Source organism: Duganella vulcania, from assembly GCF_009857655.1.
In the GTDB taxonomy this organism is placed as follows: domain Bacteria; phylum Pseudomonadota; class Gammaproteobacteria; order Burkholderiales; family Burkholderiaceae_D; genus Rugamonas; species Rugamonas vulcania.
Window position 1 is genome coordinate 1 of sequence record NZ_WWCX01000011.1, and the last position, 57671, is coordinate 57671.

At 59.6% G+C, this 57671-nt stretch carries 50 protein-coding genes and 1 pseudogene (1 of these 51 running past the window's edge); 16 read left to right on the top strand and 35 right to left on the bottom strand.

Going from position 1 to position 57671, the window contains the following annotated elements; genetic code table 11:
- The coding region (locus tag GTP90_RS09605; protein WP_217431954.1) for a Tn3 family transposase at nucleotides 1-1053 on the top strand (1053 nt) is incomplete at its 5' end.
- 252 nt (nucleotides 1054-1305) lie between these two features.
- Here GTP90_RS09605 and GTP90_RS09610 read toward each other — a convergent pair.
- From GTP90_RS09610 to GTP90_RS09690, 17 genes and pseudogenes are all read right to left on the bottom strand, one after another.
- Nucleotides 1306-2289 carry a glycosyltransferase gene (locus GTP90_RS09610; protein WP_161083399.1) on the bottom strand — a complete coding sequence of 328 codons (984 nt, stop codon included), beginning with the start codon at nucleotides 2287-2289 and terminating at the stop codon, nucleotides 1306-1308.
- A 2-nt stretch (nucleotides 2290-2291) separates the two neighbouring features.
- Nucleotides 2292-3344, bottom strand: coding sequence for a bifunctional UDP-4-keto-pentose/UDP-xylose synthase (locus GTP90_RS09615; protein ID WP_161083305.1), 1053 nt, complete (start codon nucleotides 3342-3344; stop codon nucleotides 2292-2294).
- Entirely contained in the window at nucleotides 3344-5035 is a 1692-nt protein-coding gene (locus GTP90_RS09620; RefSeq protein ID WP_161083306.1) for a glycosyltransferase family 39 protein, read from the bottom strand. The genes GTP90_RS09615 and GTP90_RS09620 overlap by 1 nt, the downstream gene beginning before the upstream one ends.
- 35 nt (nucleotides 5036-5070) lie before the next feature.
- The gene (locus tag GTP90_RS09625) at nucleotides 5071-5418 is read right to left on the bottom strand and encodes a hypothetical protein (RefSeq protein WP_161083307.1); all 348 of its coding nucleotides are present in this window, start codon (nucleotides 5416-5418) and stop codon (nucleotides 5071-5073) included.
- Nucleotides 5419-5440: 22 nt separating this feature from the next.
- Nucleotides 5441-5866, bottom strand: coding sequence for a flagellar basal body rod protein FlgB (gene flgB / locus GTP90_RS09630; RefSeq protein WP_161083308.1), 426 nt, complete (start codon nucleotides 5864-5866; stop codon nucleotides 5441-5443).
- A 37-nt stretch (nucleotides 5867-5903) separates the two neighbouring features.
- Nucleotides 5904-6365, bottom strand: a complete 462-nt coding sequence (locus GTP90_RS09635; protein WP_254451799.1) for a DUF6328 family protein — start codon at nucleotides 6363-6365, stop codon at nucleotides 5904-5906.
- Nucleotides 6366-6397: 32 nt separating this feature from the next.
- Nucleotides 6398-7330: a cation diffusion facilitator family transporter gene (locus tag GTP90_RS09640; protein ID WP_161083310.1), complete on the bottom strand. Its 933-nt coding sequence runs from the start codon at nucleotides 7328-7330 to the stop codon at nucleotides 6398-6400.
- A gap of 9 nt (nucleotides 7331-7339) precedes the next feature.
- Nucleotides 7340-7552, bottom strand: a complete 213-nt coding sequence (locus tag GTP90_RS09645) for a hypothetical protein (protein WP_161083311.1) — start codon at nucleotides 7550-7552, stop codon at nucleotides 7340-7342.
- Between the two features lie 121 nt (nucleotides 7553-7673).
- Nucleotides 7674-10841, bottom strand: a complete 3168-nt coding sequence (locus GTP90_RS09650) for a CusA/CzcA family heavy metal efflux RND transporter (protein ID WP_161083312.1) — start codon at nucleotides 10839-10841, stop codon at nucleotides 7674-7676.
- 14 nt (nucleotides 10842-10855) lie between these two features.
- Nucleotides 10856-12058: an efflux RND transporter periplasmic adaptor subunit gene (locus tag GTP90_RS09655; protein WP_161083313.1), complete on the bottom strand. Its 1203-nt coding sequence runs from the start codon at nucleotides 12056-12058 to the stop codon at nucleotides 10856-10858.
- A complete protein-coding gene (locus GTP90_RS09660; RefSeq protein ID WP_161083314.1) occupies nucleotides 12055-13374 on the bottom strand; it encodes a TolC family protein in 1320 nt (439 codons plus the stop codon). The genes GTP90_RS09655 and GTP90_RS09660 overlap by 4 nt, the downstream gene beginning before the upstream one ends.
- A gap of 122 nt (nucleotides 13375-13496) precedes the next feature.
- Entirely contained in the window at nucleotides 13497-13856 is a 360-nt protein-coding gene (locus GTP90_RS09665) for a hypothetical protein (RefSeq protein ID WP_161083315.1), read from the bottom strand.
- Between the two features lie 172 nt (nucleotides 13857-14028).
- Nucleotides 14029-16686: a heavy metal translocating P-type ATPase gene (locus GTP90_RS09670; RefSeq protein WP_161083316.1), complete on the bottom strand. Its 2658-nt coding sequence runs from the start codon at nucleotides 16684-16686 to the stop codon at nucleotides 14029-14031.
- A gap of 191 nt (nucleotides 16687-16877) precedes the next feature.
- Complete coding sequence (locus tag GTP90_RS09675) at nucleotides 16878-17228, bottom strand: cobalt-zinc-cadmium resistance protein (protein WP_161083317.1); 351 nt, start codon at nucleotides 17226-17228, stop codon at nucleotides 16878-16880.
- 41 nt (nucleotides 17229-17269) lie between these two features.
- Nucleotides 17270-17431, bottom strand: a pseudogene (locus GTP90_RS09680) (transposase); the annotation flags it as partial.
- An 84-nt stretch (nucleotides 17432-17515) separates the two neighbouring features.
- A complete protein-coding gene (locus GTP90_RS09685; protein WP_161083319.1) occupies nucleotides 17516-19435 on the bottom strand; it encodes an FTR1 family protein in 1920 nt (639 codons plus the stop codon).
- Nucleotides 19436-19505: 70 nt separating this feature from the next.
- Entirely contained in the window at nucleotides 19506-21728 is a 2223-nt protein-coding gene (locus GTP90_RS09690; protein WP_254451807.1) for a heavy metal translocating P-type ATPase, read from the bottom strand.
- Nucleotides 21729-21817: 89 nt separating this feature from the next.
- Here GTP90_RS09690 and cadR point away from each other — a divergent pair, with 89 nt between their 5' ends.
- Complete coding sequence (gene cadR / locus GTP90_RS09695) at nucleotides 21818-22261, top strand: Cd(II)/Pb(II)-responsive transcriptional regulator (protein ID WP_161083321.1); 444 nt, start codon at nucleotides 21818-21820, stop codon at nucleotides 22259-22261.
- Nucleotides 22262-22434: 173 nt separating this feature from the next.
- Here the strand turns inward: cadR and GTP90_RS09700 are convergent, their stop codons facing one another.
- The gene (locus tag GTP90_RS09700; RefSeq protein WP_161083322.1) at nucleotides 22435-23925 is read right to left on the bottom strand and encodes a tyrosine-type recombinase/integrase; all 1491 of its coding nucleotides are present in this window, start codon (nucleotides 23923-23925) and stop codon (nucleotides 22435-22437) included.
- Between the two features lie 2 nt (nucleotides 23926-23927).
- Nucleotides 23928-24887, bottom strand: a complete 960-nt coding sequence (locus GTP90_RS09705; RefSeq protein WP_161083323.1) for a DNA-binding protein — start codon at nucleotides 24885-24887, stop codon at nucleotides 23928-23930.
- Between the two features lie 298 nt (nucleotides 24888-25185).
- On the opposite strand from GTP90_RS09705, the gene GTP90_RS09710 reads away from it, so the two are divergent.
- On the top strand, nucleotides 25186-25809 hold the full coding sequence (locus GTP90_RS09710) for a DUF2026 family protein (RefSeq protein WP_161083324.1): 624 nt from the start codon (nucleotides 25186-25188) through the stop codon (nucleotides 25807-25809).
- Between the two features lie 472 nt (nucleotides 25810-26281).
- Here the strand turns inward: GTP90_RS09710 and GTP90_RS36870 are convergent, their stop codons facing one another.
- Complete coding sequence (locus GTP90_RS36870) at nucleotides 26282-26854, bottom strand: PEPxxWA-CTERM sorting domain-containing protein (protein ID WP_254451800.1); 573 nt, start codon at nucleotides 26852-26854, stop codon at nucleotides 26282-26284.
- 81 nt (nucleotides 26855-26935) lie between these two features.
- Complete coding sequence (locus GTP90_RS09720; RefSeq protein WP_161083325.1) at nucleotides 26936-28024, bottom strand: PEP-CTERM sorting domain-containing protein; 1089 nt, start codon at nucleotides 28022-28024, stop codon at nucleotides 26936-26938.
- A gap of 466 nt (nucleotides 28025-28490) precedes the next feature.
- Here GTP90_RS09720 and GTP90_RS09725 point away from each other — a divergent pair, with 466 nt between their 5' ends.
- Nucleotides 28491-29243 (top strand): helix-turn-helix domain-containing protein, encoded by a 753-nt coding sequence (locus GTP90_RS09725; protein WP_161083326.1) that lies wholly within the window; start codon nucleotides 28491-28493, stop codon nucleotides 29241-29243.
- 68 nt (nucleotides 29244-29311) lie between these two features.
- Complete coding sequence (locus GTP90_RS09730) at nucleotides 29312-30097, top strand: helix-turn-helix domain-containing protein (RefSeq protein ID WP_161083327.1); 786 nt, start codon at nucleotides 29312-29314, stop codon at nucleotides 30095-30097.
- Here the strand turns inward: GTP90_RS09730 and GTP90_RS09735 are convergent, their stop codons facing one another.
- Together GTP90_RS09735 and GTP90_RS09740 are read right to left on the bottom strand one after the other, a co-directional pair.
- Complete coding sequence (locus GTP90_RS09735; protein ID WP_161083328.1) at nucleotides 30098-30343, bottom strand: hypothetical protein; 246 nt, start codon at nucleotides 30341-30343, stop codon at nucleotides 30098-30100.
- 80 nt (nucleotides 30344-30423) lie between these two features.
- Entirely contained in the window at nucleotides 30424-30927 is a 504-nt protein-coding gene (locus GTP90_RS09740) for an FxDxF family PEP-CTERM protein (protein ID WP_161083329.1), read from the bottom strand.
- A gap of 383 nt (nucleotides 30928-31310) precedes the next feature.
- Here GTP90_RS09740 and GTP90_RS09745 point away from each other — a divergent pair, with 383 nt between their 5' ends.
- From GTP90_RS09745 to GTP90_RS09755, 3 genes are read left to right on the top strand one after another with little or no spacing between them, the layout of a single operon-like run.
- Nucleotides 31311-33473, top strand: a complete 2163-nt coding sequence (locus GTP90_RS09745; RefSeq protein ID WP_161083330.1) for a serine/threonine-protein kinase — start codon at nucleotides 31311-31313, stop codon at nucleotides 33471-33473.
- Between the two features lie 57 nt (nucleotides 33474-33530).
- Nucleotides 33531-33905, top strand: a complete 375-nt coding sequence (locus tag GTP90_RS09750) for a hypothetical protein (protein WP_161083331.1) — start codon at nucleotides 33531-33533, stop codon at nucleotides 33903-33905.
- Between the two features lie 46 nt (nucleotides 33906-33951).
- A complete protein-coding gene (locus GTP90_RS09755; protein WP_161083332.1) occupies nucleotides 33952-35457 on the top strand; it encodes a sigma 54-interacting transcriptional regulator in 1506 nt (501 codons plus the stop codon).
- Nucleotides 35458-35581: 124 nt separating this feature from the next.
- On the opposite strand, the gene GTP90_RS09760 is transcribed toward GTP90_RS09755, so the two are convergent.
- Nucleotides 35582-35992: a DUF8788 domain-containing protein gene (locus GTP90_RS09760; protein WP_161083333.1), complete on the bottom strand. Its 411-nt coding sequence runs from the start codon at nucleotides 35990-35992 to the stop codon at nucleotides 35582-35584.
- Between the two features lie 226 nt (nucleotides 35993-36218).
- On the opposite strand from GTP90_RS09760, the gene GTP90_RS09765 reads away from it, so the two are divergent.
- The 4 genes from GTP90_RS09765 to GTP90_RS09780 all read left to right on the top strand — a co-directional run bounded on the left by GTP90_RS09765 (nucleotide 36219) and on the right by GTP90_RS09780 (nucleotide 41165).
- Nucleotides 36219-37145, top strand: a complete 927-nt coding sequence (locus tag GTP90_RS09765; RefSeq protein ID WP_217431956.1) for a helix-turn-helix domain-containing protein — start codon at nucleotides 36219-36221, stop codon at nucleotides 37143-37145.
- 168 nt (nucleotides 37146-37313) lie between these two features.
- A complete protein-coding gene (locus tag GTP90_RS09770) occupies nucleotides 37314-39653 on the top strand; it encodes a hypothetical protein (protein WP_161083335.1) in 2340 nt (779 codons plus the stop codon).
- Between the two features lie 218 nt (nucleotides 39654-39871).
- Entirely contained in the window at nucleotides 39872-40621 is a 750-nt protein-coding gene (locus GTP90_RS09775) for a hypothetical protein (protein WP_161083336.1), read from the top strand.
- A complete protein-coding gene (locus tag GTP90_RS09780) occupies nucleotides 40614-41165 on the top strand; it encodes a DUF4123 domain-containing protein (RefSeq protein WP_161083337.1) in 552 nt (183 codons plus the stop codon). Before GTP90_RS09775 ends, GTP90_RS09780 begins: the two co-directional genes overlap by 8 nt.
- A gap of 268 nt (nucleotides 41166-41433) precedes the next feature.
- Here GTP90_RS09780 and GTP90_RS09785 read toward each other — a convergent pair whose 3' ends face one another.
- Together GTP90_RS09785 and GTP90_RS09790 are read right to left on the bottom strand one after the other, a co-directional pair.
- Nucleotides 41434-42096 (bottom strand): dihydrofolate reductase family protein, encoded by a 663-nt coding sequence (locus tag GTP90_RS09785; RefSeq protein ID WP_161083338.1) that lies wholly within the window; start codon nucleotides 42094-42096, stop codon nucleotides 41434-41436.
- 13 nt (nucleotides 42097-42109) lie between these two features.
- Entirely contained in the window at nucleotides 42110-44320 is a 2211-nt protein-coding gene (locus GTP90_RS09790) for an OsmC domain/YcaO domain-containing protein (protein ID WP_161083339.1), read from the bottom strand.
- 259 nt (nucleotides 44321-44579) lie between these two features.
- Between GTP90_RS09790 and GTP90_RS09795 the strand changes: the two genes are divergently transcribed.
- Together GTP90_RS09795 and GTP90_RS09800 are read left to right on the top strand one after the other, a co-directional pair.
- Complete coding sequence (locus GTP90_RS09795; RefSeq protein ID WP_161083340.1) at nucleotides 44580-45500, top strand: hypothetical protein; 921 nt, start codon at nucleotides 44580-44582, stop codon at nucleotides 45498-45500.
- 32 nt (nucleotides 45501-45532) lie between these two features.
- Nucleotides 45533-46024 (top strand): hypothetical protein, encoded by a 492-nt coding sequence (locus GTP90_RS09800; RefSeq protein ID WP_161083341.1) that lies wholly within the window; start codon nucleotides 45533-45535, stop codon nucleotides 46022-46024.
- A 56-nt stretch (nucleotides 46025-46080) separates the two neighbouring features.
- Here GTP90_RS09800 and GTP90_RS09805 read toward each other — a convergent pair whose 3' ends face one another.
- Entirely contained in the window at nucleotides 46081-46494 is a 414-nt protein-coding gene (locus tag GTP90_RS09805; protein WP_161083342.1) for an SRPBCC family protein, read from the bottom strand.
- Complete coding sequence (locus GTP90_RS09810; protein ID WP_161083343.1) at nucleotides 46494-46817, bottom strand: ArsR/SmtB family transcription factor; 324 nt, start codon at nucleotides 46815-46817, stop codon at nucleotides 46494-46496. Before GTP90_RS09810 ends, GTP90_RS09805 begins: the two co-directional genes overlap by 1 nt.
- Nucleotides 46818-47092: 275 nt before the next feature.
- Between GTP90_RS09810 and GTP90_RS09815 the strand changes: the two genes are divergently transcribed.
- Nucleotides 47093-50293, top strand: a complete 3201-nt coding sequence (locus GTP90_RS09815) for a di-heme oxidoredictase family protein (protein ID WP_161083344.1) — start codon at nucleotides 47093-47095, stop codon at nucleotides 50291-50293.
- Between the two features lie 15 nt (nucleotides 50294-50308).
- Here the strand turns inward: GTP90_RS09815 and GTP90_RS09820 are convergent, their stop codons facing one another.
- Genes GTP90_RS09820 through GTP90_RS09845 form a run of 6 tightly spaced genes read right to left on the bottom strand, consistent with a single transcriptional unit; the run spans nucleotide 50309 to nucleotide 55060 of the window.
- A complete protein-coding gene (locus tag GTP90_RS09820; RefSeq protein ID WP_161083345.1) occupies nucleotides 50309-51208 on the bottom strand; it encodes a CopD family protein in 900 nt (299 codons plus the stop codon).
- A complete protein-coding gene (gene copC / locus GTP90_RS09825) occupies nucleotides 51208-51579 on the bottom strand; it encodes a copper homeostasis periplasmic binding protein CopC (RefSeq protein ID WP_161083346.1) in 372 nt (123 codons plus the stop codon). The genes GTP90_RS09820 and copC overlap by 1 nt, the downstream gene beginning before the upstream one ends.
- 11 nt (nucleotides 51580-51590) lie before the next feature.
- Nucleotides 51591-52982, bottom strand: coding sequence for a multicopper oxidase family protein (locus tag GTP90_RS09830; protein ID WP_161083347.1), 1392 nt, complete (start codon nucleotides 52980-52982; stop codon nucleotides 51591-51593).
- The gene (locus GTP90_RS09835; protein WP_161083348.1) at nucleotides 52979-54346 is read right to left on the bottom strand and encodes a TolC family protein; all 1368 of its coding nucleotides are present in this window, start codon (nucleotides 54344-54346) and stop codon (nucleotides 52979-52981) included. Before GTP90_RS09835 ends, GTP90_RS09830 begins: the two co-directional genes overlap by 4 nt.
- 1 nt (nucleotide 54347) lies before the next feature.
- A complete protein-coding gene (locus GTP90_RS09840) occupies nucleotides 54348-54668 on the bottom strand; it encodes a hypothetical protein (RefSeq protein WP_161083349.1) in 321 nt (106 codons plus the stop codon).
- A 53-nt stretch (nucleotides 54669-54721) separates the two neighbouring features.
- Nucleotides 54722-55060: a hypothetical protein gene (locus tag GTP90_RS09845; RefSeq protein WP_161083350.1), complete on the bottom strand. Its 339-nt coding sequence runs from the start codon at nucleotides 55058-55060 to the stop codon at nucleotides 54722-54724.
- A gap of 140 nt (nucleotides 55061-55200) precedes the next feature.
- Between GTP90_RS09845 and GTP90_RS09850 the strand changes: the two genes are divergently transcribed.
- Nucleotides 55201-57414 carry a patatin-like phospholipase family protein gene (locus GTP90_RS09850; protein WP_161083351.1) on the top strand — a complete coding sequence of 738 codons (2214 nt, stop codon included), beginning with the start codon at nucleotides 55201-55203 and terminating at the stop codon, nucleotides 57412-57414.
- Here the strand turns inward: GTP90_RS09850 and GTP90_RS09855 are convergent.
- Nucleotides 57388-57671, bottom strand: the 3' portion of a protein-coding gene (locus tag GTP90_RS09855) for a GNAT family N-acetyltransferase (RefSeq protein ID WP_161083352.1). Its footprint extends 190 nt past the window's final position; the window shows 284 of its 474 coding nt (coding positions 191-474); the start codon falls outside the window, past its right edge; the stop codon is at nucleotides 57388-57390. The two genes, GTP90_RS09850 and GTP90_RS09855, sit on opposite strands and share 27 nt — an antisense overlap.

Consider the following 57671-nt stretch of genomic DNA (forward strand, 5'->3'; position numbering starts at 1 on the left):
GGAATCGGTGTCCAGTTTGCGCTGGACCGGGTGTCCAGTTTGGCGTGGAATACGTGTCCAGTTTGCGCTGGACCAGGTGTCCAGTTTGCCGTGGAATGGGTGTCCAGTTTGGCGCGGAAAACGCAGACTACTCGCTCCGTCTGGCAAGCGCGTGCAGACCCGCGGAGGCGAACTGCATCGATTGGCATCTACTCACATAAGAAAGATGGCTGGGGCATCATCCATGACCAGCCTATTCTGCTCAAAGAGCGCCAGGCAGGCGCGGCGATTGAAGGTGCTGTCCGCCAGAGCGCGACCCAAGACGTGGCGCAACTCGCGGTTGATACTCACGGCTATACCGACTTTGCAATCGCTGCTGCAAAACTGCTGAGATTCGATCTTTGCCCGGTCCTGGAGCACATGCGTGATCGCCATCTGCATGTCCCCATCGGGCATATGGTGCCTGAGGAAGTGACTTTCGCCACTGTGGGCGATATTGATATGGAAAAAATCGAGTCGGTCTATGACGAATTACTGCGCGTCGCCGCGTCAATACATACCGGACGTTGCACGGCGGTGCAAGCATTGCAGCGTTTTGGCGCCGCGGCGCGCGGACAGGATGTCTACGACGGTGGCGTACAGCTAGGTCGGTTGCTTCGCTCACTGTTTCTGATCGACTATTTTACCAATCCGGTTTTCCGACGGGAGTTGCGCCATGCCCTTAACCGTGGCGAGGCTGTTCATGTACTTTACCGCGCGGTGCACACCGGTAAAGTACCAACCGAGCTGGCCAAACGTCAGGAATCCATGGCTGCTGTATCGTCCAGCTTGTCATTGCTGACCAACGCATTAATGGCGTGGAACACAATGCACATGCAGGCGGCCGTGGAAAGAATCGAATCGGTTACCGGGGAAAAGTTGCTGCCAGATGATCTGCGCCGAATTGCGCCGACAAATACCGAAGGCATCAACTTGCGCGGTACATTTGATTTTCCGCTGGCCGAGTACGTAGCACGCATTTTGCCCAGTATCGTTGCAGCCGTCACATCAGTCAGGAAAGCGGCCAACGGGTGATTTGTCACTAAGCTAATCATCCGATCAGCGTTCACATATTAGAGGGTAATCCCCCCAGCAAATGATCGCGTTTAAAAGTAGAATTTTCTAAACTCAGATTTTTGAAAGTTCTGCATGAAGACGTCCCGTTTTACCGATACGTGTCGAGACCTCGGTGGAAATCATCGCTAAATAAATGTGGCATTGTGGGGGATCGCATTTTGGCGGGACATTTTCGCCTTCGCCCTTATCGAAAATGTGAGTCTAAAGTACTTATTCCATGATTGTTCTCACCTCATCAGGTGCAGACGATTCTTTACTGAGAACGGTCTGTACCACATAGCGTGGACGGGCACGCACTTGCTGGAAGACACGACCAACGTACTCGCCCAATAAGCCGATTCCAAACAGAATTACGCCCATGAAGAAGAAGGAAATGGCAAATAGCGTGAACAAGCCCTCAGCTTCAGCTCCCCAGAACAGACGCCGCAATACTAGTATCAATACCAAGAGTCCAGAGGCCAATGACATCAGCATGCCCAGCATGGAATAGAGCTGGAGAGGAACGAGCGAAAAACCTGTGACAAGATCAAAATTGAGGCGAATGAGGCTATACAACGAGTATTTCGACTCACCTGCCGCTCGCTCTTCATGTTGGACCATAATCTCCGTCGGATTGCGTGCGAAGCGATAAGCCAGCGCTGGCACGAAAGTGTTGACTTCCCCGCACTGATTGATCAGGTCTACTATATTGCGCCCATAAGCACGCAACATATTGCCTTGGTCAGTGATTTTTATGTTGGTTATCTTTTCGCGAAGGTGGTTCATCAGCTTGGATGCGTAGGTCCGCCAGACCGAATCTTGGCGCTTGCGGCGGATCGAGCCGACGTAGTCATAACCTTCGCGCATCTTAGACAGCAGGTTGCCGATTTCCTCGGGTGGATTCTGTAGGTCGGCGTCGAGTGTTATCATCATCTCGCCGCGCGATGCCTCGAAACCGGCCAAGATCGCCATGTGCTGGCCGTAGTTGCCGTTGAAGAGCACCACACGGGTGACGTCTGGGCGTTGACGGAACTGCTCAGCCAGAATAGACACTGAACGATCGTGGCTACCATCGTTGACGAAGACTATTTCGTATGCAGTATGTAAATTATCAAGCGCTGGATACAACCGTTCAAACAATGCAGCGAGGCCATCCTCTTCGTTATAGACCGGAATGACAATTGAAATCTCCGGATATGACAGATCGCGATTCATCATCAGTCCATCAGTGCTCGCGCTTGCGCGACTTGACCGCGGTAGGCGTCGAATATCTTCTTCAGCGAGTCGGCCATCGTGGTGGTTGGCTTCCAATCAAGCTCTTCGCAAGTATTGGTAATCTTCGGTACCCGATTCTGTACGTCCTGGTAGCCAGTGCCGTAGTAGGCGCTGGAAGTGGTCTCGACGATCTTTACATGCTTGGCGGCGTCGGCGTATTCAGCATATTTATCGGCCAGTTCCAGCATCATGCCGGCAAGCTCGCGGATCGAGTAGTTGTTAGCTGGATTGCCGATATTATAGATTTTGCCAGTGGCGGCGCCGTCCTTGTTGGCTATAATTTTCATCAGTGCGTCGATGCCGTCGTCAATGTCGGTGAACGCGCGTTTCTGCCCGCCGCCGTCGACCAGTGAGATGTTCTCGCCACGTACGATGTGGCCGAAGAACTGCGTCACCACGCGCGACGAACCTTCTTTCGGGGTGTGGATCGAATCCAGTCCGGCGCCGATCCAGTTGAACGGACGGAATAGCGTGAAGTTCAGGCCTTCCATGCCGTAGCCCCAGATCACGCGGTCCATCAGCTGCTTGGCGTTGGAGTAGATCCAGCGCGGCTTGTTGATCGGCCCACAGATCAGTTCGGAGTTCTCCGGATCGAACTCTTCGTCGTGGCACATGCCGTACACTTCCGAGGTCGATGGGAATATCAGATGCTTACCGTACTTGGCGGCCGAACGCACGATCGGCAGGTTGGCCTCGAAGTCCAGTTCGAACACGCGCAGCGGCGCTTTGACGTAGGTCGATGGGGTCGCGATGGCGACCAGCGGCAGGATCACGTCGCATTTTTTGACGTGGTACTCTACCCACTCCTTGTTGATGGTAATGTCCCCTTCGAAGAAGTGCATACGCGACTTATAAGACTTGTTGTCCAGCAGGTCGGTGATACGGTCGCTGTTCATGTCCATGCCGTACACATGCCAATCGGTGGTTTGCAGGATGCGTTTGGATAGGTGGTGACCGATAAAACCATTTACACCAAGAATGAGGATTTTTTTCATTACTGTTCCAAAATTTGATGATTAAAAATTGGGTTGCTCGTGCCCGAGATCACGACAATGCGGTCGTTACTGGCTCTGACAATCATGGGTAGGCCTTGCATCGAGAGCTCGTCGTAAAGATCAAACCGTACAATCGCAAACTGTGGTTGACCAAGTGCGGCGTTTTGGCGCCATCGTTTATAGAAAATTTTGAGATCTGGAATGCCGCGCTCTGGCTCTTGCTTCAAGCCGAAGGACAATTCATCCGTATAGTTAACAGGTATGACCGTATGTTCCAGATAGAAGGTCATCGATTGTTCATAGGTTCCTACGGAATATACGGGCGTTGTGGAGGTCAGCTCCGGCTTAATCACCTTGGCTACATCTATGCCTGATTGATGACGGCCAAATGGCTCATAGGCAGTTAAGATAAGCTGGGTGAATATCCATGATGCGACTGCGACAAACAGCACCATGACACTGCGTCGCTCTCGCTTGATTGCATACCAGCCTCCAACTGCACCAATAATGCATACCGAAAAAGCTATGACCAGCAACGGTATTGACGAATGAAGCAGGTTTGTGTCGCGTGGCGAGAGGTCAAGTTTTCCGGTCATTGTGAGGCCGGTCATTCCAATCACACCCCAGACCGCAAGGAAAATCGTCGGCAAGCGAAAAATCTTCAGGGAGGCATTTTCGAGGTGGACTGCGGCCAGCATTGCCAGCGCAGGTAACACCGGCAATATATACCCAGGTAGTTTAGATTTTGAGTAGCTAAAGAAAAACAAAATGAAGATAGTCCAGACCAAAAGCAGGATCGTCGGCTGGAACTGACCGGGGGATTTCTCTCGTGCGCGGATTAAACTGGACGGCAGTAGCGGAAGCCATGGCATGGTAGCCGGGACCATCAACACTAGAAAGTAGTACCATGCCCCTTCCCGATGATGATCCTTTAGGAAAAATCGGTTCCAGTGTTCATTCACGAAGAAAAAATATGGCTGCTCTGGATTCTTGATCGCCACGAGGATAAACCATGGCAGTGTCACCACCAGAAACAATACCCCGCCAGAAACCAGATGCAATCTGCGCAAGATCCCACGATCGCTTGATCCCAAGACATAGAGCACCAAGACAGCGCCCGGCAACACCATACCGATGAGCCCTTTCGCCAGAACGGATAAAGCAACTCCTGCCCAACATACGAGCATCCAGTTGCGACCCTCTCGGATAGTTGCGCTATCGAGCTGTGCAAGTAGCAGTGCACACAAGGAGATAGACATCGTTGCAGCGACACCAATATCAAGGGTGTTAAACTGCGAGGCCCCAGTCCAGAAAATCATTGATGCCAATATCGCGGACGCATAGTAACCGACCTGCCCACCAAACACCTTGCGGCCTGTATAGCCAACTAGCAAAACGCTGATGATTCCGCTGAGTCCATTCCACAAACGGGCTTGCCATTCACCGACACCAAATATCGTGTAGGCTGTCGCGCTCATCCATATATGCAGCGGCGGCTTTTCGAAGTATTTGATCCCGTTCAGGCGCGTAGTAACCCAATCGCCCGTCACGAACATCTCCCTGGCCATTTCCGCATAACGTCCTTCGTCTGGCGGTATCAAACTGCGGATATCGAGCATCCACAAAGAACAAAGCGTATAGATGACGATAAGCGAGTAACGCTCAGTTTTCGACTTTAAAAAATCAGACATGAAAATCGCATAGTTAAAATGTGTCTAGGTTCAAGCTACTTGGGAGCAAGGCCCGTGATCTCTGGCTTGTGCGAGCCAATGCAATAGGGGTCACTCACTACGACCTTGTCCCCGTTATTGAAATCCCTGCCGGACGGCACGAAGACATGAATTGAGCGATGTAGTTTGTAGCTTGTGAACTGAACTTGTACATAGCGTCCGGTAGCGATCTGTTCCGGGGTAAATGGCACGCGACATTCCGCTAGCTCTACAGGTTCGAAACCTGCCGGATAGACATGTGTAATCGTGCCCGTTTTAATACCCAAGTCATCCGGCTGCCTTGTGCTGCAGCCCATTACAGCAATTAACACGACCAATGAGCAAAGCGTAAAACTGAGTTTCATAAAAGTCTCCTTCGGCCGGAATTTACCCGACCATATTCTTGAACAAGGCACCAATTTCTTTGTATTCATCCAGCGCTTTTTGCAATAAAAACTCATGGCGTATCGCCTGATCCGCAAACGCGGAGCGCTCGGTATCCATTTCGACAGTGTTGCCATCGATAGCTGCCTGAGCGGGAATGCGATACATCAGCGTGGCAATGAATGGAGACTCCTTCGACTGCGAGCCGGATACCTGAACCTTGACGTTCGTCGCCGAATTTGCCGCCAGCGCCTGTTGCAATGATGCGCGAAAGTCGATATCACGAGCCTTGTAGTTCGGCGTATCGGCGTTCGCAATATTTGAAGCAAGAACCGAAAGCCGCTGCTCCGAAATCCTCAAGGCTTTCTCCCAGAAATCATCCTTGGTCAACCCCGCAATAGCTACCGCGCTGCCTTTTGTATTGTCCATTTCACTCTCCCGCATAGCGTTGGAAGTAATCGAAAGCTCAGTCCCTCAATAAGTCTCTAATGCACGGCTTATATGGCTTGTTTAGCCGTCGCTTGCGGCGCAGCCACCACGGATAGATCCACCACAACCCCAAGATCAATGCAGTAACCAACGCGGCGACCGCGCCGCCAACTGGATGCCCAAGTACTTCGGAAGTTACTAGATAGGCACATAGGGCCGACGCCAGTGAAAGGAACACAGCACCGGCAAGCATCTGTTTACTCGCTACGTCCTTGAATCCGATCCGGTCCTCCAGCGGACGTAGTATCCTGTGCTGTACTGCCGGCGCGGTAAACAGAATCAGACTAGAGAGCGAACAAAAAAATATCGCCATGAAGATCCATTTTTCTACTTCGACGATTTTCTGAAAACCGGAGTTGAATGGCAATGTGATCAGAAATCCATTTAGCAACTGGGCACCAGGCAGCAGGATGCGCAGCTCATTGAGCATCTCGGTCATGTCCGTTTCGTCGTGTCCTGTGTTGTCGGGCATCATTTCGAGCCCCCTGATGTCAAGGATCGCGTCCCGTAGCCATGTTCGCCGGCGTCCTCACAAGGTTCGATCTCAAGCTGTATGGTGCAGTGATGGATATCGAATTGTTCGGCAATAGTTTCGCGTATCTTCTTAAGTAGAACTTGCTGGCCTGGTAAAGCTAACTCGGTGACCACGTGGGCTGTGAGACTTGCTTTACCGCTGCTGATTGCCCAGACATGCAGCTCATGGACGCTCACCACGCAAGCAATTTCCTTTATGGCCGTTTCGACTTCGAGGATGTTGAGTCCTTCCGGCACTCCCTCAAGCAAAACATTCAGACTTTCCTTGAGCAGAGTCCAAGTACGTGGAAGTACCCACAAGCCAATGAGAACTGCGATGGCTGAGTCCACCCAAGCCCAATCCGTGACGCGAATAATGATGGCGCCGGCGATGACGCCAACTGACCCTAGCATGTCGCTCCAGACCTCCAGATACGCACCCTTAACGTTCAGGCTCTTGTCCTTGTCGCCGGCAAGCAACCGCATGCTGATGAGATTAATAACAAGTCCAAGGGCAGCCACTACGAGCATGGCGCCTGACTGGATTTGCGGAGGATTATTGATGCGCTGATAGGCCTCGTACAAAATGTACATGGCCACGAGGAACAGCAAAACTGCGTTGAACGCAGCGGCCAGGATTTCAAATCGATAATAGCCAAAAGTGCGCAGTCTATCGGCGGCGCGGCGACCGATACGAATTGCCACCAGCGACACCGCCAAAGCAGCCGAATCGGTGAACATATGTGCGGCATCGGAAATCAACGCCAGGCTGTTGGTGATGATGCCACCGACAACCTCTGCGATCAGAAATGTCGTCGTTAGTACTAGAGCAATCCACAGTGGGCTTTCCGGCTTTCCGGCAGGGGGCGAGTTTGCGTGATTGGAACTCATCTCTTTTCCTCATTTTTTGTGTTTTTTGTGGTGACGCTGGCGGCGAACGTTGGGCGGTTGTTTGACCAGCTCCAGATGCGGCTTGCTCGCTTTCTTATTGCGTTGCCTGTAGCGGTAGTTCAGCCACCAGATAAAGCCGCCCAAGGCCAACAGCACCACTAGAGAGCCGTAGATCAGGACTGTTTGCAGCTCGGCATGCACCGCAGATTCGGTTGGGTTCATGGACATTCCTCTTCGATTGCACGATTTGTTGGTATGACAAATCCCTCCAGCTCGCTGAAAGACGAGCCGGGACAAGCGGCCGACAATCTGCCGGCCGTGTTCTACACAGGGTTAGTGAGGTTTAGTGAGCAGGTTGTGCGTCATCCGCGACATCCTCCTTTTCCTCAGCGTCGTTACGGTGCATCAGGCGGTAAAGCAGTGGCAGTACCAAAAGGGTCAACGCCGTTGATGACAGGATGCCGCCGATGACCACGGTTGCCAACGGACGCTGGACTTCCGCACCGGTACCGGTTGCCAGCGCCATCGGCACGAAGCCCAGCGAGGCGACCAGTGCGGTCATCAGTACAGGTCGTAGACGCGTCAGGGCGCCAGTAATGACCGCCTTATCCACGTTCATGCCTTCCTCACGCAAGGAGCGGATATAGGAGATCATCACCAAGCCATTAAGTACCGCTACACCTGAGAGAGCGATGAAGCCTACGGCGGCTGAAATCGACATCGGAATACCGCGCATCGACAGCGCAATAATGCCGCCGGTTAGGGCAAATGGGATACCGGTAAAGACCAGCAAGCCATCCTTAACATTGTTGAACATGACGAACAGCAAGGTGAACACAAGGAACAAGGCCAAAGGAACGACGATTTTCAGGCGGTTCGTTGCTGACTGAAGCTGTTCAAAGGTACCGCCCCACGTCGTCCAGTATCCAGCGGGGATTTTGACGTTTTTGGCGATCGCTTGCTCTGCCTCCGGAACAAAGCTGCCGATATCGCGGCCAGTAACATTGGCGCTGACTACAATACGGCGCTTGCCATTCTCACGGCTGATCTGATTTGGGCCAGGCGCAAAGTCCAACGTGGCCACTTCGCTCAGCGGGATGAACGAGGTCGCGGAGCCAGCTTGAGCCGGCAGCGAGATAGGCAGGCGCCGCAATGCATCGAGGTCGCTACGCAGCGTTTCAGGCAAACGTACCAGAATGTCGAAACGGCGATCACCCTCGAACATGATCCCGGCTTCACGACCACCCGTGGCGATCGCCAGTGCTTCCTGCACGTCGCCGATGTTCAGGCCGTAGCGCGCGGTCTTCTCACGGTCAATCTGAACCGTTAGCATTGGCAGGCCACCAGTTTGTTCCACCTTTACTTCGGTCGCCCCTGAAATACGCTGCAACACCTCAGCAATTTTCTTACCTGTGTCGGCCAAAACGTCCATGTCATCGCCATAGACTTTGACAGCAACGTCACTACGCACACCGGAAATGAGCTCGTTGAAACGCAATTGAATCGGTTGAGAGAATTCGTAGGCATTGCCGACGTATTTTTCGGCTTCTTCCTTAATTTCAGCGATCAACTCGTCGCGCGTTTTCTTTGGCTTAGGCCATTCTGAGTCCGGTTTGAACATGATGTAGCCGTCGGAAATATTTGGCGGCATTGGGTCCGATGCAATTTCCGCGGTACCGGTGCGGGCAAAGATACGGTCGATTTCTGGGAACTTGGCCTTCAGGCCGGCTTCCAGTTTTTTCTGCATATCCAGAGACTGACTCAGGCTCGTGCCGGGAATGCGCAGTGCCTGGATCGAGATATCGCCTTCGTTCAGGTTTGGCACGAATTCGCTGCCCAACCGCGTGGCCAACAAGCCGCACAGTACAATCAGCACCACGCAGCCGGTGATAACCGGGGTTGCGTTGTGCATCACTTTGGCCAGCAGCGGCTCATAGCCATTCTTAGCCATTACCATCAAGCGATTTTCCTTCTCTGCTACGCGCTTGCCGATGAACAGCGCTACAGCAGCAGGGATGAAAGTCATGGACAGGATCATCGCGCCCAGCAGCGCGGTAACCACCGCGAAGGCCATCGGGTGGAACATCTTGCCTTCAACACCGGCGAGGGCAAAGATAGGCAGGTACACCACCATGATGATTAACTGGCCGAATAGAAGCGGGCGACGTGCCTCTTTGGCGGCAGCAAACACCTCATGGAATCGCTCGCGCAAAGTCAACTCGCGTTTAAAATGCTCCTGAGCATGAGACAAGCGGCGCACGCAGTTTTCAACGATCACGACGGCACCATCGATGATGATACCGAAGTCAAGCGCTCCCAAGCTCATCAAGTTGGCACTGACTTTGTAGGTCACCATTCCGGTGAACGTAAATAGCATCGCGAGCGGAATGACCATTGCCGTAATAAGCGCTGCGCGGATGTTACCTAGGAAGAGGAAAAGGATCACGATGACCAAGATCGCGCCTTCAAGCAAGTTCTTCTTGACCGTTGCGATTGCCTTATCGACCAGCACCGTACGGTCGTAGACAGGCACAGCCTTGACACCGGTCGGGAGAGAGCGATTGACGGCCTCCATGCGTTTAGCGACCGATTGGGAGACCACGCGGCTGTTTTCACCAATCAACATGAAGACGGTACCAAGTACCACTTCGCGACCGTTTTCCGTTGCGGCACCAGTGCGCAACTCTCGACCGATGGCCACTTCAGCTACGTCTCGAACGCGGATTGGGACTCCCTGGACATTATTGAGGATCGTGTTGCGGATGTCCTCTAGCGTGCGGACTTGGCCAGGCGCACGGATCAGAAATTGCTCGCCTTTCCGCTCTATGTAACCGGCTCCGACGTTATTGTTGTTGCGATCTATGGCGCCTACGACATCCTTGAGCGTGAGGCCGTACGAGCTCAGTTTAACCGGGTCAGGTGTTATGTGATATTCCTTAGCATAGCCACCGATCGAGTTGATTTCAGTGACACCTTCCACCTGGCGTAGTTGCGGCTTGATGATCCAGTCCTGAATCTCGCGTAGGTCGGTTGGCGTGTACGGAGTACCGTCAGGTTTCTTTGCATTCGGTTCGCTCTCGACGGTCCACAAATAGATTTCGCCCAGTCCGGTCGAAATCGGTCCCATCATTGGCACGACACCTTGAGGTAGGTTTTCCTTAGCTTCCTGGATACGTTGATTGACAAGCTGGCGTGCGAAGTAAATGTCGGTGCCATCTTTAAATATCACCGTCACCTGCGACAGTCCATAGCGAGACAATGAACGAGTCTGGTCGAGATTAGGCAGCCCAGCCATAACAGTTTCAATTGGGAACGTTACGCGCTGTTCGACTTCCAGAGGAGAGTAACCGTTGGCGCTGGTATTGATCTGAACCTGCACGTTGGTAATGTCAGGCACTGCATCAATAGGCAGTTTCTGGTAGTTATAAACGCCAATGGCGGCCATGGCGATCACCGCCAGCATAACAAGCCATCGGTGACCGATGGCAGATTGAATTATCCGTTCAAACATGGTCGGTTCCTTAATTAGTCTTCATGTCCGGCACTGCCTTTGCCTTGCTCGGCTTTTACCACGAAGCTATTGTTCGCAGCGTACTGGCTACCGGCAGGCAGACCTCCAACAATCTCAACAAGCTTGCCGTCGCTATTGCCGACCTTGACGGGTTGAACTTTGAAGCCTTTTTCAACTTTAACGAACACTACGGTTTTACCGTCGATTGTTTGCACTGCTTCGGCCGCAATGGCAACGGGAACTTTCTTCTCGCCGCGGGTCATGGCTGCGTTGACGAACAGACCTGGGCGCCATGCCATATTAGGATTGGCGATCACTACGCGCGCTTTTGCGGTGCGCGTTTGTTCCCCGAGCAAATTTCCGACATAGCTGACTTTGCCGGTGGCGGAAGTGTCGTTGGCAGCCGAAGTGATCTTGACGATTTCACCCACACGGATTAATTCCAGATCCTTAGGGGTCACAACAATCTCGACCCAAACGCTCGACAGATCTGAGAGCAGCAGCACATTGGCATCTTCCTTAACGGCTTCGCCCTGAGCAATATGCTTTTCCACAATCACGCCATCGAATGGAGCGCGCAGGACATAGCGGTTGAGCGTACCTTCAGCTTCACCGGCACCCAATGCCGCCAATTTAGAGCGAGTAGTCTGTGCTTCGATTTCAGCTTCGCGCAGCGCCGTTTGTGCTTGCAGATAGTCTTGCTCGGCAGAGATCTTATCTTCCCACAGTTTCTTCTCACGCTGATAAGTGGTCTGTGCCAAGCTCAGTCGCTTTTGTGCCGCCAACGACGCGCTACGCAAGTCGGCCAACGCTGGACTGGAAATCACGGCCAGAACCTGGCCCTTCTTAACGCTCTGGCCCAAGTCAGCAGAAACCGATTCCGCGACGCCGGGCGTGCGCGGGACAATGTGCGCCGTACGGTCTTCATTAAACCGCACTTCGCCGGGCAACTGAATAACATTGCCCATGGTGGCAGACTCGGCCTTGGCCACAGTAATGCCGGCAGTTTGGATTTGCTTGGCGTTCATCAAGATAACGCCGTCCTCGCCGCTGTGATCAGAGCCTTCTTTCTTTTCGCCTTCCTCGGCATGCGCCGCTTCAGCGGCTCCATCACCACCGTCTTTTTTCCAGAACAGGATGGTGGCGCCCAACAAGACACCTATAAGAACAATGATCAGTGCCGTCTTTTGAGATTTTTTATCAGTATTGAACATCATTTTGCATTCCTGTCAGTCGAGTAATTGCCAGCGTTGATATCGACGGCGATGTAGCGCTCCAGCTCGGCGAATGAACGATAGCGGGCCGAGAGTGCGCTAAGGTATTGGGCGCGGCTTTGGAATAATGTGCGCTGTGCATCAAGCACGTCGATGAAACCGAACTTGCCAAGTTCAAAGCCAGTGACGGCCGCATCGAAAGCGCTCTGCGCGCCTGGCAGAATATCCTTGCGCATACTCTCGATCTGTTCCTGCGCAACTGAGGCGCGTTGATGGGCGTCAGCCAACGCCTGAGTCGCATTCAAGTATTCGATCTCAGCATCGGTCTTAGCCTTGTCAACTCGGCGCAGTGCAGAAAAAAGATTGCCTTGGTTGCGGTTAAACAGCGGCAGCGGTATGGCCAGACCGACGACCGTTTGGGAAACGGTCGTCTGGAAGTCTTTTTTCTTGCCTAGTGTGAGTGTCACGTCGGGAACACGGTCAGCCTTGGCGAGATTGACTCCTGCCTCTTCACGCGCGATCTGCATGCGCGCCCGTTGCATTTGCGGCGATGCGTCAAGCCGTGATTGCAAATCGCGCAGCGCCGGAATTGCCGCTAGGTTGATCTCGGGGGTTACGAGGGACCGTTCTTCTGCTTGGATGCTGCCCCAGAAGGCGGACAGCCGCCGTCTGGCCAATGCGGCGTCCGCCACCGCTTGGGATAACTCTAAACGGGCACCCGCTTCGGCAACACTCGATCGCGTCTGCTCCAATGGAGAGATTTTCCCGGCAGCGACACGTCGGCCAGCAGCGTTGGTAGCCTTGCCCGCCAGACTGAGAGACTCCCGAGCCAGCGCAACGTGTTCTTGGGCGGTAAGTGCTTCTAAATACGCTGCAGTAACGTCCGCGCGCAGCTCAGAGGCAGTGACATTGACATCTCCGCGCGCCAGAGCCTGATCTTGGTCAGCCAGCTTGATACGCGCTGAGCGCTTGCCTCCGAGCTCAATGGGTTGGCTTAGTTGATAGGTGTCCGTCCGGTTTGTACGCGAAGACATACCTTCGCGCAACAGAGACAGTTCGGGATTTGGCCGCACGCCTGCTTGCACGCGGGCGCCTTCAGCGATCGCAACGCTCTGCGCGGCCGATCGCAATTGAGGACTGGCGGACAGAGTCATCGAAATGGCCTGTTCTAGCGTCAATGGGGCAGAATTTATATCTACTGATCGCGCAGGTTCGCCAATGGTGAAAGGCGCGCTTTGCTGATCAGCAGCTTGAATACTGAAAGGGAAAAGCTGTGCAAATAGAACAGCCGCTCCCAAAACAAAATGTCGGGATTGCATGGATGACTCCGAAAAAGAATGACGAAGAAATCCGGCGGCGTACAGTGACCTTCACCTATCAACAGATGGGAGTCACACTTCTATAAAAATTCTATAAAGACGAACAGATACAACCGCCGGAGTTAAGCGGCGACTGTCCACTGAGGGCGCTCTGGCGGAGCGGTGGAATAGGAGGAGAGGATGATTTCGATGGAAACCGGTGCGGCTTCAGCGAGCTGAGGATGCGAAATGCCATAGAAGCTGTCAATCGACAAAGTCCCATGGGCGCACGATGTACAATGCGAATGCGCCGAAGTCTTCTTTCCATCAGAAGGCTTTTCCTTCAGCACAGAGACAACATCATCCGCAGTGTTCGTGTCTGGATGATGCCCCCAATGATTTGCAGCGCGACCCGACTCATGCGTGCAATAAGCAGCCACAACGGTCCAGCTAAACTGGAGCGCGAGCAGTGCAATCAGCATGAAAATAGTTTTACGGGCCATGGCTGGAGTATATCACGTTGAGTGGAGTTACATTTTGTCGAGTAAAAAAATTTCACATCCAACAGTCGTTTTTTGCAAGTCGGTATTTGCACATAGTTTCTACCTTTAGCCAAGCTTGCAAATTCACTGTTGTGGATGCGATCTAAAGTCTGAGGCATCGTCATCACGAATTTTAAGCATCCGTTTTGTCCTGGAATGCGAGCAGCCTTAGTGCGTTGATGACGACGAGAATTGTTGAGCCTTCGTGAAACAATACTGCAGTCCCGATGTTCAAGCCAAAGATCGTAGCCGGTATGAGCACTGCGACCACACCGAGACTTACCCACAAGTTTTGTCTGATAATCCGGCTAGTCTGGCGCGATAGCCCCACGACGAAAGGCAACTGCCCGAGGTCGTCTCCCATCAATGCGACGTCGGCCGCCTCCAGCGCAACGTCCGACCCTGCGGCTCCCATCGCTATACCGACCGTGGAATTGGCCATCGCCGGCGCATCGTTGACGCCGTCGCCAACCATGGCCACTTTGCCGTGCTGCTCACGCAATTGCTTGATGGCTTCGACCTTTTGCTCAGGCATCAAGTCGCCGCGCGCCTCTGTCAGTCCAACCGTGCGTGCAACAGAATCGGCAACCTGCTGATTGTCACCGGAAATCATAATCAGCCGCTCGATGCCTAGTGCCCGCAACCTGACCATTACCGACGCTGCCACTTCCCTTGGCGTGTCCATCACGCCCACCACACCAAGGAAACGCTTGCCCTTTAATACAATCATTGTGGTGCGACCGTCGGCCACAAGCTTTTCGTTCGCTTTGACCAGAGCGTCCGGCAATGATGCGATACTCATCTCGGAAAACAGCACAGGTTTTGCGATGTATACGGTCTCCCCATTGACACTGGCCTGAATGCCGCGACCGGTGATGCTCTTGACGTCGTCCGCAGTTAGTGCCGACGACTCTTTCGATAGCCGGTCGCGCGCGCCGTCGACCAGCGCCGAAGCAAGCGGGTGGTCGCTATGGGACTCAACGGCAAGGACCACCGCCAGCAGTTCCAACTCTTCAACGCCGTCGGCTGCGATGACATCGGTGAGTTTCGGTTTGCCTTCAGTGAGCGTACCGGTCTTATCAAACGCAATAGAGGTCAGACTGCCCAAGTTTTCTAGCGGGCCGCCGCCCTTGACCAAGACACCGCCGCGTCCTGCACGAGCCACCCCTGACAGCACCGCACTAGGGACCGAAATAGCCAGTGCGCAAGGACTGGCAGCAACTAAAACGGCCATCGCACGATAGAAGCTGTCGGCGAACGGTTCGTCAACGACGATGAATGCAAACATCAGCAAGGCGACCAGGGCCAGAACTACCGGCACAAATATGCGTTCAAACTTGTCGGTGAACTGCTGTGTCGGAGACCGTTGGGCCTCAGCTTCTGTCACCATTTGGACGACGCGGGCCATCGTCGACTGCGCGGCAAGCTTGGCCACCATCACCTCGATCCCGCCCGATCCATTGATGGTGCCGGCAAAAACCCGGTTATTCGCCGCCACCTTTTCGAATGCAGCAATCACGGCAGCGCCATCGGCCACCGGCTGCTTATCAACCGGAACGCTTTCGCCAGTAACTGGCGCCTGATTGACACTGGTCGTGCCCTTTACGACGACACCATCTGCCGGCAGGCGCTCATTGGGCTTGACGAGCACGATGTCGCCAGGCTTCAGTGTCTCGACCGCTACTTCCTCAACCTTGTCCCCGCGTTTGACGGACGCCGTCTCTGGCGCCAGTTTGGCCAGCGCTTCGATAGCTCGCCGCGCGCGGCCCATGGCGAAATGTTCGAGCGAATGTCCCAGACTAAACAGGAACAGCAGCAACGCGCCTTCGCCCCACTTGCCTAGCGCACCAGCACCTGCAGCGGCGACGAGCATCAATGTATCGATCTCAAAGCGGCGGGCGAGAATATTTTCGAGCGCTTCCTTGGTGGTAAAGTAGCCGCCAAACAGATACGCGATGCAGAAAAGCGTAGTGGAGAGCCAGTCCGGACCTGACTGCGTCCATGTGCATAGCCAGCCTGCCAGCATGAACGCGCCGGCCAGTAAGGCAAAAATGAGTTCTGACTTCTCGCCGAAGATGCCGCCATGGTCATGGTCGTGTCCGGCATGCTCTTTATCTGTCGCTCCGTGCGCGTGGACATGGTCTTTCGAGTCACCATGATCATGCTCCGATTGATCATCGTGCTGGTGCTCCTGGTGTTCTCCTGGGTCTTCAGGTCGTGGCTCGTGTTGTGTGTCACGGGACTCGGTTTGCGTCGCGGCCGGCGCTTCTCGATGCGAATCGACAGGGAAAACTTTCTCGGCCTCCTTGTTTTTCATTGTTTCTGGCGTCGTATGGCTCAAGCTTGCGATTACCCCGCCAATAAATCCTATCTGGGTGACCAGGTCGGCTTGAGATAGTGTCTCCGTATCGTATTCGACGCGCACGGCGCCGGACGGTGAGACCTCCGCTTCCAGCACGCCGCTGATACCGCGAAGCCGGTTTGAAAAAAGCCGGGCGCTACGCGCGTGTAGCGGCGCGGTAAGGCGAGCCACATAGTGACCGTACCTCTTTGTCAGTTGCGCACCGACTGACTGAGCGAGTTCCCTTATGCGCGACACTGAAATGATCGAAGGATCGTAGTGCAGGCAGAGTAATGGCTCACTGCCGTCGGCCTTCTTTATGTGCACCTTTTCGATACCGCCCCGTCCTGAAAGACCTTTGATTAGTCTGTCGATACATAAATCATTGGCGTCAATCACGGTTGGCAACACCAAAGGCAATTCGAGCCGGATTTTCTCTGTTTGCGTCATTTCGCATTCCTTATTTTCATTATTCGATCGTCAACTGCCCCCAGCGCGACAAGCAGCTTCGATGCGCTGAGAAACACTGTAGCAATGAGCTGAATGCAGCACTTGATCGTCGATCAGTTACTGGGCTTGTGTTGAAGATCTGACGAGCACCTATCGAGCGGATACTGCAGCATCAGAAGTGTTGCGTCAGCTTAAAAGGAGAAACGACGATCGGGCCGGCGTAGGCCGTCGGGAATGTGAGAAGTATAGATTTCCGGCTTGGCGGCGGGCACGTTCGTCCCGGTCGCAACAATGGATTGAGCCAGTAAAGGCTCCTGGAACAGGGCGAAGCTCATTCCATGACATGAGCCGCAGTCAGGATGGAGCTTGCCCACCTTGTACGAAGTCTCCGTTTTCTCTGCATTGGCCTGATGATGGTGGGCATGGTGCCCAAAATGCTTTGGTGCCGCGCCTGTCTCATGCTGGCAATACGCGCCCGCAGTTGCCCAGGCAAACTGGAACGGAACGACACATAGCAGGAAAATGAGTAGCAACCTTTTCATGCAAAAATCATAGCACGAGTTTGCTAATAAGTAGTGCTAGCTTGGCGCTCCTCTGCTGGCACGCTGTAGCGCTTCACCCATTGGTACATGCTGTAAACACTGACGCCGAGCCTTGCTGCGAACTCAGCGACAGCGTGGCCTCGTTCAGTGACCTGCTTGACCGCTTCTATCTTAAATTCTTCGGTGTATCGATTTCCACTCATGACCACTCCTTTTGCCTAGAATTATGGCTTCAGAGCGTCTAGATGACTCGTGGCGATTCACACTGCTATTTGACTGGAGCACGATCAACCCCTTCGATTCTGGCTTCGCAAGTTATAGCGGATACTGACGGCGATGATCGCGAGGATTACTACCTGTGCCGCCAGCGTCTGCGCGGTCGGGTAGATACCCAGCACCTCGACGCGGGGAACGGCGACTGGCGTCATATCCAGGAACCCCACTTTTTGCAAAGCAGCTACACCTTTGCCGGCGAGGATCACCGCCAGCACGGCCACCAGTGCGGAACTGTAGGCAAAGAACTGGCTGATGGGCAATTTGGCGCTGGAGCGCAACAGCAAGACGGCGATCACGGCCAGAATGACGATGCCCGTGCCAAGGCCAGCGAGCAGATATACGCCATTATGCTCGGTCCAGAGCGCGACATAGAACAGCACCGTTTCAAACACTTCGCGGTAGACGGTGACGAACGACAGCAAGAACAACATTGCGGCCGAGCGTTTGTTGAGCGCCGATGAGAGCTTGTCCTTCACATATGCCTGCCAGCGCCCCGCAAGACTCTTCTGGTGCATCCAGATGCCCACGGCCAGCAGGACCACTGCGGCAAAGATCGCGGAAAACCCCTCTGTCATTTCGCGGCTCGCGCCGCTCAGATCGACAAGATACGTGGCGACCGCCCACGTCAGGGCACCGCCCGCCAGCGCAGCGATCCATCCCGCGTGCACGTAGGGCAGCACATCCTGACGACCGGCTTTTTTCAGGAACGCCAGCATGGCGACGACCACCAGCAGCGCCTCCACGCCTTCTCGCAACAAAATGGTCAAGGCGCCGATGAACGTCGACAGCGGATCGTTGGAAGAATCGAGCGCCCCTTGCGCATCGGACAGCAGCCCCTGCAAGCGCGTCGCGGTGGCACGAGCCTGCGCCAGGTTGTTGGTGGAGACGGCATGGCGATAGTCACCCATCGTTTTTTCGATCTCCGAAAAGAGCGCATTGTTCTTGGCCGCCAGTGCAGGCTCCACCGGCTCGAAGCCGTCCAGATAGGCCGACAAGCCCAGACGCGCAGCGGCCGCCATGTCGCCGGTCTCTAGCGCGGCCACACTGGCCTTGAGCTTGGTCATAGCGATCGGCAAGGTGTCCGCGTTCGATTGCGCCAGCGTCCCCGGTGCGCTGCGCAGATAGGCGGTCAAGCCACGCGCGACGTCCGCGTCGACGGCCTTGGTTAGCGCGCTTTCGGACGATTCGCTCAACTTGGCCAGCGTCGGGAAGGCCGCATGCAACTCCGGGCGTTCGGCCCAAAGCTTAGCACCTGCCTGGCGATCCGCGTCGGAATAGGACAGCGTGGAAGCGAAGTAGGCCACGGCCCAACGCTCGTCTTCGGTCAACTTTGCAAAACTCGCCATCGAGGTGCCTTCCACGCCGCGCGTGACGATCTGCTGTAGAGCGAAAACACTTCGCTCACGCGCGCGCGCATGATCCGCCAGCGCGATCGGCTGTGGATTGAGCGAGGAAGCCAAGGGACCGTCCGCATGACCGGACACCCCGTGGCAGGCAGCGCAATTACTTTGATACAGCGCGGCGCCCTGACGCAGATCCGGGGTCTTCAATGGCGATACTGGTACCGGGTAGGCCATCAGCAGTGCCGCAGCCAGGCGGTGCGCCTGATCGCCTACCCGGTCCGATGGCGCCTTCTGCGCGATAGACTGACGCAAGGCGTCAGCATCGGACAGCAGCGCGACCTGCTGCGGCGTGGTAGGTAGCACGGCCAGTTGTTGACGCGCGGCGTGTGCGAATTCCTGCATTTCCGCATATTCGCTTTGGCTGGCGATGGCGCCTTCTTTCACCGATTTGGCGTAGTCCACGGCGAGATAATCCAGCAGCTGCCAGATCTGCTTGGTCTGTTCGACGGTCGATAACTGCTCCGCGTGGAGCGTCGTTGCCGACACCACCAGACAAAACCATACTAAAAACACTCGGATCACTTGCATAGTTGTTCCAGAAATAGAGGTGGCAAAGGCCACCAAGGAGTAAAAGACAAATACCGCCTACCGGGATCTCTCAGTTTCGAGTGCCGCGTAGCAAACGCAGTCCGTTCATGACGACCAACAGACTGGCGCCCATGTCAGCGAACACGGCCATCCACAATGTCGCTTCGCCGCGCAGGGCCATAACCAGGAAGATGGCCTTGATCGCCAAGGCCAGACCGATGTTCTGCATCAGGATCGCGTGAGCCTTACCGCTCAGACGGATGAATTCCGGTATTTTCCGCAAGTCGTCGTCCATCAGTGCAACGTCCGCTGTCTCGAGCGCGGTGTCGGTGCCCATGGCACCCATCGCGAAACCGATGTCGGCCTTGGCCAGCGCCGGGGCGTCGTTGACGCCGTCTCCCACCATGCCGACGTGGCCGAACGTGGTCACCAAATCGGCCACGGCGCCCAATTTGTCTTCCGGAAGCAATCCGCCGCGCGCGTCGGCGATGCCCACCTGGAGGCCAATCGCGCGTGCCGTGTGGGCGTTGTCTCCGCTTAGCATGACGACTTCGACGCCCAGAACCGCGAGATCTTCAATGGCTTGCGCGCTTGTCGGCCTGACTGTATCGGCCACCGCCAGCATCAGCAGCGGCGTGCTCCCGTCGACCAGCAACACCACGCTTTTGCCATTACGTTCCAGCGGTTCGACCAGCGCCTCGATCGCTTGGTCGGAGCAGCCGAGCTCCTTGACCAGGCGCAAGCTACCCAGATGCAGCTCCCGGCCATCGACAACACCCCGCACCCCAAGACCATCAAGGGCGCGGAAGGCGTCTACTTCGGTAAGCGGCTCGGCCGGCCGCTGCGATTCCCAGTAAGCGCTGATGGCACCCGATACCGGGTGATCGGAGCGTGCGGCCAGGCTGGCTGCAAGACGCAGCATAGTGTGTAGTTCAGCGCCGGCGAATGGGACGGCATCAGTGACGGCGGGCTTGCCCAACGTAACCGTACCGGTTTTGTCCAGCGCGATCGCGCGCAGCAACCGGCCTTGCTCCAAGTAGACACCTCCCTTGATGAGAATGCCTCTCCGAGCTGCGGCAGCCAAGCCGCTCACCACCGTAACCGGCGTGGAGATGACCAGCGCACACGGACATGCGATCACCAGGAGCACCAGCGCCTTGTACAGCCACGGACCTGCCGCGGCTTGCGTCAGCAACGGCGGAAGCACTGCAACGAGCACGGCCAACAGCACCACGGCGGGGATGTAATACCTCGCGAACTGGTCGACGAAGCGTTGCGTTGGCGCACGTTCACCTTGCGCCTGCTGCACGCTTTCGACAATCCGCGACAGGGTCGAGCCTTTTTGTGTGGCGGTGACACGGAACTCAATTTCCCCGCGCTCATTGATGGTGCCGGCATAGACTGCGTCACCCGTCTCCTTAGCCACCGGCAGACTTTCACCGGTGATCGGCGCCTGATTGATCGTGCTCCGTCCAGCGGTGACGATACCGTCTAGCGGCACCCGCGCACCTGGTGCAACACGGATGATAGTTCCAACCTGAACCTCGCTGGCCGCGGTCTCCCGCCATCCGTCGGCGCCTGCATACACCAGTGCCGTATCAGGCGACATCGCCATCAGTGCGCCCACGGCGTTGCGGGCGCGGTCGAGAGATTTTGCCTCGATCATCTCCGCAACCGTGAAGAGAAAAATCACCATCGCGGCCTCGGGCCATTGACCGATCGCCGCAGCACCAATCACCGCCAGCGACATCAGGAAATTCATGTTGAGCGACAGATACCGCAACGCGATCCAGCCCTTTTTCAGAGTGCCCAAACCACCAGAAAGGATAGCGATAACGGCGAGCGCCACCACCGCCCATGATTGCTCTTGGCCGGTATACCACGCGAGCATTTCGGCCCCCACAGCAGCAGCTCCCGAGACGCAGAGCATTGCCCACGCACGACCGGATAGTCCCGCATCTTGCGCCAACTCAAAGTCGTGTCCGGGCGCAGCGTTGTTCAACGTGTCGGTTTTGACCACGGCTTCCATGCCCAGCGAGGTAAGCGCATCGGCAATCGGTGCCACCGCTGGGAGTCGATGGCGTACTGTTAGTTCGCGCAGCATCAAATTAAATTGCAACGCCGCGACGCCAGGCATCTTCTCCAAACGGTCCCGGATCAGCTTTTCCTCGGTTGGGCAGTCCATATTCTGAATCAGGAACACAGCTTGCTCAGCCCCATCGACAACTGGGGGACGGGCAGCATCTGGCACCGCAGTCGTACCGGAACATCCGTTGTTATTGCAGCATTCCATGAGCCAGTCCTTGATTCGTATTATCATTCGCATTGAACACCCTATAGTCACTATAGAGTCAAGCCTTCAATTGACTTCAGGAGCAGCCAATGCAGAAAACATTCAAAATAGGGCAACTTTCGAAAGCGACTGGCTGTCAGGTGGAGACCATCCGATTCTATGAGCAGGAAGGGCTCTTGCCAGCGCCGGCGCGCAACGCGGGAAACTACCGGTTATATGAAACTGCTCACGTCGAGCGGTTGCAGTTTATCCGCCATTGTCGATCTCTTGATATGCCGCTCAACGACGTCAGGCTGTTGCTGAGTCTGCGCGATGCCCCAGGAGAAAGCTGCCAGGAAGTCAATCAGTTGCTCGATCAGCGCATTGTGCAAGTGGAGCAACGCATTGCTGAACTCAATGCGTTGCAAGGCCAATTGAGAGTACTGCGAGGCCGTTGCCAAACCGGGAGTGCGGCGCGGGACTGCGGCATTTTGCGGGAGCTATCGGCGGGAACGTGCAAGGCGGAAGGATGCGGGAGCCACTTCGAATCATGAATTGATACGGCACGGTGCGTCGCAGGCTTTCGATCAATGTAGGTGACTGCGGCCAGGGAAAACGAGACAATATACGGCAAGCTTATTTCTTAAGATCAATTACTTACAGCAGTATTTGAGTTTTTTGACACGAATCCCGGTCGCCCACAGGCAGTGCGTAACCTGTCAAAATCTTAACTATGGCCAGCTTTGAAACTCAGATCGACAAATTCACGTAATTGCGACAAATCCGTCTTGGCATATCCCGCCGTGGTCTGAATCGATGCGTGACCCAGCAGTGATTGAGCCACTGTGAGCGGCACCTTATGATCGACCACCAAGGCCCGCGCATAGGCGTGACGCAGCCAGTGGGGTGAGGCGGACGCGAGCAACACCGCACGCACCGGGCTATCAATGGCCAAGGCGCCACCGGCTTCGACAAAAATTGCCTTTACTTCGGCATATAGGCCCGATTCCATCAGGGAGCCACCCTTGAAGCCGTGAATGAGCGGTATCACCTCAAAACGAGAAAGCGAACTGGAAAGACCTCGGGCCACTCGATAAGCCTTGATGGGGCCGATTGCCACGTCGGGAAGTGGCACAACGCGCTGCTTGTCGCCCTTGCCCATGACATACAACGCCCAGCGTCCCTCGTCGTCCGACTCGATTCGAGGCAGATTTGTCCGGCTATCCCAGGCGAGCTCGGCCAAGCGCACACCACCGTAGCGAAATAGCGCCCAGATCGCCTGTCGCCTGCGCTGAGTTAGGTTATCCGTTTGCGCGACGGCTCTGGCCATCATCAGGTCGCATACCGCCAAGGCTGCTGGCGGAAGAAAGCGCGTAGGCACGAAACCCGTGCGCACTTGCGTTCCCGACAACAGGCCGGCAGCTGGATTGGCGATCAGATAGCCCGTGTCGTACCAGTACTGATAGAGGCTTGCGACCACGGCCATCGCTCTGGCCAGCGTACTCTCACCCGCGCCTTTGATCTGCTGGGAGCCATCGTCATCGGTCGACACGCGATGCTCGGAGAGCTGATGCTTGTAGGCGAGCAGGTCGGTGCGCGTCAGATCCGATAAAGGGCCATACTGCCGATCACGACACCATTCGATCAACTTGCGAAGGTCGTTAGCGTACGCGCGCAAGGTGTGTCGGGACCGGCTCGCACGTTCCTGCAGGAACAGCACCAGGGCGCTGGCGTCGTCAACCGCGGCCAGTGTGTTCGTAGCAACGTCATGGTTCTGGAATCGACCGATGCTCCCGCAAAGCCAAGCGTGTAGTGAAACGGGCGTACGGCCATCAACTAGTGTGATCCATCCCAGCACACCATCTACCTCGGCCGCAGGCGGGAGGTCGCCGTCCACAGTTTGAAAGCGTCGCCGATGCGATGCGAGCAGCTGCTTGAGAACATCCTGCTGCTTGGGGGCCTGGTCTGCCGGCGCACAGCGCAATCGGCCGCCTTGCCACCACTCGATGACTTGCTGATGCGCGAGGAGCAGCTGAAACAAGGCGGGCTTCGCGGCCTTGGCGTCGCCCAGAGAGGGATAAATCTGCTTGACGCGAAGCAGCGTCCAGGCTTCATAGCAGGCATGCCCCAGCACCTGTGTGAGGTATGCCAGAGTGCCGTCGACTGTGTCGGGCAAAAGCTGCGGTGGCGTTACCGCATGGTCCAGCCAGCGCTGCATGGCTACTCTCTCTTCTTACGACGCGGCGCCGCCTTTTTTGCACCGGCAGCGGCCTCCGCCGCCGAGGCCGGTGCAGCTTGCTTGGCACCTGGTGGTTGGACCATCGCGGCGCGCACCAGTTCGTCCAGTTGTGCGCGCATGCTGGCGTTGACTACCTTGAAGGCATTCGCTTCGCCTACCGCCGTTTGCGCGCGTGAGCGCTCGTTTTTCAACTCGGCCTCTGTCCGCTCGACCGATTCTTCCAGGACGCCGATACGCCGTTCGGCAAATTTCAGCTGGGATGACACGCGTAGCTGTTCCTGCTGCAAGGCTTGGCGCTGATACGCGGTCTCCTGCATCAGCTGCTTGGATAATCCCTCGTAGCGTTCCTGAGCGGCGGCAACCTGCTCAAGGCGCCCCTGTTCAAGCGCGAGCTGATGCTCGCGAGACGACTGAAGTTGTGCCAGCGCCTCTGCGTGTAAGGCCTGCAGGGATGAGAGCTGTGTCGTCATTGCCGCCATATCCGTGCGGGCCTGGGCAAGCTCGGCATCCCGGGCGGCCACCACGCTGCGCAAATCGCTCAGCTCCTCTCGCAGGGCCTGGGCGCGCAAATTGGCATCCGCCAGCGCGGCAGCCGTGTGCTCGATGGACTCGCGCGCTTGGGTCTTGAGCTTGACCACATCGTCGAGCTGAACGGCCACAGCCGCATGCCACACCGCCTGCATCTTGTCCGCTATCTCGACCGGCAGTTTCGGCAAGGCGATGTCGGACAGCCCCGCGACGACGATTTCCGACTCGATTTGCTTGATCTCACGGCCGAGCGTGGCCGGGTCGCCGCCGCCGAGTCGGGCTTTGAGCTTACGGACGGACACGATGCTGCGAAAACGATCGCTGGTCGCCGGCGCAGCATCATGGGCTTCCGTGAGCATGGCGAGCACGGTGGAGCGGATCTGGTCTTTGGTGGCGATAGCTGAGCGCGACATAGCGGAGGCTTTCTGATTAAATATTAGGCATATATTACGCTCAGTTCTAACGTTATGTAAGCATTGAACGTTAGAATTTATTTATCAAATAATGGATAACTATAATTATCATGTTAAAGCTGGAGCCGCGCGATGTTTGAGCCGCCTCCGGGCGAGGGTGCGCGTTTTTGATGGGCCGGCGAAACCAAAAGCGCGGGATACCCTACCCAGGCTGGACACAGCGCAGACGGATGGTCACAATGACAATGGCCTATAGGAAAACCCAGGCCATCCCTCCAAATCTCGAACCAGGACAACCATGCTGCTTCCCTTAGCTGACTACGAACGTATCTTCCTAACCGTCAAGGCCATACTCGACGCAGAGGACGCTATGACCGCACATGCCTGCCAGTTTTTTGCACTGATGGGCGCTGCTATTTTGTTTACGCACTATGGCGTCAGGGCGAAGCCCGCGTTCGGCGCGGCATTCCTGCTCCTCGACGAGGAAACCAAGGACATTCTTTCGTATGGCCGTGTTGAAGGAAATACGATTAGCAGTGATGATAAGCGCTATCACGCCTGGCTCGATACCGGCGACTACGTGATCGACTTCATGGCGCCGCTCTATGGCGAAGCCATGCGCGCTAAGGGGTACACGAAGGTGGTGCCGCGGTTAGTGTTGCAACACTCAAAATCGTCTCTGGCGCCAAGTATCTTCGACTTGAAGAAACGCGGGGACTGCTTCCTGGCGCCCAATAACGCGCTGTCGCAATACATGGTCAGCTACTACCTGGGCGAGCGCCAACACCGAGATATGATCGAAACGGCGGTGCGGTGGTATCGCAAGCCGCCTGAACCGATGGACGTTGTCCAAACTACCGGGCGCAAGGGAGTAGCTCATACGCTTGCCTTAGGCCAGTCAATCATCGACGGCATATGGTAAAAGCGCGGCAAGCTTGGAGCTAAAAAGCGATTTTTTATTCGTTTTCTGTGAAAAACTAGGTTTTATATTGTTTTTAAGTCGGAATAACGGAGATCCCGCCGGCTGTCGGCCAGTTGGTACGAAGTAGGCCGTTGTCCGAGTAAGTTCATTTCTAACAGTGTGCGAGCCGTTAGAATTCGCTATCGTACGAAAATACTAAATGATGATGTGATGGTAACGTTAGCGGGCGCGAAGCAAAAAAATCGCTGTATCGGGGCAGTGTGGGAGGGGAAAACGGCAAACAGCAAGTGTTTGATTTTAAATAAAAAACTTGTTCCCCGCTTAAAGTAACCCTTATGCGTATTGAAGGTGCCTACCGTCGCAAGCTGCAGCGAAATCAAGGACACCCCTCCTTCTGGGCGTTGGCCTGGCGCGGACGCGGTGCATCGCATGACGATGGCGCCGCGTTGCGAGACGTCAGCCGACTGCCGCGCTAGTGGCCGCGCCGGCGCGCCGCCACCCCCAGCATGGCCAGCCCGCCGAGCAGCATGGCATATGTGGCCGGTTCCGGTACCGGATGAATGGCCTTCAGTTCCAGCTGCGCACCGCTGGCGTCGCTGCTCAGGATGAACTGGTAGTGGTCCCAGTGTGGCGTGACGAAGTCGGCGGGCAAGACAAATACGCCTGTGGGCAAATGCGGCGCCATCGCCGAGGTGATGCCTGTATCGCCTACAGGCCCGGCCAGGCCGGCAAAATACACCGGCGCCGGGGCCACATCAACGAAAGGATGCGGCTCCACTGTGTGCTGTGCGCTGACCGCCACTTGCAGCACCTTGCCATCGAATACCCCGCTGGTGGTCGCGGTCCAGAATTGCAGGTCCGGCGACGCCAGCGTGGAGGTGAACGCCGTGGCGCTGTTGTAGTCCCAATTCCAGAAAACATCCAGCGCCGTTGGCGTGTCCTGGGCCACCGTGACGGTATAGGTCGACGCCGCCGCCATGCCGGCGGCCGCCAGCATGGCCACTGCCATCACACTCTTTTTCAGAACGAGTATTTTCCCCATCATGCTCTCCTAAATGAGCGCTGCCGGCCCGGAATGGGCAATCAATCTCCACAACGACGGCTTTAGCGCGTTCCTGCTCTAATATCAGGCACATCCGCGACCGGTTCCTTTGCGCCGGTACGCCAGGCCGGCCACAAGGGCCAGACCGGCACCGAGCATCAAGACCGTATCCGGTTCCGGGACCGGCGGTGGCGTGTACCCGCCGCCGTTGTTGCCGAAGTCCCAGTTGGTATTCGGGTCGTTCACGGTGTCGGCGTTGCTCACCACGCCATAGAGCTGCGCCAGGCTGCCAAGGCCGGCCTGTTCCGCGCCGGACAGCAGCACCGCCCCTTTGGGCAACTCGATGGCGCTGATGTAGCCGGTATCGAAGAAGTTTGCTTCGCCGTTATTGCTGGCGTAGGATTGCTGCCACATGCCCAGGTTGAATACCGTGCCATACTGGAACAGCAACTTCTTGTAGACCGTGCGGCTGCCGGTCCAGTTGCCATCGCCGGCATAGGTTGAATTGGTGAACGCGCTGCTGTAGTTGACGCCCGCGCTATCGGTAAACGAGGTATCCATCTGCGCATAGGTGGACGCCGCGTTGTAGCTGCCGTTGGCGGGGAAATTGCCTTCCAGCGTCATGGCCAGGACGAAAGCGCCATAATCGCCGGCCTTCCTGCCGGTGCCGGCAGTGATCAGCAGTTGTTGATTCCATTGCGCGCTGGCGTTGGCCTGCAGATAGCTGTTGGCGGGTCCGCTGGGCGCGCCGTTGTCGACCATGCTGGTGGTGATGGCAGTGCGCAGGCGGGTACTGCTGGCCTCGGCACGGCCGCTGTAGCTGTACCCATATTGACCGTTATTGGTGATGATGTCGTAGACGGGATCGGTGCCGCCGGCGCCGCCCATCGCGATGCTGTATGTGGCGAGCGCGACGCCGGTGCTGTGTCCAGGGTTGCTGCCGTCGTTATAGGTCGAGACGCCCGGTGTATAGAGTTGGAAGTTGACGTCGCCTAGCAATGGGCTGCTGTAGCTGGTATTGATCGACCCGCCCACCGACGCTTGCGCGTAGTAGGAAAGCGCCGGCGTCGCGCCACATGCGCCAGTTATCAGGTATAGCATGCCGGCGGCCAGTATCACCTGACGCACCGGCCGACGCGCGCGCGTCCGCCGAGATGCTTGTGCGATATCCATAAGATTCCCCTATCGTTTTCTATTCAAATTGGCGGCATGCTGATAGCGTGGTGCAGGCGGTGCCGCGATGGCCGCTGAAGCCAGTGTTGCCGTTTCAGGCTTACAACGCAGCGTCAACACCTGTTAAAAGTCAACTTTGGTGAAAAGATATCGGCGAAGCCACATCCCGCCGCCGCCCACAACACGGCCTCGCAGTCACAAATAACAACGATATCCGCGCAATATTGGAAAAATCGCCTTCCACATGATCGTCGACAGTCACTGGCAGTGTCATACCCACAATAAAAATGGCACACTGGCTTATAGGAAATTCACTTCGCCAGAAGCTGGCAGTCGTGATCTGGGCAGTACAGTTCTCCGACCTAGCCCCCGTCGGACCTCCAACGCCCAAGGGCGCTCCCGTCGCCGCAGTCCATGCCGGCTAGCGGCGCGCGCGGACGCGTAACATCAAGACCAAGGGGGTTCCATGAATGGCTTTTCCATTTCCGACGCAAGCAGGTCGGCCACGGCGCCGTGCCAGACCAACTGCACCAGGTGCCGCGCTGCGCCGTTCTGTATCCCGGCGTGGACCGGTCAAGACACACGGCACCATCCGGTATTGAGCCGCCGCATCAGGGTGCCACGCGATACCAGGCTGTTCCAGGCCGGCGACCTGGTCGGCGAGCGCTTCTACGCGATCTACTACGGCACCATCAAGTTCACCTTTGCGACCGCATCGAATCACGAGAAGATCGGCGCCTTCCTGATGAGCGGCGATCTGCTGGCCCTCGATGCGATCGGATTCCGTCGGCACCATGGCACCGCCACGGCGCTAGAGGACAGCGAGGTCTGCGAGATTCGCTACGAGTGCATGCAGTCCATGCCCACGTTGCTTCACAGCATGATCAGCAAGCAGATCGCGCGCGAACAAATCACCGCGCATTTGCTGCGGAACAGCGGTGCCGGGCAACGGCTGGCGGCGTTTCTGCTGGACATGTCCTGGCGCCACTACCGGCGCGGCTATTCTGCGCAGCGCTTTCGCCTGGCGATGTCGCGCCAGGACATCGCCAATTTCCTGGCGCTGAGTCCGGAATGCCTGTGCCGCGAATTGGCCCAGTTCAGGCAGGACGGGTTGCTGGAGGTCGACGAGCGTGAGATCACTCTGCGCGATGCCGGACGCTTGCGCAAGCTGGCTGCGGGAAGCAGCCCGGTGGCAGTGCCTATCCAACGGCAAGTTTGATCTGCATCAAAGGCACGCAGCGTCCGAGGCTTCTATGATGGTCATATGGTCACATGAAAGCCTGCCGCATGCCAGAACACAAACACGTACAGCCTCTGCCTTCGGCCACGCCGTGCCGGGATCAAAGCTGCCAGACCTGCCCCACCCGTACACGATGCCTGCCGCGCGGCCTGAGCGACAGCGATTGCGCCCTCGTCAACCAATCGGTGGTGCAGCGCCACGGGTTGCTGCGCGGCGAGTATCTATACCGGACCAACGACCCGGTCGGCCATCGGCTGTACGCGATCCGGAGTGGCCAGTTCAAGACCTACCATCTGTCGCCGGACGGCGAGCAGCGCATCGCCGGTTTCCAGTTTGCCGGCGACTTCCTGGGGCTCGATGCGATCGGGTTGGCATTGCATCGCAACACCACGGTGGCCTTGAGCGACGCCCTGCTCTGCGAGTTCTCGTACCCGCGGCTAGTCGAGGCGACGCTGGCCGCCCCCGCGTTGGCGGCCCGTTTTCGTGAACTGCTAGGCAGGCAACTGGCCCAGGCACAGACAATCAGCCTGCTTCTGGCGAATCGCGCCGAGCAGAAAATCAGCGGTTTTCTGCTGGCCCTGCCGGCAGATCGGCGCACAGACGAGCGTCAAACAACGGTGGTGAACCTGGCCATGAGCCGGGCCGACATCGGCGCCTATCTTGGCCTCGCGGACACCACCGTCAGCCGCACATTGAGTCGCTTTCAACGGCTCGGCTATCTGCGGCTGCGGCATCGGCAACTGACCATACTTGACGCCGTCGCGCTGCGCGCCATCAGCGCTAGCGCGGAGCCGGCCGGCCCCGGCGTGGCCCCGATTCTCGGGGCGGCGTGATCAATGGAATGTCTCCTTCGCCGGCGCGCTGACCGCGCAGCCAAGCAGGACGAGAACCGTTGCAATCAACAGCACGGGCAGCGCGCCGGGCTGTGTGTCGAACTGGGCGCCCGCCAGATTGGCCGGCGCCCGCGCTCCTTCCGCGGCCAGTGCCGGCGTGACGCCCAAGGCGGTGCAGATCATCAGCTGCGCCAGTCCGCGTGCGCATGAGGCCGTTCCCCTCCTACGATAGCTGGCATGTTTCATGTCTGGGCTCCACTGGATGATCCGCCTGCAAGGCAGGCTCTGTCGTGACGACGCCATGCCATCACGACTGGTGTTGCGGCTTAGGCAGCGTTGGTCCTGGCGGCCGATTTACGGCGGCGTATCATGCCCAGCACGCCAAGGCCCGCGGCCAGCATGGCGTAGGTCGATGGCTCAGGCACAGCCGTCACGGTCACGTCACCGCTGTACAAGGCTTTAGGGCCAGCGACGCCGGCCAGGTTCAGCGTGAACGGGGAGGCGCCGATGATGCCGATATACTCAAACGAGGCGATGCCGGCGTTGACGGCGACGCCGGTATAACCGTTCAGGTTCGACAGCAGCGGATCGAAATACAAATTCTGTCCGCTCACCGACACGTTGAATTTATAAGTTCCCGCCGCAAGGCCGGTGAAGGTGATCACATCAAGGCCGCCGGACAGGATGCCATCCAGGCCGGCGGTGATGCCGATGAAATGGTTGTCCGTGTCGAGGACGGGGGTGGTGGTGACGAAGACGCTTTGGTCGGCAGCGGATGCGAACGAGGAGGCCAAGGCGAAGAACGTGGCTGCGAGTAATTTGCGTTTCATTTTTTTCTTCCCAACGAGATGGTGTCTGTCAACGAATCCGCTAACAGAGGAGCGCGGCTCCCGAGTAGTAGCTTGACGCTGATGATGTAAAAAAACCATGTCGAAAATCAATTGGCGGCCGGTTGTACGGCGCCGCCCGCCGCATCCATGCACTTCCCGGCCTATTGCAACGCAGTCCCTGGGCGCCCCCCTTGCGCCCTGCTGCCCCGCACCGGCGCCGAACCAGCTGTAACAGCCTGGCAGTCTGGCGTTGAACGACGCACATATACAAACGCTTAAAAGGTTGCTATAGTTTCATCATTGAACAAATGGATTTTGCCCGGGGAAGTGCGCTGATCTCCGCCTCCCGGGCTATGCAATATTCCCTCACCGCCTGGAGTCGCATGTCAAGAAAACTCCTGCCAATGGATGCGCAAGCGGTCCTCGCTCGGTCGGTTTCCGTGCTCGCCGGCCACTATGAGTTGGGCCAGCGCCTGGGCGAAGGCGGATACGGCGAAGTCTACGAGGCTTGGGACAGCCAGCTTGAACGCAAGGTAGCGGTCAAACGCATCAAGAACACGGCCTATCTCGGAGACGGCGACGACGCGGTGCGCGAAGCCCGCATGGCCGCGTCGCTCCAGCATGCCGCCTTTGTCAAGGTGCATGCCATCGAAGACGACGGACATGGCCATGCCATCGTCATGGAACTGATACAGGGTCGTACGTTAAAGGAGATTATCCAGGACGCCCACACCGAATGCTCAACGGCGCTCGACCTGCTGCACCAGGCCGCAGAGGCGATGCGCGACGCCCATGCCTCGGGCCTCGTCCACGGCGACCTCAAGCCGTCCAACCTGATGGTGGAAGCCTCCGGGACATTGCGTATCCTCGATTTCGGCCTGTCCCAAAAGTACGACGCCCTCGCCACCCAATCGATTCCGCTCGCTCAGGCGTGTGGCACGATAGCCTACATGGCGCCGGAGCGCTTGCTGGGCAAGCCGCCTGATGCGTCCAGCGATATCTACGCGTTGGGCGTGATTCTGCATGAGCTGATCGGCGGCAAGCGCCCTTTCCTGGACGTCCAGGGCTTTGCGCTGGCGGCGGCGCAACTGCAATCCTCATCGGCCAGCTGGGAGTATCCGGAAACGGCGAGCCAGGCGCTGGTCTCCTTGATACGCGCGATGACGGAGCGGCAGGCGAGCAGACGGGTGCGCGACATGGATGATGTGATGACACGGCTGGCGCAGCTCAGGCGCGCACCTGCCCCGCCCGCCACAGTGAACTGGCGCCGGCAATGGCCCGCGGGCCGCCGCGGCAAGGCTGCCGCGGCGACACTGGCGCTGCTGCTGGCCGCCGGCGCCAGCCAATTGGCGCCAGGGATAGCCGGGTGGCCGACACCGCCGGTGCGCTATTCGGAAGCGCTGGAAATGCGCGACGGACTCGCCGAACTGCGTGTGTTCGACCGGCCCGGCAGCTTGGCTGCGGCCCTGCGCCACTTCAGCAACATCCTCGCGCACGCACCGGCCAACGCAGCAGCCGCGGCTGGCACTTCGCTGGCCTACTCGATGCGGTTCACCAGTGACGACAAGGACGAGGTCTGGATCCACAAGGCCGATGCCGGCGCCCAGCAAGCGCTGAAAACGAACGACCAGCTGGCCATGAGTTACGCGGCCACGGGCTGGGTTTTGGATTTACAGGGCAAGCATGACGCGGCGGTCGAGCAACATGAACATGCGTTGCGGCTCGATCCCAACGATTTCTTTGCGTGGTATGGGAAAGCCCATGCGCAGCGCAATGCTCGGCGCTATGCGCCAGCGCTGCAGACGCTGGCGTCGGCGATGACGCGCTTTCCGCAGGAGCGCATTCTGACCGATGAACTCGGCACCGTCCACGATGAGCAAGGAAATTACGCGGCCGCGGAACAGGCGTTTCGACGCAGCATACAGTTGCAGCCCGACGCGGTGACGGGCTATACCAACCTGTCCGCCATCTTGCAACGGCTCGGTCGCGACAACGAAGCCTTGGGCGTGTTGCAGCAGGGGCTGCAGATCCGGCCCAGCGCCAGGCTCTATTGCAACCTGGGTAACGCCCTCTTCTTTCGACACGATTATGTCGGCGCGGCGGCCGCTTTCGAGCAAGCGGTATCCCCCACCAGGGGAGCGCCCGGGGAGTATGAGAACTGGGTGAACCTGGCCGATACCCTGCTGTGGATCCCCGGACGCGAGCAGGAAGCCAGCCACGCTTATGACAAGGCGCTCAAATTGCTCGCACCGCGCCTGGCGCGCGCGCCCAACGAGCTGGTGCTGGTGTCGCGCATGGCCTTGTACGCGGCGCGCACCGGCGACTACGCGACCGCGCAAACGCTGCTGACGCGTGCCTTGGCGCTGGGACCCGCCGACGCCTCAGCCCAATTCCGCGCCGGAATGTCCTATGAATTGATGGGCAAACGCAACAAGGCAATCGAGGCCATCGTCCATGCAAAACGCCTGGGCTATCCATCCAATGTGATTGAGAACGAACCGAATCTCGTCGCACTTCGGCGTGATCCGGCCTATCCACAGGATTGATGCCAGGCTCTTCCCGTGGGCTCGCCCACTTCACCGCAGTGCGATAGAAAGGCAATTATGACCGATCATGTTTTCGAAGTGACCTGGAACGGCTCCGCAAGCCCCGACTGGACGTTTGACGGCCAGAATAAACCTGAGAAGATGAAAGTCAAGCCCGGCGAGAAGATCCACTTCAAGTTTTTCCCCGGTTTGGCCATCGGAGATCGGCTGTACCAGGCGGTACTTCTGTCCGGCAACGAGACGGCTGCGGAAGACGCATCGCCATTCGGCCGGCCTTTCCCGCTCGTGCTGGAAAGCGATAACCTGCTGACCGTTGGCAAGAGACATGGCGTCTGGGGCTTTTGCATCGTATTTTCCATCAACGAGGGGGTGGACAAAACGCGCTTCTTCTTCGTCCCCGACCCGGAATTGCAGGTCGGTTCGCGTCCATAAGGACTGACAGCTTCAAACGGGCCGGCATCGCGCCGGCCACTCTTCCATGACAGACCAAGACTACACGCTGACCTCTCCACTGTTGAATCCGCATGTCGAAGCGCGGCCGCTGATGGCCGTGACCATCGTCTGGCATCCGCAACAGGCACGGATAGGAGAACAATATGTCGCCGCCGAGGCCGGCAGCGACATTGAACTCAGCCGCTACGCACCGTTGTTCTGGCGGCCCGACGGCGACGGCCTGCCGCTGGACCATGTCGGCATTTCCCGCCATCCGCTTCGGCTCGCGCGCGACGCGGTCGACAACGTCGTGCTGACCCTGCCGGCCAGTCGAATGCTGGTGGAATTGAACGGCCAGCCGATCGAACAGGCTGTGCGGCTCGACGCGAAGCAGATCGCGCAAGGGCAGGTGCTGACGTTGGGGCGTGCCATCGTGCTGTGCGTGCACTGGATGAACCGCTTGCCCGCCGCGCACGCGATGCCAGGCATGGTCGGCGTCGGCAGCGCGGCCATCGCCGTGCGGGAACAGATTGCGCTGGTCGCGCCCACCGACATGCCCGTCCTGTTGCTCGGCGAAACCGGCACCGGCAAGGAAATTGCCGCCCGCGCGATACACGCGCTGAGCCGGCGACGCAACACCAGGCTGGTGACCGTCAACATGGCCGCGCTCAACGAATCGCTGGCGATGGCCAACCTGTTCGGCGCGGCCAAAGGCGCTTACACGGGCGCCCAGGCCGAGCGCCAAGGGTGGTTTGGCGAGGCGGACGGCGCGACGATTTTTCTCGACGAGATCGGGAACGCCCCCGCCAGCGTCCAACCGATGTTGCTGCGGGTACTCGAAGGCGGCGATTACCGCCCGCTTGGCGCGGCGCGCGACCGGCAAGCCACGGCACGCTTGATCGCCGCGACCGACCAGCAACTGGACGGAACCGACTTCAACCAGGCATTGTTGCGGCGCCTGGAAGGGTTTGTCATTGCCCTGCCTGCGCTGCGCGCGCGGCGCGAGGATATCGGCGTGCTGATCGTGCACGTGCTTGAGTCGCAGGTCTGGCGCGGCGCCCTGCCGGTGGATTTCGTCACCGCCCTCGCTTGCTACGACTGGCCCGGCAATATCCGGCAACTGGTGCACATAGTCAAACGCGCCGCGCTGCAGTTGCAGGCGGACCCGAACGCGGATTTGCGGCGCCTGATCCCCGCGCCATCCTTGGTGGGGACAGCGGCCTCGCCCCGGGCGCCATCCCCCCCATCGGTGCCAGTGCGGAAAAAGCCTTCCGACCTCAACGACCAGGATGTGCTCAACGCCATGATGCGCCATGCTTGGACGATCCAGGCCGCGGCCCAGGCCTTGGGCATATCGCGCCCGTCGTTGTACAAGCTGTTGGAGCGCCATGCCGAGATCCGCCCCGCGCACGCCATCCCTGTCGACGAGCTCAACGTTGCGCTAGCCGCTTGCGAAGGCGACTTGACGCGCTGCGCGGCCATGCTGAAGACGCCGGTGGAACCGTTGCGCAGGCAGGTGTGCCAGCTGCGTCAGCAAGACGGTGTCGGTTAAGCCCGTGTAAAAGAATGCGCTTGCCGCTGTCAAGTCGTGTCAATTTTTGACGCCGGTAAGCCGTTCAGATGATGCGAGGGGCCGGCCCCTCGCGCAAACCGCCTGCCTGGCTGGTCGACGCTTATTACTGGTTGGTGGCGGTAATGAAGGGATCGAAGCTCATGGGGGTATTGTCATCGCCCACCAGCAAATTCACCGAATACTGGGCGTTCGTGTTGGCTTCATTCACGTTCGCGCCCCACACCGTTCCGCTGGTGTCAGCAACCGACTTTGGATTGATCATATTCGGATATGCAGCGGGATAATGACCGTTGCTGCTGAATCCGCCAATGGCAACCGGCAGGTTGGGATCAATCGACACGACCGTCCAGACCAGCCTCTGGCCATTGAGACAGACAGTGTGCAGTTCGTCATTGCCTGCGCCGTTGCTGCCTAAATAGCGGTTGGTGTCCATCATGTAGACGCAGTTATCCAGGTTTTGTTGGCTCAGGGCCTGGCCGACATCGATGGCGATCAAAATATTTACGGTTGGCATGATGCTGCTCTCTTTCTCTCAGGTTAAAAGGAATGCTGCTGATTAGCGCGCATCTGCCATTGGCTGGTCAGCCCATGGATAGCTCGCCTGTGATCAGTGTGCCCGCCTGCCAGGACCGGCGACATCCCAGCCTGGCGTCATGCCGGTGTCAGTTTGGGCGCAGCCGCGGTCATGGCGCAGTGGCACGCCAATTGCTCTATCCGATTTGGCCAGGCAGGCATTGCCTATGATCACATCGGGAATCATCATGAACATTGCAACGGAAATCGGCGCGCGCGGGCTGCCCGACGGCAGCGTCAATCTGGACATTGCGCGACTCAAATCGCTGCGCCTCGGTCTCGGCATGAGCCAGGAGGCCTTGTCCGAGTCTTGCGCCGAACGACGGCTGTCGCTGTCGCTGGCCTCGATCAAGCGGGCCGAGTCCGGCAAACCGGTGTTGTACCGCACCGCGCGCCGTCTTGCCGCATTCTTTGACGTCACCATTCAGGATCTGGTCCAGTGGAGCGTTCTGGCGGCGCCTGGCGCCGCGCCGCATGCGCTCGAGCGCGCACAGTGCGGCGCCGCCCTTGATGCCGCGAAATTGTCGGGAAGCGGGCGCTTGATCGAGATGCATGGCGAGACCGGGGCTGGCAAATCGAGGCTGCTGGCCGCATGCGCGGACGACGCCCGCCAGCGTGGATACCGATGCATCGAACTGCGCGTGGATCGTCATCGCGATGCCGCAGCGTCCCCGCTGCCGGCGCTGGCCTGCGCGCTGTTGGACCTGCCGCTGATGGACATGCGTCGGGTCGGCCTTGAGGCTGACATCGCACAGCGCCTCGCTGCCCTTGGTCTTCCCGCCCTGCATGCCGCCGGCTGCCTGGCGCTGCTTACCGGCCTGCCCTCCTTGCCGTGGGCCGTGCGCCCGCAGCCACTGGGCACCCTCGATGCCCTGGTCAGATGTGCCGCGCGGGCCAAGCCGTTGATGCTCAGTATCGACGACATGCATCGCGCCGACGGCGCCGTGACCGCCGCGCTGGAATACCTGCTGCCAGCGAGCATAGCCTGCCCCGTGACCTGGATGCTCGCGTTCGACTCGGCCGGTGGGCATGGCGGTGCCGGCGTCTGCACGGCTCCTTGCACGGTGGCGCGCACCGTGTATCACCTGGCGTAAGCACTATTCGTTGCCGCTGCTGATACCGAACTGACACCACGATGACCTCCTGGTGCTCTGTCGTCCATCGCTGCCGCCGTCCACACTATTGCTTAGCGCAGCCATCGCAGCTTCCGATGCCACGCCATCCCGGCCATAGGGCCGCCCCAAAACTCAAGGAGAGCAGAAATGACGATTATCACCGCAAATGAACTGGGCCTCGGCACGCCAGCCGCCGAGCGCGAAACTGTCCCGGCGCCAGTGCTGGGCGATGCCGTGGCAGCACCGGCCGCGGCCGCCGCCGATGACACGATCATCCTGTCGCCGGTGGATCTGCTGTACCAGAAGTTCAGCGAAACTTTCGGCAATTCCAATCCCATGCAGCTGCTGTCGATGGTGTGGCCGGGAACGCTGCTCGACTATGGCTCCTACCAGGATGACGCGGCGGCCAACGCTCCGTTGTCCGCGCTGCTGGAAATCAACCAGTCCACGCTGTTCGACCAGTTCTATCCGATCGCCACGGTTACCCAACCGGACGGTACGCGCGTTTCCGACCGCTATCAGCAGGCCATCGAAAGCTACGGCCCCATACCCAACGAAGCCCTGATCAACTTGCAGAGCGTGATCCGCCAGCGGCTGGACCAGCAAACCACCATCGACATCAACGGTGTGCAGACCAAGGTGTCGCTGCTGGAAAAATACACCATCCTGCAAGACCGCTGGATCGAACGGAAACAGGCGTGGAGCACATTGAAAACCGACAAGCTCGACTACTACAGGAGCAACGGCGATACCGACTGGTGGGAGCAATACATCACCTGGTACGAGCAGAACGCCGAAAGCTATGTGGCCGGCATCGATGCGGCGTACAACCGGATGCTGGCGGACTTTCCGATCAACGAATTCGAGGACGCGCTGGCGATCCTCGATACGCATGACGCCGCCGCGTTGCTGCGGGCAAAGCAGGATTTGCGTAACGCCGCAACGCCGGTGCCGAGCAGCCTGGGAGACAGTTTCTACAGCACCCAGGCCATCCCGCGTAACTGGGGCAACGCCTTGAAGCCGTCGTCGACTTTCCGCGATCTGCTCGCCGACCCGCAGGCCCAGCAGCGCTACATGGACCTGTGCATCGACCAACTGCGTGAACAGATCTTCGCCTGGAATGCGATCATCGCCCAGATTCCGGATAGCAATAAGGACGAGATCGCCACTGCGCTGGCCGCCTTCAACGACGCGTCCGAAAAATATTTCGACAGCACCAGCCAGATGGTCAAGGATTACGGCGACAACACCGTGACGGCGGTAAAGATCTATCAGCAGTACGCACAGGGCAAGCAGACGCAAAAAGAGGAAGACGCGAAAAAACTGAAGGACAAGCTCGACAAAGATCAACCTGGCGGCGGCGGCAAGTTCGACTATGTCAAGGCTGCCGAGGACATTAACAAGGGCCAGAAGCTGCTGGTCGATGACACCGGCAGCATGGTCAAGTCGGGACAGGCGCTGGCGCAGAAAGCCACCGCGTATCTCAACAGCCGGGCCGGCGAGGGGCTGCGCGAGATGATCGCACCGGTATTGGCCAAGCTGCAATCGCAGCTGACCATCTTGATGGATCAAATCAGCAACTTCAACTCGGCCGCGGGGCGGGCCATTCAGCTCAACGGCACCGGCATCACGCTGCTCGCCGACGGCGGCGACCATCCCGTCAACGCATCGACCGTGGACGATGTCTTCAACCAGCGCTGGAGTGAAATCACGGTGCAGGTCAACCAGAGCAGCATGAGCACCGCCTCGCAATCCAGCACCTCTTTCTCGGAAACAAACTGGGGCGTGGATTTCTTCTTCGGCAGTGCCGGTGGCCAGGACAGCAGCCAGTCGCAGTCGTTTGCGACCCAATACCTGGCGGAAGGCGCCAGCATTCAGATCGGCATGCTGGCCACCAAGGTGCTGATCGAGCGTCCGTGGATGCATCCTGAGTTGTTCGGCAGGTCCAACCACTTCTTCAAGGCGGTGGACACGCCGGTCACCTCCAAGGATCCCATCTCCAGAAGCCAGCTGCTGCAGAAAGCACTGGGCGGCGCCGAGGAGACCCAGGCGGCAGCGGCGCAAAACTGCCGCAAACTCAATTCGGCCATCCTGCCCGGCTACCCGGTTGCCGTGCTGCTGGCGAAAGACATCACCATCAAAATGAAGTTGAAAGAGGCCCAGGCCGACTCCCTGCAAAAGCATTCGGAGCGCAATTCCTCCAGCGGCGGCGGCTTCCTGTGCTTCAGTGTGTCGCATACCGAGGCATCCACCGCGGACAGCAAATCGTCCAACAGCTATTCCATGGGAGGAGAATTCGTGTTCCGGATACCGGCGCCGCAGATCGTGGGGGTGTGGAACCAGATTCTGCCTGAAGACAAATCCGACTACCTCGACAGCGACGCCCTGGAGCGCGTCCTGCAATTCAAGCAGACCGCGAAGATCGGGCGCGCTGTAACGGCACCACAGCCTTACGTTGAAGTCGCTCCGACCAAGCCCGGCGCTTGATGGGCAGGTAACGGCGCAGTCAGACCGGATCGGCTGTTGGCATCACCCGATGCCAACAGCCTGAGGTCCCTGCGGCGCCTGATGCACCTGAACCATCCTTCCACAGCCGGTGCGAAGGGAAACGGCTGCCCTCCACCCCGTCCGCGACAATGATTTTAGGATATGATTAACACTGAAGAAAGTGTGTCGAAACGATTTCAACGCCGGGATTTCACCTTATGCAGCATCCGCTTGCTAGCCTCTGGCGCCATCCGACACGCGTGCTGTTCTACCAGTCCGCTGCGCTGGTCGAACACACTTCCCTCAGCTTGGATGGATTGGGCCGGCCATCCGCCTTGGCAACCCGGCGCCGCTTTGCTTCGGCGGGCGACGCTTTCGATTATTTACGCTACTGGCTGGGCGAACCGGGCGCCCGCTCCGAACTCAAGTCGATTCTGCAACGCTCAGGCACGTCCTTGGCCGGCGCGCATTCGGGCGCGGACGGCTGGCAGCACGCACTCGCGCGGCGGCTGGCGACGGGCGCTGTGGTGGTGGTGGAAGAATGCAGCCAGCCACGCGCTCCCGGACGGTTGATCGGTCCATCGCCAGCAAGCGCGGCCGACAACGCGCTAGCCGACCTGCCGCTGCTGAGCTCCATCTCACCCGCAACACCGGTACAGGTGCAGGAACCCGAGGTGAGTGCCTTGGTGACGGAGGAAAGCAATCCGTCTTCCATCACGGAGGCCGAATTGCCGGCATCCGCAGCTGCCCAGATTGCACAGGCTGAAACGCTCGAGGAAGCGGCCAAGGATGGCACGCCATTTTGCGAGATCTGCGAGGCGGCGCGCACGGCGGCCGAACCGGCGCCTGAAGCCGTCAACAGCCAGGTCGCGCAGGCTGAAACGCTCGAGCGAGCTGCGCGCGATGGAACGCCGTTCTGTGAAATATGCGAGGAAATGCGAAAACTTCGGGAGACATCAGATGAATGAGGCCACACTGCATCCCCTGATCAATAAGCTTTGGGTGGATGACGCGGAAATGGACGGCTGGCACGTCCATTGGCTGCTCGACGGCGCGCGCGATCCCAATATCGAAAATCTTGTCCGCTCCAGCGGCCTGGAGCACGCCTGCCTGTTTTCAGGGCAGATGCACCCGCGGCTCCAGGCTGCTGCCCCCTATCTCATACATTTGCCATTTGGCTCAGCCGCAGCCAGCAGGCTGCTGAAGCGTGGTTGGGGAAACGCATGGGGAATTTTCACCGTCGCCAAGGCCGATGTCACGCTGGCCCAACAGCGTCTTCACCTGAAAAAATTCCTGCGTGTCCAGACCGAGGGCGGAAAACTGCTGGCTTTCCGCTATTACGACCCGCGCGTACTTAATACCTATCTTCCGACATGCACCAGCGAAGAGTTCCGCACTTTTCTCGGACCACTGTCCCGGATCGTCGCGGAGAGCGACGGCGGCAAGAAGGCGATTGAATTCACCCTGCATGACGACGCCATGCGCTGCAGGACGCTGGATGACACTATTTGAGGACAACCGTTCGAAAAACCTCGTACGCGACCAGGGCAAAAAACAAATACGCCAACCAGGGAACCAAAAAATATGGCACTACAGGAATGTGAATTACCTTATCCAGCATGATATATGCCGTAGAAAAAGCGAAGGCAGTAGCGAGCAACCAGTTCTTTTGTTTAATGAAGAGACCTACGCATGTTACCGTACCTGCCAAACCAATAATCGTTGCAATCTGCATGTCAATTTTTTAATGAGAATATGTATTTTCATGGCTCGCTTCAGGTCAAGTCTGACCTGAAGCGTTCTTCCGCAGCACGACATGCGTCGCCGCTGACGTCGGAACATGTTCGACGCACTGGAATCCCAGGCTAACCAGGTCCAACCCGGCAAACAAGGACTCTCCCGAACCCAGCACCACCGGGGAGATTGCCAGGTGCATCTCATCGACCAGGCCGGCCTTCAGATATTCATGAATAGTGGCGACGCCGCCGCCCAGGCGCACGTCCTTGCCATCGGCGGCCTTCTTCGCCTGCGCCAGCGCGGATTCGATGCCGTCGGTGACGAAATGGAAGGTCGTGCCGCCCTTCATCTCCAGCGGAGCGCGGGGGTGATGGGTCAGCACGTACACCGGAACGTGATACGGCGGCTCCTCGCCCCACCAGCCCTTCCAGCTCTCGTCCGGCCACGGCCCGCGGACCGGGCCGAACATATTCCTGCCAAGGATCCAGGCGCCGATGTTGGCGAAACCGCGCGCCGCGAAGTCTTCGTCCGGTCCATCCGTTCCCTTGCTTTCGTCGCCCAGCATGCGCTGGAAAGTCCGGGTGCCGAAGAACCACTTGTGCAGTCCCTCGCCACGCTCGCCCAGCGGACTCTGCAAGCTCTGGTTGGGGCCGGCCCCGAAACCATCGAGCGATATGGAAAAACACTGTACTTTGAGTTCGGACATTCAACCTCCCTGGTCAGGAATCTTCATTGGACGCGGCAGCCTTGGCGCGCGCCACGTGTAGTTTCTTGTAGCTGTCGATCAGGCGCTGGTGCCGATCGAGGCCCTCCAGCTTCATGCTCGTCGGCGTCAAACCGAAGAAGCGCACGTTGCCTTCGACAGATCCTATCACCGCATCCATCCGGGCGTCGCCAAACATGCGGCGGAAATTGACAACGTAATCGTCCAGTTCCAGATCGTCGTCCAGCATCACTTCCAGCACCACGTTCAAGGCCTGATAGAACAAGCCGCGCTCGACCGTGTTGTCGTTGTACTGCAGGAAGGCTTCCACCAGTTCCTGCGCCTCCTCGAATTGCTGCAGCGCGAGTTGGATCAGCAGCTTCAACTCCAGGACCGTCAACTGACCCCAGACCGTATTCTCATCGAATTCGACCCCGATCAGGGTGGCGATGTCCGAGTACTCATCCAGCTCGCTGTTTTCCAGACGCTCAAGCAAGGCCTCCAGGCTGGCGTCGTCCAGCTTGTGCAGGTTGAGGATATCGGCACGGAACAACAGCGCCTTGTTGGTGTTATCCCAGATCAGGTCTTCCACCGGATAGACCTCCGAGTAGCCCGGCACGAGGATGCGGCAGGCGGCGGCGCCCAACTGGTCGAAGACGGCCACGTACACCTCTTTGCCCATGGCTTCGAGAATGCCGAACAACGTCGCGGCTTCGTCGGCGTTGGAGTTTTCGCCGTGGCCGGAGAAATCCCACTCGACAAAGTCGTAGTCGGACTTGGCGCTGAAGAAGCGCCACGAGACGATGCCGCTGGAATCGATGAAATGCTCGACAAAGTTATTCGGCTCGGTCACGGCGTTGCTGACAAAGGTCGGACGCGGCAAATCGTTCAGGCCCTCAAAGCTGCGGCCCTGGAGCAGTTCGGTAAGGCTGCGTTCCAGCGCCACTTCCAGGCTCGGGTGGGCGCCAAACGATGCGAACACGCCGCCGGTGCGCGGATTCATCAAGGTGACGCACATCACCGGGTACTGCCCGCCCAGCGACGCATCTTTCACCAGCACCGGGAAGCCCTGCTCTTCCAGGCCCTTGATGCCGGCCACGATGCCGGGGTATTTGGCCAGCACTTCCTGCGGCACGTCGGGCAATGCGAGCTCGCCTTCGAGAATCTCGCGCTTGACCGCCCGTTCGAAAATCTCCGACAGGCATTGCACCTGGGCTTCAACCAAGGTGTTCCCGGCACTCATGCCGTTGCTGACGAACAGGTTCTCGACCAGGTTGGACGGGAAATACACCACCTCGCCGTCCGACTGCCGCACGAACGGCAGCGAGCAGATGCCGCGCTCCACGTTGCCGGAGTTGGTGTCGTACAGATGCGAGCCACGCAGCTCGCCGTCGGGGTTGTAGATGTCCAGGCAGTACTCGTCCAGGATTTCAGCCGGCAGCGCATCCTTGCGGCCTGGCTTGAACCAGCGCTCGTTCGGGTAATGGACAAACGCCGCGTTGCCGATCTCCTCGCCCCAATACGTGCCGGCGTAGAAATGGTTGTTGCTGAGCCGTTCAATGTACTCGCCCAGCGCCGATGCCAGCGCGCTTTCCTTGGTCGCGCCCTTGCCGTTGGTGAAACACATCGGCGAGTGCGCGTCGCGGATGTGCAGCGACCAAACGTTGGGAACAATATTGCGCCAGGAAGCGATCTCGATCTTGATGCCCAGGCCCGCCAGCAGCCCCGACATATTGGCGATGGTCTGCTCCAGCGGCAGGTCCTTGCCCAAGATGTAGGTGGTCGCGCCAGGATCGGGATTGAGCGTCAGCAAAGACTGGGCGTCCGCATCGAGGTTCTCGACTTCCTCGATCACAAACTCCGGCCCCTCCTGGACCACTTTTTTCACGGTACAACGGTCGATGGAACGCAGGATGCCTTGCCGGTCCTTCTCGGATATATCCGCCGGCAACTCGACCTGGATCTTGAAAATCTGCTGGTAGCGGTTCTCCGGGTCAACAATATTGTTCTGCGACAGGCGGATATTTTCGGTCGGGATATTGCGGGTGGTGCAGTACAGCTTGACGAAATAGGCTGCGCACAAGGCGGACGACGCCAGGAAGTAGTCGAACGGGCCAGGGGCCGAGCCGTCGCCCTTGTAGCGGATAGGCTGGTCGGCGATCACCGTGAAGTCGTCGAACTTGGCTTCGAGACGTAGCTTATCGAGAAAGTTGACCTTGATTTCCATAGCTGAATTCCATTTTTTGCTCAAAATAATCCACCATTATCCGCCCTTTTAGCCGAACAACAAAGGCTGGCGGCCAGCCCCGCCAGCGTGGAAAAATTGCGACGAATATAACGTTTACAAAAAGATATGCCGAGCATATACTTTTTTGGCGTCAATCTTCGCAAGCCGGAAGCCAGCGACTGACGCATTCAGGAAACGTAATGACCATGGCCGTATTTTTGGTGATCTTGCAAGTCAACTCCACAAAATAGGAAAAATAATGGCATCAACACTTTCTCAAAGCTTCAAACCGCTACATTTCGCGGCCGCCCTCCTCGCCTTCAGTGTCGCGTTGCAAGCCTCGGCGGCGCATAGCTACACGGACAAACTGGTCGCCGGGGAAACCCTGCAGGCCAATGAATTCCTGAAGCCTACCGATAACAACCTGGTCAACCTGATCATGCAAGGCGACGGCAACCTGGTGCTGTACCGCATGTCGGACAGCGTGCCCCTGTGGCATACCAACAGCTGGGGACATCCCGGCGCGGTGACGGTGATGCAAGGCGACGGCAATCTGGTGGTCTACGGCGCGAATGGCACCGACGTCCTGTTCCATACCAACACCTGGAACAATCCCGGCTCCTACCTGCAACTGCTGTCGAGCGGTAACCTGGTGGTCAAATCGGCCAGCAACACCGTGCTATGGGCAAGCAATACCTCGGTCCAGCCAGCGCCGATCTATTCCACGCCGTCGTATCAGCCGACGTTCTGGAACGACGGCGCCACCATCCAGCGCAATAACAACTGCTACAACTACGCCAACAACAAGCGCACCGACACCTTTGCCCAGCCTGGCCGCGCGCACGGCGTGAGCGGCTACGCGATGACCGGCCCGGCCGTGTACAACGCGGCCGTGGCGGACGGCCTGGTGCCGACCACCGCCACCGGCACCTCGCCCGAGGGCAAAACCAAAATCGCACTGGTGGTAGCGCCCGGCGTTGACTACCATTGGTACCGTCAGGACGCCGATGGCCGCTGGACCCACAAGCCCGGCCAGACGCGCGCAACCAACGTCGACAACAGCGGCGTGACGATCTCCAATCCGGAAACGGCCAATCGTGGCATGTACACTTTGTTCGTGGGCTATTTCTTCACGCCGTCGGACGCGGTCCAAGGCCAGGGCAAAGCGGACATCCGCTAATCCGATTACCCACATAGAATAGGACATTCCAAATGAAGCAATCTTTTATCAAGCACGCGCTCCTGGTTGCCGGCTCATTTTGCGTTCTGGCCGGTGCGCAAGCGGGGGACATCGTGAAGTCGCTGAAAGTCGAACTGCTGGTGTTCTCGGGCCGCCCCAACCCGACCTTCGTGGTCACCGATCCGGTCCAGATCAAGGAGATCCTGGCGCTGGCGAAGAACCTGCCGCAGAAGAAAGGCGCCGGCACCAGCGAAACCGTCCAGCCGGAGCCCAAGCTGGGCTACCAGGGCTTTATCGTGACGAACAACTCGGACATTTCTTCCGACATCAAATCGTTCGAGGTGCATGGCTCCGACGTCCACCTGGCCCTGGTCGGCGGCAGCAAGCAGGCCGGCAAGTCGACCGTCGTGCATGCCGAAGGCATCGATTCCGACGCCACGCTGGAAAACAAGCTGCTGTCGCATGTGAAGGACAACGGCCTGGTTGACGAGAAAGTGCTGGAGTTTATCGAAAACTCCAAGTAAGCCTTGGCAGTGCCGATGGAGCGCGGCAATTTGCCGCTCCATCGGCACTTTTGTTTCTAATTCGCTTCCTTCGCCACCACCTGCTCCAGCGAGTTGAAGAAATGCTGCCAGCCATACTTGGCGCCCTGGTAGGCCTGCTCCTGGTCCGGCCGGAAGCCGGTCTGTTCCATGCGCAGATGCGTTCCGCCGGCGGTCGGCTCCAGCGTCCAGGTGACGACGCTTTCCAGTCCCATGGCGTTCCAGGTGTAGGCAAGCGTGCGGATCGGTTCGACTTCCGTCACCTGGCAATCGACCGAGCCCCATTCCGCGCGGAAGTTGAAGTGATGGCCCGACACGGGCTGGAAGTCGCTCTTCATCAGCCAGGCCTCGATCAGGTGCGGCTGGGTCAGCGCCCGCCACAGCTTCTCCTGCGGATGTGGAAACTCCCGTTCGACTACGACGGTACGGATTTGTTCGGCGATAGCGTTCATTATTGGTCCATCCTTTTCAACAGGTCATCAAGATCGTCGAACCGGCTGTCCCAGAAGCGTGCCATCTGGTTGGTCCAGTCCAACAGCGGAGTCAGCGCCTTGGGTTGAGCGCTGTAGTGGGTTTGGCGTCCTTCATGCCTATCCAGCACGAGCCCGGCCTGCTTCAACACGGCAAGGTGCTTGGACACGGCCGGCTGCGACACCTGGGCCTGCGCCGTCAGCACCCCGACGGTTTGTTCGCCGCCAGTGCATAGCTTTTCGAAGATTGCCCGCCGGGTGGGATCGGCAAGCGCCCGAAACAGCTCGTCATGAGAATTTGTCATTTGAATCAATAGCCACAGAGTTATGGGTTAAACTATAACCAGCCGGTTATCAGTCGTCAAGCGAAAATTTTATGTGGATGTCAATCGTGCGCATCTTGACATGCCCGGCCGCCCCGGATATCGTCGCAACTATTGCCCTATCGAAAGTTTTAAGGCCGGGCAAGTGTCACCTCCTCACCCAGGCAATCCATACCTTTTTTAAACGAGCACGCGCCGCAAACGGCCGGAGCTGGGGGTGGAAGCGTTCCCACATCAACAGGAATGAAGGATGCATCATGACTAGACGTCGCAGAAACCTCCCGCCGCAGGCCCTGCCCCTGCTCTTGCCATTGCTGCTGGCCGCTTGCGGCGGTGGCGGCGGTGGCGACCAGTCCGCCGGACCGCCCGCCGCGCGCATGCTGGGGGTTATGAAGGTGCAGTCCGGCACCTCGGTAGCGGCGGAAACCGCGCTGACGCCGGTCGGCGCCACAGCCAGTTCGTCCGAGCGGGGCGACTTGTCCGCAGCTGCCGCCATCGACCACAACGATGCCAGCCGCTGGGGCAGCGGCTTCAGCGACGACCAGTACCTGACGCTGGATTTCGGCACGTCACAGTCCATCACCCGTGTCCACATCGAATGGGAAAATGCCCACGCCGCCCAGTACCTGCTGCAAGTGTCCGACGACAATGCGACCTGGACCACGATCAAGGCCGTCGGCAACAGCCAGGGCGGTAGCGAGGACTGGACCGGCCTGTCGGGCCAGGGCCGCTACCTGCGCATGAAGGGCATCAAGCGCTCGACGCAGTACGGCTATTCGATCTTCGAGATCCAGGCCTTCACCGGCACGCCGGTCACCACGCCGCCGGTGGACACGCCGCCGCCAGTGGTGATCGATCCGACCAAGCCCGGCGTGGTCGTCAAGCCGGTGGCGGCGACTTCGTCTGCGGTGGAAAACGGCGGACTGTCGGCAGCCATGGCGATCGACGGCAAGACCGCCACGCGCTGGGCCAGCACGGCCGAGGACGGCGCCTGGATACAGTTCGACTTCGGCGCCAAGACCCAGATCGGCTACATGAAGCTGCAATGGGAGAACGCCTACGGCAAGCAATACGCGCTGCGGGTTTCCGACGACGGACAGGCCTGGTCCCAGGTGCGCTACGTCGGCGCGGGCCAGGGTGGCACCGAGGAGTTCTACAACCTGGGCATCAATTCCCGCTACGTGCGCCTGCAGGGCGTGGCCCGCGCCACGCAGTACGGCTACTCGCTGTATGAAGTGGAGTTCAAGACGCCGGGCAGCGACAACACGCTGGCGACTAACACCACCTCGGCCTTGAAATACCCCGCCAGCGGCGCCGGCTGGGCGCCCTTGCCCGCCGCCGCGCAGCCGCTGGAGACGCTGCAATTCACGCTGGCCGACGGCACGCTGGTCACCCGCTTCGGCGCGCGCGGCCTGGCGCGCCACGGCCGCGAGCGTGGCGAGGAATGGAACGAAATCGGCTACGGGCCGAACGATACTGTCGATCCGGTCACCGGCCTCCCGCTCGATAAAGGTCCCGGCAACTACCTGACCTTTGTATCGAACTACTTCAAGAACCGCACCTGGGGCGTCGAGATCATCGACAACAGCCGCGTGCCCGGCGTGACCAAGCCCACGCTGGTCGTCAACCAGTACACGACGGTGGACTTCCTGCCGGGCGGCATAGCCTTCTTCCGCGGCTTCGACCGTCCGGGCGTGACCGGCTACGGCTGGATGGCGCCGGGCGAACTGGTGGACCGCAGCGTGGCGCTCTGCAAACCGGTGGCCTTCCCCGCCGCCGCCAAGTTGTCCAGCACCGACGGCATCAACGGCGCTTGCACGCTGCGCATCAAGGACTACCCGGGGCACGGCGGCCTCGATGCCAACGGCATGCCGAATGGCCAGGACGTCAAGGCGCGCGCGCTGGTCGCCGGCGACGTGATCGAAGTCTCGCCGTCGATGTTCTCCACCACCGCATCGATGACCGCCAACGGCGACACCGGCGGCATCCGCTACTACTCCTACGAGTGGGTGTATGTGGTCGGTGCAGGCCTCAAGCCGTGGTATGGCGTGCAGCCGCGCCTGAACTCCGTGCCGCTGCCGGAAGAGACGCTGTCCGGCGGCCAGGGCTCGGTGTCGTACAACTATTCGGACAACGGCCTGTTCATGTTCCAGCAGCCGCACAACAACATCGGCATGCAGAACATGCAGCGCTTTGTCGAAGGCCGGCGCCTGGTGCACACCAACTTCACCACCGGCGACCACAATGAACCGGGCAACGACCGCTATCTGCCTGCGGTGGGCTTGCAGGGACAGCGCTACAACCAGTCGGCCTGCATCGGCTGCCACGTCAACAACGGCCGCAGTCCCGCGCCGATCGCCGTCAACCAGAAGCTCGACAACATGGCCATCCGCGTGGCGGCGGTCAACGCGCAGGGTCAGCAACTGCCGCATGCGTTGTACGGCACGGCGATCCAGATGAACGCCGTGTCGGCGAGCGGCACGCCGCAGAACTGGGGCAGCACCGTCAGCGTGGGCGGCTTCGAGTCGCGCACCGTGAAGCTGGCGGACGGCACGGCCGTCGAGCTGCGCAAGCCAACGCTGGCCTTCGAAGGCCCGGCGCCGGCCATCTACTCGCTGCGCGCCGCCCAGCCGATGATCGGCACCGGCCTGCTGGAAGCCATTCCTGAAGCGGACATCCTGGCACGCGCCCGCACGACGCCTGATGCGGACGGCGTGGTTGGCGTGGCCAACTATGTCTACGAGCCGGAGACCGGCGCCGTGCGCCTGGGCCGCTTCGGCTGGAAGGCCGGCAAGGCGACGCTGCGCCATCAAGCCAGCGAAGCACTGCTGCTCGATATGTCGGTCACCTCGCCGGTCTATCCCAACCGCGCCTGCGCCACCGGCCCGACCGGCTGCGCGGCAGGCGGCACGCAGAAGGGCATCTCGGAAGCCGACCTGCAATCGATCTCCCGCTACCTGTCGCTGGTGGCTGTGCCGGCGCAGCGCAGCATTCCAAGCGGCTTCCCGAAAGGCGTGGCGCCGCTGGATGAACATCGGGTCGATGCGCAGCAAGTCGCCGCCGGCGCGAAACTGTTCCAGGGCATGCGCTGCGTGGCCTGCCACACCGCAGAGATGAAGACCGGCTCCGGCCACCTGTTTGCGGAACTGCGCAACCAGACCATCCGTCCCTACTCCGACCTGCTGCTGCACGACATGGGCGCCGGCCTGGCCGACAAATTCGTCGAAGGCCAGGCCAAGGGTGGCATGTGGCGCACCTCGCCGCTGTGGGGCATCGGCTACACGGACAAGGTGATGGGCAACGCCAGCAAGGTCGGCTACCTGCACGATGGCCGCGCGCGCAACCTGACCGAGGCGGTCATGTGGCACGCGGGCGAGGCGGACAAGTCACGCCAGCGTTTCGAAGCGCTGTCCAAGCCTGACCGCGACGCATTGCTGGCGTTCCTGAAGTCCCTGTAGCCTCAATGGCCGCCGTCAAACTGCTGTCGGCGGCTGTTGGGATGTCAGGCTGGCGGCGGCCAGCACGGCGCCGAGCAGCAGCGCCGTTTCAATCCGCAGCGCCAGCCGCACCACCGCGACGCCCTTCAGCGAACGCGATGCGGCCGGCAAGCCAATGAATTTATTGTAGCCGCCGATGCCGACGGCTGCCGCCACCAGCGCTACCTTGGCCAGCAAGGTAAAGCCGTAAACGGTATTCATCAAATTCCCGGTGCTGCCGACGCGATGCCAGCCGCTGTAGACGCCCGTCGCAGCGATGGCAACGACAGCCGCCATCGCTGTATGCGACATCGAATCCAGATAGCGGTTTCTCGCCGCCGGCGGCAGCCGCGCGGAGAGCACGCACCACCCCGATACGGCCACAACGCCGGTCCAGACCGAAATCGCCGACAGATGGATAGCCTCCGCAGCGAAAGGAAGTGTCCAGACGCCTTCTTCGCCCGCGTGGCCCATCGACGCCCGGGTCAGGGCGAATACGCCCAACGCCAGCAGCACCGCCGTCTCTCCAGCCATCGGCAAGCGCGGTATGCAGCGCAGTACGAATACGACCGACAACGCCGCGAGGGCGAGGCAGCCGGCATGGCCATAAGCCGTACCGCTGACCATCATCCAGAACATGTCGCATGCCTGGCGCATGGTGCAGCCGGCCATGACGGCGGTTGCAGCCAACAGCGACCAGCCGGCGGCGGCGATGGCAATGCCCGCCGCCAGCAGGTCGAACACGCGCAGGCGGGCGTCAAGTGCCACCGACATGACATCGTCGCCCGGTAGCCAGCGCCGTGCGCACCAGGAACCGGCCAGCCAGCAGAAGCCGCAAATCAGCGCGAACGCCGACCCGACCTGCACCAGCCAGACGGTATCGAATCCAGCGCCCACTATTTGACACTGAACGTGAACTCGCCTTTGCGGCGATGGCCGTCACGGCCGGCGGCGGCCCAGCCGACCGTGTAGGCGCCTGCCGGCAGCGGCGGCAAAGCCAGGCGGAGAATCATCGGATTGGCGTTATCCACCGTGGCCTTGGCCTGGCCGGCGGGCGTGCTCCCACCCGCGCCGGTCAGGGTGATGCTGCTGAACGCCGGCTCCACTCTTTCATTGAACGTCAACGCGATCTCCTTTGGCGCCGTGTCCAGCACGGCGTTGGCGGCCGGGTTGGAACGCTTCAGGCTTGCGTGCGCTGCCGCGAATGGCGATGCCAGCGTGGCCGCTGCCACGATTGCGGATGCTACGATGGCTTGGAATGGCTTCATGAGTTTTCTCCTTAATGCCCGCTATGGCCGCTCGGCTTGCGGACGGTGAGTTCGACGTTTGGCTGGTTCAAGGCCGGCATGGACTGGCCGCCGGCGGTGTATTTGCGCGCGGGTTCCGGCATGGCGCCGGTCCATTCGTAGGCCAGCGTGCCTGCTGGATGCTTGTACCAGCCGGGGTCCGTGTAGTCGCCGGGCTTCTGATCCTTGCGCACTTTGACCACGGTGAACATGCCACCCATCTCCACGCCGCCGAACGGGCCTTCGCCCGTCATCATCGGCAGCGTATTTTCCGGCAGCGCCATTTGCATGCCACCCATGGAGCCGCCCTTGTCGCCCATGGTCATGTAGTCCGGGACGATCTTGTTGATTTTCTCGGCGATGCCGCTGTGGTCCACGCCTATCATGGTCGGCAGGCTGTGGCCCATGGCGTTCATGGTGTGGTGCGATTTGTGGCAGTGGAAGGACCAGTCGCCAGGTTCGTTGGCGATAAATTCGATCGCCCGCATCTGCCCGACGGCGATATCGGTCGTCACTTCGGGCCAGCGCGATGCCGGCGGCGTCCAGCCCCCGTCGGTGCCTGTGACGTAGAACTCGTGCCCGTGCATGTGCACCGGGTGGTTGGTCATCGTCAGGTTGCCGACGCGGATGCGTACCTTGTCGCCCTGCCGCACCGGCATCGAGTCGATGCCGGGGAATACGCGGCTGTTGAAGGTCCACAGGTTAAACTCCAACATGGTGTTGGTCTTGGGCGTGTAGCTTCCCGGGTCGATGTCGTAGGCGTTCAACAGGAAGACGAAGTCGCGGTCCACCGCGAACTGCCTGTGGTCCTTCGGGTGGGTGACCCAGAAGCCCATCATGCCCATCGCCATCTGCGTCATCTCGTCGGCGTGCGGGTGGTACATGAAGGTGCCGGGCCGCTTGGCGACGAATTCGTACACGAAGGTTTTACCAGGTGCGATGCCGGGCTGCGTCAGGCCGGTCACGCCATCCATGCCGTTGGGCAGGCGTTGGCCGTGCCAGTGCACGCTGGTGTGCTCCGGCAGCTTGTTGGTGACGAAGATGCGTACACGGTCGCCCTCCACGACTTCGATGGTCGGGCCGGGAGACTGGCCGTTGTAGCCCCACAGGTTGGCCTTCATGCCGGGCGCCATCTCGCGCACCACCGGTTCGGCGATCAGGTGGAATTCCTTGACGCCGTTATTCATCCGCCACGGCAGCGACCAGCCGTTGAGCGTCACCACCGGATTGAATGGCCGGCCGTTGGACGGCGGCGGCGGGACGTGGGTGTTGGCGTTATCCATCGTCATGGCTTCAGGCAGCGTGGCCGCGCCGGCCTTGCTGACGGCTGCCGCGCTGACCGCGACCGCGCCAGCGCCCTTGAAGAAGTCTCTACGTGAAATCATGGGGTCATCCTTGTTTCGTTGGCGGTGCCGCCGTTGACGGCCGCCTGCAATTTGGTCTCGGCGATCCAGAAATCGCGCTGTGTTTCGATGGCGGTGTTGACGCTGTTGAGCTGTTCGCGCGAGTCGGCCAGCAGCTCGAACACGCTGGCCAGCATGCCGTTGTAGCGCAGCAGTACCTCGTCGGAGATCTTTTTACGCAGCGGCACCACTTCGTCACGATAGTGGCGGGCGATGTCGTAGGTGGTGCGGTAGGACGAATACGCCTCGCGCACTTCGGAGCGGGCGCGCACCGCCGTATCGGTCGCGCGGTGCACCGATTGCATGTACTGCGCCTGCGCCCGCGCCACCTTGGCGCCGCCCCAATCGAAGATCGGCAGCTCGAATGAGACCTGGTAGCCGTTTTCACGCGGCAGGCCGCTGGTGCTCTTGTTCGCGTAGCCGGCGTCGAACACGTTGATGAAGCCTGTGGCCTTGGTCAGGCCCAGCGCGTCGGCGGTGGCTTCGGTGTCGCGCCGGGCTGCCAGCATGTCCAGCCGTTGCGACAACGCCTGCGCTTCGGCGTTGTTCATCTCCTTCGGCTGCGCCGGCAGGTCCGGCAGGCGGTCCGGCAGCACGAAGTTCTGCTGCTCGCCCCACAGGCCAAGAAGACGTACCAGCTGCTCGCGCGAGGCGGTCGCCTCGTGGCGGCTGCGTGCCAGTTGCGTGGTCGCGTCCTGGTAGAAGGCACGTTCACGCGCCTGATCCAGCTTGCTCCAGTTGCCGACTTTCGCCATTCTTTCCGCCAGTTCGGAGGAGGCGTCGGCTGCTACCCTCACCTGCTCCGCGAACGCGGCCGATTGCGCCGCGGCGACCGCGGTGAAGTAGGCGCGCCGGGTATCGGTCGCCAGCTGAATGGCTTGCGCCGCCGCTTGCAGCTTGGCCTGTTCGAAGCGGCGTTGCCCGATGCGCGAGCGTGCCGGCAGCGTCAGCAGACCGGCGATGTCGAACATGACGCTGCGATCGATCTCGGTCTCGCCGCCGCCACGGATGCGGCCAAAACTGAATCCCGGATTGCGCATGCGGCCGGACTGGACGAACTCCGACTCCGACACTCCCAGCTCGGCGAACGAAGCCTTCAGCGCGGGGCTGTTGAGCAGCGCGATCTGCACCGCCGTTTCAGCGGTCAGCGGTTGCGCCAGCAGCGAACGTACCTGCTGGTCGTTGTTGGCGTCGCGCGAGAAGCTGGCCTGCTGGCCTATGCGTTCCTGCGTCAGACGGGAGACGTCGTTCAATCCGGCGTCGTCGGAAAGGCTGGCGCATCCCGCCAGCAGCGCCAGCGACATTCCTGCCGCCGTGTTGAGCGCTGTGTTAAATATTCGCGCCATATCATTTCTCTTTCATGTGCATGTGATGACCCTTGTGCGGGTCTTCCCCGGCTTCGGCTTTCGGCATGCCGGCCGGCGCCATCGGCTCCATCTGCATGTGCATGGAGTGGCCGGGCTGGCCGGCCAGTGCCTGGTTGGCCAGCAGCCAGGCCTTGTCGGGCGTGTCTGCGGGTTCTTCGGATCGCCGGAAATCGGCGAACGCCGAGCGGTAGACCGGCGGTACGACCTTGGCGCCGGCATCGGCGGCACCGGACGTGGCCTGTGCCGACGCGAGCAACGGCAAGCAGGCGGCAGCCAGCATCAATATGCGGGTGTGGTTCATGGGATTCCTAAAAAGTGACGGATACGCGGGACGATCCCGCAGCTTCGGCATCTTCAGGAAAGACGGGGCGGACGTTCCAGTGTGGCGGGGATGTAGGCGGTCATCGCGGGTTCGGGCGCGACGACGCGGGCGCCCGACAGGCCAGCCGGCAGCACCAGCACAGGCACGGTGGGCGGCGCGCAGGCACCCACGCAACTGGCGCAATGACTGCACTTGCCATGCGCGCCGGATGCCAGGCCGGACTTGGCCGGCGCACAGTGTTCCGCGCCCGCAGCCGGCTGGGTGGCCACTTGCGCTTGCGCCGCCACGCACGGAACGAAGACGGCCGCCACCCCTTGCAACGGCAGGGCTGCTATCAAAATCCAGAGCAGTAGGCGGATGAATGGGCGCATGGTGTGGTCAATGGTACCGCAGTCTCTCGGAGACAGGCAACAGCGCACACCTTACACCTTCCCACTGCAGTAAGGTCAAGCAAAAGATGCCGTGATTGCCAATATTGTTTGATAATTTACCTCCATGCTAGACTCCGCGCATGCGAATACTACCCTTGCTGCTGTTCTCCCTGGCCTGCGCGAGTCCCGCGCTCGCCCATGCGGAGCCGGCCTCCCCCACCATCACTGCGCGCCCCAGGGTGGCCTTGGTGCTGTCCGGCGGCGGCGCGCGTGGCGGCGCCCACATCGGCGTGCTGAAAGTACTGGAAGAGATGCATGTTCCGGTCGATATCATCGTCGGCACCAGCGCCGGCGCCATCGTCGGTGCGGCTTACGCCAGCGGCATGCCGCTGGCCGACATCGAGCGCGAGATGCAGACGCTCAGCACCGCCAGCCTTTTCCACGACGTGGCCCGGCGCGACCTGTCGATCGCCCGCAAGAGCGACGACGCCGGCAGCTACGTGGGACCGGAGATCGGCATCGGGCCGGGCGGGCTGTCGCTGCCCAAGGGGGCGGTGTCCGGCGTGGCGCTGGAGGCGCTGCTTCGGCGCCTGACGGTGCGCCAGGCCAATTCCGATTTCAACCGCTTGCCCATTCCCTTCCGCGCCATTGCCACGGACGTCAGCAACGGCGAGATGGTGGTGCTGGACCATGGCAACCTGGCGCAGGCGGTACGCGCCAGCATGGCCATCCCCGCCGTTATCAGCCCGGTGGAAATCGACGGCCAGCTGCTGGTTGACGGCGGCATCGCCCGCAACCTGCCGGTCGACGTGGCGCGGGCGATGGGCGCGAACGTCATCATCGCCATCAATATCGGCTCGCCGCTGCTCCGGCGCGACCAGATCAAATCGGTGCTGTCGATGTCCGAACAGATGACGCGCATGCTCACCGCCAGCAATCTGCGCACCTCGCTGGCCGAATTGAATCCGCAGGTCGACGTGCTGATCACGCCGGACCTGGCGGACGTCGATGCGGCCAGCTTCGACCTGCTCAAGGAGGCCGAGGGCTACGGCGAACAGGCCGCCCGCCAGGCCACCGGCAAGCTGCGGAGATACGCCGTGCCGGCCAACGACTACGCGGTGCTGAGCGCGCGCCGCCATGGCGCCCGCGCACCAGAGGGCGTGCTGCTGTCGGCGGTCCACATCGACGGCACGCAACGGGTGCCCGAGGCATCGCTGCGCGGCACCATGGAAACCCAGGCCGGCGACCAGTTCGACGCCGCCAAGGCCGAACGGGATATGCGCCGCCTGTTCGGGCGTGGCGACTTCGAACATGTCAGCTACGCGCTCACTCCACGGCCGGACGGCAGCCATGAGATGACCACCACCGTCAATGAAAAGTCGTGGGGGCCGCAATACCTGCGCCTGGGCCTGGGCATCTCGACCGACTTCGAAGGCGATTCCTTCTTCACGCTGCGGGCCATGCACCGCTGGACATGGCTTAATGCGCTGGGCGCGGAGTGGCGCAACGACCTGGCAATCGGCCACACGGACCGCATCAGCACCGAATGGCTGCAACCGCTGACGCCCGCGCAGCGGCTGTTCGCCAGCGGCTATCTGTCGGGTGAACGCACACCGCTGGATATCTACTCGCATGGCGAGCGCCTGGCGCGCTACCGCAACGAATCGGTTGCCGCCGGAGTGGATCTCGGCGCACCGCTTGCGGAATGGGGCGAGGCGCGCATCGGCGTGACGCGCGGCCACGTCAAGCTGCTGCCCGACACCAGCTTCGTGCCGCCGTCCGAGCTGTTCCCGCGCGCCCGCACCGGCGGCCTGCAGGCGCGCCTGCGGGCCGACACGCTGGACGACCGCACCTTCCCGCGCTCCGGCGTCGAGGCCGACCTGCGTGTCTACGCATCCCGCACGGCCATGGGCGCCGACTCCAACTACAACAAGCTGTCCTTCTCCGCGCTGGGGGCTTTCGCCACCGGGCCGCATTCGCTCCAGGGTGCGGTGGAAATCCAGCACAAGCTGGGCGGGAATTCCCTGCCCGACCATGAGATCGTGTCCTTCGGCGGTTTCCTGCGCATGTCCGGCTACCGCACCGGAGAATTGGTCGGCAACAGCCTGCATTTCGGCCGGCTGGTGTACAACTACCGCCTGACGGCGCCGGGTTTGCTGAACGGTGCTTATGTCGGCGCCTCGGCGGAGCTGGGCCGCATGGGCAATACGATCGATGCGCAGGACGGCGAGCAGACAGTGCGCAGCAACGCGCTGTACATCGCCATCGATACGCCTTTGGGGCCGTTGTACTTTGGCGCCGGCCGCGCGTCGCGCAACCAGACCGCCTTATACCTGCTGATCGGGAAGCCGTGACGGTATGATCTCGGCGATCATTTCGCCCTGGTCGTCGATGCCGCATTCACGGAAGCCGAAGCTGCGGTAGAAGGCCTGCGCCACCACGTTGCCCGGCTTGTAGTAGATGATGATGCGCTCGACGTCAGGCTTGGCGTGCAGTTCCTCCAGCAGCAGCGCCATGGCCTTGCGGCCTATGCCCTTGCCCTGCTGTGGAAAATCGACCATGAAGCGATAGATGCCATACAGGCCGGGAATGTCCTCGGCCTTGCAGTCGT

Coding starts and splice junctions, on each gene's coding strand:
- GTP90_RS09770 (WP_161083335.1), top strand. CDS start 37,314: ATGACGATTATCACCGCAAATGAACTGGGCCTCGGCACGCCAGCCGCC.
- GTP90_RS09675 (WP_161083317.1), bottom strand. CDS start 17,228: ATGAAAAGGTTGCTACTCATTTTCCTGCTATGTGTCGTTCCGTTCCAG.
- GTP90_RS09615 (WP_161083305.1), bottom strand. CDS start 3,344: ATGAAAAAAATCCTCATTCTTGGTGTAAATGGTTTTATCGGTCACCAC.
- GTP90_RS09785 (WP_161083338.1), bottom strand. CDS start 42,096: ATGTCCGAACTCAAAGTACAGTGTTTTTCCATATCGCTCGATGGTTTC.
- GTP90_RS09685 (WP_161083319.1), bottom strand. CDS start 19,435: ATGCAAGTGATCCGAGTGTTTTTAGTATGGTTTTGTCTGGTGGTGTCG.
- GTP90_RS09835 (WP_161083348.1), bottom strand. CDS start 54,346: ATGGCGCGAATATTTAACACAGCGCTCAACACGGCGGCAGGAATGTCG.
- GTP90_RS09795 (WP_161083340.1), top strand. CDS start 44,580: ATGGCATCAACACTTTCTCAAAGCTTCAAACCGCTACATTTCGCGGCC.
- GTP90_RS09765 (WP_217431956.1), top strand. CDS start 36,219: ATGATCACATCGGGAATCATCATGAACATTGCAACGGAAATCGGCGCG.
- GTP90_RS09705 (WP_161083323.1), bottom strand. CDS start 24,887: ATGTCGCGCTCAGCTATCGCCACCAAAGACCAGATCCGCTCCACCGTG.
- GTP90_RS09625 (WP_161083307.1), bottom strand. CDS start 5,418: ATGAAACTCAGTTTTACGCTTTGCTCATTGGTCGTGTTAATTGCTGTA.
- GTP90_RS09645 (WP_161083311.1), bottom strand. CDS start 7,552: ATGAACCCAACCGAATCTGCGGTGCATGCCGAGCTGCAAACAGTCCTG.
- GTP90_RS09750 (WP_161083331.1), top strand. CDS start 33,531: ATGACCGATCATGTTTTCGAAGTGACCTGGAACGGCTCCGCAAGCCCC.
- GTP90_RS09610 (WP_161083399.1), bottom strand. CDS start 2,289: ATGAATCGCGATCTGTCATATCCGGAGATTTCAATTGTCATTCCGGTC.
- GTP90_RS09845 (WP_161083350.1), bottom strand. CDS start 55,060: ATGCGCCCATTCATCCGCCTACTGCTCTGGATTTTGATAGCAGCCCTG.
- GTP90_RS09655 (WP_161083313.1), bottom strand. CDS start 12,058: ATGATGTTCAATACTGATAAAAAATCTCAAAAGACGGCACTGATCATT.
- GTP90_RS09670 (WP_161083316.1), bottom strand. CDS start 16,686: ATGACGCAAACAGAGAAAATCCGGCTCGAATTGCCTTTGGTGTTGCCA.
- GTP90_RS09710 (WP_161083324.1), top strand. CDS start 25,186: ATGCTGCTTCCCTTAGCTGACTACGAACGTATCTTCCTAACCGTCAAG.
- GTP90_RS09720 (WP_161083325.1), bottom strand. CDS start 28,024: ATGGATATCGCACAAGCATCTCGGCGGACGCGCGCGCGTCGGCCGGTG.
- GTP90_RS09620 (WP_161083306.1), bottom strand. CDS start 5,035: ATGTCTGATTTTTTAAAGTCGAAAACTGAGCGTTACTCGCTTATCGTC.
- flgB (WP_161083308.1), bottom strand. CDS start 5,866: ATGGACAATACAAAAGGCAGCGCGGTAGCTATTGCGGGGTTGACCAAG.
- GTP90_RS36870 (WP_254451800.1), bottom strand. CDS start 26,854: ATGATGGGGAAAATACTCGTTCTGAAAAAGAGTGTGATGGCAGTGGCC.
- GTP90_RS09830 (WP_161083347.1), bottom strand. CDS start 52,982: ATGATTTCACGTAGAGACTTCTTCAAGGGCGCTGGCGCGGTCGCGGTC.
- GTP90_RS09800 (WP_161083341.1), top strand. CDS start 45,533: ATGAAGCAATCTTTTATCAAGCACGCGCTCCTGGTTGCCGGCTCATTT.
- GTP90_RS09840 (WP_161083349.1), bottom strand. CDS start 54,668: ATGAACCACACCCGCATATTGATGCTGGCTGCCGCCTGCTTGCCGTTG.
- GTP90_RS09635 (WP_254451799.1), bottom strand. CDS start 6,365: ATGACCGAGATGCTCAATGAGCTGCGCATCCTGCTGCCTGGTGCCCAG.
- GTP90_RS09775 (WP_161083336.1), top strand. CDS start 39,872: ATGCAGCATCCGCTTGCTAGCCTCTGGCGCCATCCGACACGCGTGCTG.
- GTP90_RS09815 (WP_161083344.1), top strand. CDS start 47,093: ATGACTAGACGTCGCAGAAACCTCCCGCCGCAGGCCCTGCCCCTGCTC.
- GTP90_RS09690 (WP_254451807.1), bottom strand. CDS start 21,728: ATGGAATGCTGCAATAACAACGGATGTTCCGGTACGACTGCGGTGCCA.
- GTP90_RS09805 (WP_161083342.1), bottom strand. CDS start 46,494: ATGAACGCTATCGCCGAACAAATCCGTACCGTCGTAGTCGAACGGGAG.
- GTP90_RS09650 (WP_161083312.1), bottom strand. CDS start 10,841: ATGTTTGAACGGATAATTCAATCTGCCATCGGTCACCGATGGCTTGTT.
- GTP90_RS09665 (WP_161083315.1), bottom strand. CDS start 13,856: ATGGCCCGTAAAACTATTTTCATGCTGATTGCACTGCTCGCGCTCCAG.
- GTP90_RS09700 (WP_161083322.1), bottom strand. CDS start 23,925: ATGCAGCGCTGGCTGGACCATGCGGTAACGCCACCGCAGCTTTTGCCC.
- GTP90_RS09730 (WP_161083327.1), top strand. CDS start 29,312: ATGCCAGAACACAAACACGTACAGCCTCTGCCTTCGGCCACGCCGTGC.
- GTP90_RS09735 (WP_161083328.1), bottom strand. CDS start 30,343: ATGAAACATGCCAGCTATCGTAGGAGGGGAACGGCCTCATGCGCACGC.
- GTP90_RS09745 (WP_161083330.1), top strand. CDS start 31,311: ATGTCAAGAAAACTCCTGCCAATGGATGCGCAAGCGGTCCTCGCTCGG.
- GTP90_RS09790 (WP_161083339.1), bottom strand. CDS start 44,320: ATGGAAATCAAGGTCAACTTTCTCGATAAGCTACGTCTCGAAGCCAAG.
- GTP90_RS09780 (WP_161083337.1), top strand. CDS start 40,614: ATGAATGAGGCCACACTGCATCCCCTGATCAATAAGCTTTGGGTGGAT.
- GTP90_RS09740 (WP_161083329.1), bottom strand. CDS start 30,927: ATGAAACGCAAATTACTCGCAGCCACGTTCTTCGCCTTGGCCTCCTCG.
- GTP90_RS09725 (WP_161083326.1), top strand. CDS start 28,491: ATGAATGGCTTTTCCATTTCCGACGCAAGCAGGTCGGCCACGGCGCCG.
- GTP90_RS09640 (WP_161083310.1), bottom strand. CDS start 7,330: ATGAGTTCCAATCACGCAAACTCGCCCCCTGCCGGAAAGCCGGAAAGC.
- GTP90_RS09755 (WP_161083332.1), top strand. CDS start 33,952: ATGACAGACCAAGACTACACGCTGACCTCTCCACTGTTGAATCCGCAT.
- GTP90_RS09760 (WP_161083333.1), bottom strand. CDS start 35,992: ATGCCAACCGTAAATATTTTGATCGCCATCGATGTCGGCCAGGCCCTG.
- copC (WP_161083346.1), bottom strand. CDS start 51,579: ATGAAGCCATTCCAAGCCATCGTAGCATCCGCAATCGTGGCAGCGGCC.
- GTP90_RS09810 (WP_161083343.1), bottom strand. CDS start 46,817: ATGACAAATTCTCATGACGAGCTGTTTCGGGCGCTTGCCGATCCCACC.
- cadR (WP_161083321.1), top strand. CDS start 21,818: ATGCAGAAAACATTCAAAATAGGGCAACTTTCGAAAGCGACTGGCTGT.
- GTP90_RS09660 (WP_161083314.1), bottom strand. CDS start 13,374: ATGCAATCCCGACATTTTGTTTTGGGAGCGGCTGTTCTATTTGCACAG.
- GTP90_RS09850 (WP_161083351.1), top strand. CDS start 55,201: ATGCGAATACTACCCTTGCTGCTGTTCTCCCTGGCCTGCGCGAGTCCC.